Origin of the sequence: Succinatimonas hippei YIT 12066 (genome assembly GCF_000188195.1) — a bacterium.
GTDB classification, from domain to species: domain Bacteria; phylum Pseudomonadota; class Gammaproteobacteria; order Enterobacterales; family Succinivibrionaceae; genus Succinatimonas; species Succinatimonas hippei.
This window is the reverse complement of sequence record NZ_GL831047.1, coordinates 39,205-84,262: the sequence shown is the minus strand read 5'-3', so window position 1 is coordinate 84,262 and position 45,058 is coordinate 39,205. Positions and strand designations below refer to the sequence as shown.

Sequence of the window (45,058 nt, the reverse complement as noted above, 5' to 3'; positions counted from 1 at the left end):
ATAAAAATCTACAGATTTTCCACAATCTCTTTAATTACCGCCGGCCCCTCATATACAAAGCCTGAATACAATTGAATTAAAGTTGCTCCTGCCTTAACTTTTTCCCGCGCTGAAATAACATCACTTACACCGCCGCAGCCGATTAAAGGCATCTTACCGTTTGTCAGTTCAGAGACTTTCACAAGAACTTTTGTACTCATTTCTCTTAAAGGCTCACCGGATAAGCCGCCCCACTCTCTTGCATGAGTCATTCCATGAATAACATCACGACTTACCGTCGTATTCGTACAGTTCATGCCGTCAATTTCAAGATCGGTACACACTTTGCATACAGCTGATAAATTATCATCTTTCAGATCGGGAGCTATCTTTACGACAAGCGGTACATAGCGCCCCGTCTTTTTAAACATATCATCCTGCTTGGTTTTAAGATCGGTTAAAAGCAGTTTTAAAGGCTCGGCATCCTGGAGAGCCGTCAGTCCCGGAGTGTTAGGACAAGATATGTTTACTGCAATATAATCACAATAGTTGTAAACCTTATCCATGCACAAAAGATAATCGTCAGATGCTCTTTCCAACGGAGTAGTCTCATTCTTTCCTATACTTACGCCAACTACTCCCTTATAGGTACGCTTTATAAGATTTGCAACCAAATAATCCACGCCTTTATTATTAAAACCCATACGGTTAATGATGCCCTTGGCCTCAAGAACTCTGAACATACGTGGTTTTTCATTTCCGGGCTGCGGGCGCGGAGTAACGGTACCGAGCTCTAAATGGCCAAACCCCAATGAGCCTAAATAATCAATCGCATCCCCGTTCTTATCCATACCGGCTGCAAGACCTAACGGATTTTTAAACTCAAGGCCCATAAATTCAACCGGTCTATCTTCAACTTTTTGCGAAAACAAAGCTTTTAACGGTTCATTGGACAAAAACTTACCTGCTTTTATCGTAAGGGAATGAGCAGTTTCCGCATCAAGGCAAAAAATTAAAGGACGAATTAAACTAGGATACAAAGAGTATAAAGACATTCGGTTTATACCTCAAAAACAAAATGACATGAATAAATTTTCATCATTAACATACATTATACACACTAAAAATTATCCCCGCCTTAGCGGGGATATTGAAGAAATGTTAACTGTTAAGAGCCGCTTCAATCTTTTCAAACACACCGTTTGACAAATCTTTTTCGCTCTTAATCCGCAAAAGCTCGTTACGCGCAAGCTCGGCTCTTGCCTCATCAAAACGCTTAAAGCTAAGCAGCGGCGTCAAAATACGTGCCGCTACCTGAGGATTTACCTTATCTAAATCACGAACCACCTCGGATAGAAGTGCATATCCGCTGCCGTCTTTAGCATTTAAAGCAACAGGATTTGATAAAGCCATTGCCCCTACCAATGCACGTACACGATTTGGATTAGTCTTATCAAAACAAGGATGTTTCATGAGTTTGCGAACTATTTTAACCGTATCTTCTGACGGAGCAGTTGCCTGAACTCTAAAGAAATTATCAAAGACCAAAGGATCTCCAGACCATTTGTCTTCAAATTCTTTTAAAAGCTCCTCTTTACACAAAAGATCATAATGTACCGCTAAGGTTAAAGCACATAACTTCGCTGTCATATTATCTGACTTCTTGTAATGATCTCTTACAAGATCGGCTGCTTTATCTTCGTCTTTATCATCCTTAAGCTTAACAATCATCATCTTAAGCGCTAAATGATTAAGTGATCTCTTTGACATCTCTTTGATGTTATACACATAACTGCCGGTTGCTTTAGTCTTTGCATATAAATTGGAAAAATCAGCAAATAAAGCTTTTGCAATCTCTTTTTCAATAAAGCTTCTTATAGTATGCAGCGCATCAAAATCAATCTTATGGCACAGCTCGGTTAAGACACTTAGCGGAGGAATATTTAAAACCTGACAAGTCAAAAGCGGATCACCGTTTTTATCAGATAAGACATGACTGAAAGCTTCAATAATCGATGCCGGAACCGGAAGATTATCCGCTGACTCCAAATGATCCTTAACGTAATTATTGATTAAAAACTCTGAGCTGTTTTTACGAATGAACGGATCCTCGCAATATTCCAGCATCAACTTATAATCATCATCACTGTAATGCGCATCAAGCTTTACCGGAGCAGAAAAATCCTTAAAAAGAACAGGAAGAACTTCTTCATCACAAGTAAAAGTAAAACTTTCCTTATCCTTCGTAAACATTATGATGCCGTTTGCCGAAAGTTCAGGAGGAGTTACCTCTTTACCGTCTCCAGTTAAGAACGAAGTTCTAATCGGAATTACTACCGGATCTTTTTCTTTTTGACTTAATGTAGGAGGGGTTTTTTGCTCTAAATCTAAAGTAAGCTTCTTTTCATTGGCGTCATACGCCCATTTAGCAGTGACAACAGGGGTTCCTGCTTGGCTGTACCAGCGGGTAAACTGCGTTAAATCTACAGCAGAAGCCTCGGACATAGCACTTAGAAAATCATCAACAGTAACAGCCTTGCCGTCATAACGATCCAAATACAGAGCCAAACCTTTTTTAAAGTTATCCTCACCGATTATGGTGTGAAGCATACGGATAACCTCAGCGCCCTTATCATAAATAGTTACAGTATAAAAATTGTTCATCTCCATAACTTCTTCAGGGCGTACCGGATGGGCCATTGGACTTGCATCTTCAGCAAATTGAGCACTGCGGATCACATCCACGGCATGCAAACGAGTCAATGCACGGGAGGCGACATCGGACGAAAATTCCTGATCACGAAATACGGTCAAACTTTCTTTTAGCGACAACTGGAACCAATCGCGCAAAGTTACTCTATCTCCGGTGTAGTTATGAAAATATTCGTGTCCGATAACACTTTGTACATTAAAGAAATTTGTATCTGTAGCACTCTTAGGATCCACTAGCACATAAATGGAATTAAAAATATTAAGGGATTTGTTTTCCATCGCACCCTGATTGAAGAAATCAACGGCTACGACCTTAAAGTTATCCAGATCATATTCAAGATTAAATCTGTCTTCATCCCACTTCATGGACTGCTTTATGCATTCCATCGCCCACAGACCGCGCTCATAAGCGCCTCTATCAACATAAAGCTGTAATGAAACCTCTCTACCGCTTTTAGTTTTAAAAGTATCAGATACCAAATCAAAACTACCGGCGACCAAAGCAAACAGATATGAAGGTTTAGGAAAAGGATCCACCCAAGTACAATAACGGCGTCCCTGTTTTTCCCCGCTTTCCACCAAATTACCGTTTGACAACAATACGCCGCATCCCGATTCAGGACCGATGATTGTAACCTTATATTTAGCAAGCACATCGGGTCTGTCCAAAAAATAAGTGATACGACGAAATCCCTGAGGCTCGCATTGCGTACAAAAACATCCGCATGACTTATAAAGTCCCATCAAGGTAGTATTAAGCGCCGGAGCAATAACATTTTCAATTGAGACATCAAACTCATCAGGAACATCTTCAATAATAAGTTGTCCTTTTTCTTCGGTATATTTACAGACAAGACCGTCAACGAATACTGAGTGCAGCTCTAAATCCTCGCCGTCAAGACACAAAGGGGCTTTTTTATCTTCAGTTAATCTTATGTAATGAGCCGTGGATTTAACTATGGTGTAATCATCAGAAAGATTAAATTCAAGTTCAATATCGGTAGCGGTAAAATCAGGAGCACGGTAATCAAGACGCTTTACCGCTTTATAGTTATTGTTTTTCATAGATTTTCCTTTATAGAAACAATTGGCAGAATAATCTCTGCCAATTTTTAACGTATTACTGTCTGTCAATACCTGAAGAAGCTTTATGATCTTCAGCAACGGATGAGACTGAGAAACGGGTAAATATCGGAGTGGTTCGGGCAAGATAACGCTTTTGCTCAATTAAAGATGCAAAATCGTTAGCAATTGCAGCCGCCTCATCTAAAAGTGCATCGGGAAATTCAAAATCTTCAGGTAAATCCTTAATATCTTTGATAGGCTTTTTGCCTATACTTTTAAGTCTGGCGTTAACTGCGTTAAGACGATAAGCTTCATCTTCCTGCTGCAATTTTTTACGATCTTCCAAATTTACGGACAAAGATTTTTCGGCCTTAAGCTTAAGATAACGAGCCATATCCTCTTTCATAATCTTAAAAGCAACGTCATCCTTAATGCGCTCTTCATGCATACGCGTTAAATCGTTTACATAAGCATCAACATTCAAAAAGCCTTTATAGTCAGACGGAGCTATTTTATCCCATGCCAAAGCATTAGGCTCCGAGCGCTCGCCGAATTCGCTGTCATCGACTAAAGGAGGAAAAGCGATGTCAGGACTTACTCCCTTTAACTGAGTAGAAAGACCTGATACACGATAAAACTTGGCAATCGTGTAATGAATCGATCCTAAATCCGCGTTGGAAAAATCATAAACTCTGGTAAGAGGTCGATTTTGCTGAACGGTTCCCTTACCGAATGAGGTATCACCGACGATGATTGCCCTACCGTAATCACGCAGCGCCGCTGCCATGATTTCAGAGCTTGATGCGGAAAGTCGGTTTATCAAAACCACCAAAGGTCCGTCAAAATCGATGCCGGCATCTTCATCATACTGCGGCAAAACATTACCAACAGCATCTCGAATCTGCACGACAGGTCCGTCCTTTATAAAAAGACCTGTCGATAAAGTAGCTTCGGGTAAAAGACCGCCGCCGTTTGAGCGCAGATCAATTACCATGGCTCTTACTTTAGCACGTTTTAATTTAGCTATTTCTTTTTTAAGATCTTTATTTAAATCGGTATAAAAACTCTTGATAGAAATAACACCTACTTTATTACCGTCAACAGTCTTAACCTCACCTTTTGCTGCGCGCTCTTGAAGCTTGATTTTATCGCGAACAAGCTCAACAGAAAAAGTCTTGGCTCCTGCACCTTCACCGCGTTCAATTTCCAAAGTAACTTTAGTGCCTTTCTTGCCTTTAACTTTCTTTACGACATCTGTAAGCCGCCATCCGATAATATCTTCATAGCTGCCGTCTTCTTGTCTTACCCCCACAATTTTATCTTTAGGCTTTAATTTTTTGGACAGCTCGGCAGGAGAGCCCGGAATTAAAGAATTAATAACGGTAAATTCATCTTCTGATGACAAAACAGCACCTATTCCCTCTAAAGAAAGATTTATGTCATCATTAAAGCTTTCACTGTCTTCGGGGCTTAAATAACTGGTATGCGGATCAATTGCCGTGGCAAAAGCATTTTCAAAAGTCGAAAAAGCATCTTCTGACGTAGTTTGAGCTAAACGGCCCAGAGCCGCCTCATAACGGCGTTTTATCCTCTCCCGTGCTTTTTCATCGGTTTTATCATTTAAAACCTGATTGATGTATTCGTTTTTAACCTCAGCCACCCACTGCTTACGAATTTCATCTTGAGAAGAAAAATAAGGACTCTTGCGGCGATCAATCTCTACTTGTCCTTTTTCTGATACATCTACGGGATTTTTAACGTAATCAACAAAAAAAGAATACTTTAAAAAACGGCGTTTGAGATTATCGTTATATAAAGATAAAGGATAAGAGAGATCACACTTGCTTACGGCATCAAGGATCTTATCGCTGTTCTGATAAATTTTGCTGATTTCATCTTTCGTGTACAGGCTTTTGTTGTAATCAAGAAAAGAAAGATATTGATCAATAATGTCATCAGCAAAATCTTTATTTAGCTCAACAGGCTTATAGTGCGCACGCAAAAAATAATTGGCCGTACGTGAACAAGCCGTTTTTTGAGCGTTCTGCAATGAAAGTACTGGCAAATCATCTATTGTCGGGACGTTAAGCTTTGCTTCACAGACAAATATCTGTGACGATAAAACCGCGGCAACCGCGACACAAATTAATTTCCGCACTTTCGCAAATCCTTTTATTCCTTTCTAAGCATCACACGTGCTACCGGGACGCAAACCGTTAAACCGGTATCAAGAGTAATAGTAACTGTATTCAGCTTCGGCTCTTCGCTTACCGATCCTTTTACGAAACGATTATTGCTTGAAACGAGAACGGAAGTACCTTTTACCAAATCTTCAACTTTAGCCTGAACCGGTGCATTAACCGGTTTTACGTTAGAAGCCGGTTTTGTAAAAGTAAAGCGACGTTTAACTCTTACTTCGCTTACCACTTTCTTGTTCTTGGGCTTAAATCCGCCTTTAAATCCGGGTTTCTTGTCATTTTTGGCAAATTTAGGCTTATTTATCTTTAATTTAAGCTTGCTTTGCTCTTTTAGCTTTTCTAAAACGAGTTTCTTTTGCTCCTGAGAATAATCTTCGTGTTCTTTGGTAACTTCAGAAACTTCATTGCCGTCAAGATCAACGCGTTTAGCTCCTTCCTTCACCACATCAAGATACTGTATCGAATATGTATACTTGCGTACGGCAGCTCGGATCTTAGATAAAGAAATCCCGTCAAGTTCACTAATTTTTTCCTTTAAATCATTAATGATACCGATTTTAAGAGGCTTAATTTCTTCTTGTTTTAAAGAAAAAGCCTTAGGGAACTTCTCGCATAGAACAGTTATTGCTTTTTGAATGCTTTCGCGGCGCATAGCCTGCGGATCTTTATCCGTCTCCGGCAAAGCAGAATCTGCTTTTGCTGTCTGTGCTTCAGCTACAACTTCAGTTTCAATTCTCTTTTCCTGATTTTCCACTTAATAAACCTCAAAATAAAATCTGTATACTAAAATAAAAACCTGTAGCCTGCTATTTTACCCAAAAACATGGAAATAGCGCTATCATTCAAGCATAAAGCACAAAAAAACCTCAATTAAGCTCTATATCAGCAGATTTATTTCAGTAAGAGACAAAAAAATTACGTACACAGTCAAAATTTCTTTCCAATATGAACATATAGTTTTTTAAACAAAAACCTATCCATAATCCTATTTTTAAGATCAATCTAAATTAACGATAATATAGTGAAAAAGTCATTTGGAAAGCTGCATCTTATCTTTTGTCGGCTTTGATGCTTTTGAAATGACCAAAAAATCAGCTTTCCAAATAATTTAACCTTACCTCTTCCACTTAAAAGCTCTTTTTCTTAATTTCTCATCAAATAAAAGACTTACGCAAACAAAGAAAACCGGCACCATCAAAACACCTAAAACGGTAGCAGACAAAGTTCCGCCTATTACTCCGGTTCCGATTGACTGCTGACTTGATGCACCGGCTCCATCTGCCGCCAAAAGTGGCATCACACCTAATAAGAAAGCTGCAGAAGTCATAATAATCGGACGGAAGCGCAGTGCCGCAGCTTGTTTTGCAGACTTTAACAAAGTTTGTCCGCGCATACGGAATTGATGTGCGTATTCCACAATCAAAATTGCATTTTTTGCTGCAAGTCCGCCTGTAGTTAATAATCCGACCTGAAGATAAATATCATTCTCAATGCCGCGCAACCATACAAGACCCAAAGCACCAAACGCACCTACCGGAATTATCATAATCACCGCAAAAGGAATCGACCAGCTTTCATAAAGCGCAGCAAGACAAAGAAAGACGATAAGAGCAGAAATGGCAAACAAGAATTGTGTATGAGAACCGGTAAGCTGCTCCTGATATGAGGCTCCGCTCCAGGCGTAGCTATACTGTCCGGGATGAGAGCTTATAACCTTGGCAATTGCATCCATCGCCTGTCCCGAGCTCACGCCTGATGCTGAATCTCCTTCGATAAAAATTGAAGACGTTCCGTTAAATCGATTTAACTGCTGCGGACCGAAAGTCCATTTATAAGATCCGATGGAATCAAATCCCACCATCTTGCCTTCATCGTTTTTAAAATAAAGACGCGACAAATCTTCAGGCATTGATCGAAATTGCGGCATTGACTGCACATAAACTTTTTTGATGCGTCCTCTGTCAATAAAATCATTGACGTATTTGCCACCCCAGGCAATGGATAGATTCGAATTAACATTATCAGAATCAAGATGATAAAGCTTAATCAGCCTGTCGTCTAATACGACCTCAAGCTGTTTTGAATCATCAAGAACGTTGGTTCTGACGTTATAGAGCATCGGATCGGCATTGGCAATATCGATTATGTCATCAATATCCTGCATAAACTGCTCATGGGAATTACCCATTAAATTCTGCACATTGACCTGAAAACCAGATGATCCGCCCATACCGCGAATCGAACTTGGCAAAGATACCGTAATTTTAGCGTCCGGAATAGTATCAAAATAAGCTTTAGCTCTTGCCAAAATGGCCTGAGCACTGCCTTCATCTTCCTCACGCTGTTCCCATGGCACCAATTTTACGTTGGCCGTTGCCGTCGACTGTCCGAAAGCTCCTCCGCTGCCGTGACCTAGGGTCAACATAATACCTTCTACATATTTACTCTCTTTGGTTAAAAAATAATCCTCTACCATATAACCTACTTTTTCGGTCATTTCATTAGTAGATCCGGTAGGCAAAGTAATTTTGACCGACATAATGCCTTGATCGTCTATCGGTAAAAACGAAGACGGAATAATACTAAACAAACCGACGCAGGCAACAGATAAAAAGGCAAGCAGCAGCATTACGGTCTTTTTATAGTGAAGAACTAAGTTAACGCTTTTTGTGTAAGCTGAAGTAAGGCGTGAAAAAGCCGTATCAAATAAAGATAAAACGCCTTTTTTTGCTCGTTTATGCGGATTACGATGCCTTACTTTTAAAATTGAAGCGCAAAGTGACGGAGTAACTACCAAAGCAGTAACAATCGACATTAACATCGCGCTTACGATAGTAACCGAGAATTGACGATAAATATTGCCGGCAGCTCCGCCGAAAAAGCTCATAGGTACAAAAACCGCCGCTATCACCAAACCGACCCCGAAAAGAGCCGATGAAATTTCCTGCATCGAGCGAACGGCTGCCTCATACGGAGTAAGCGCAAACTTATAAATAAGCCGGTTGACGTTTTCCACCACCACGATTGCATCATCCACCAAAAGACCTATAGCAAGAACCATCGCAAACATGGTAAGAGTGTTTATCGAATAACCGAAAAAATATAAAACTACAACAGTTGCACACAACACAATCGGAATGGTAATAGTTACCACCAGCGTTGAGCGGATGTCACGTAAAAAAAGCAGAATAACCAGCGACACCAAAATAAGAGCTTCAACTAAAGTTTTTCCTACTTCATACAAAGAAGCTTTAACAAAGGGCACGGTATCATAAGGAATTACGTACTCAAGCGATTCAGGAAAAAGCGGACGCAATCTTTCAAGCTCTGCCGCTATACGATTAGCGGTCTCAACTGCATTGGAGCCCTCGGTAAGATTAATCTCCAAAGAAGCCATAGGCAAATGATTGTAGTTGGCAAAAACGGTATAACTTGCCCGCCCCTTCTCGACTTTTGCGACATCTTTTATATAAACGGTACCGCCGATTTCATCACTTTTTAGCAAGATGTTCTCAAATTCTTCTGGAGTCTCAAGCATATGGCGAGATTTTACAACTACGTTCAGCTGCTGCCCGGGAACTGCCGGCATTGCTCCCACCTGACCTACTGAAATCTGCTTGTTTTGCGCTTCAATCGCATTGACCACATCCTGCGGCGTTAATGAATAAAAATGCAATTTATCCTGATCAAGCCAAATACGCATTGCGTACTGCGATCCGCGAACATTAACATCGCCCACACCGTTTAAACGAGAAATCGGATCCTGCAAAACCGAAACGATAAAATCACCGATATCCTCCTGAGTTAAAGATCCGTCCTTAGTGTAAAAGGCAATATTCTGCAATACGTCTTCTGACACCTTGCGAATGCGTACGCCGTTTTGCTGAACTTCATCAGGAAGCTTGGACATCGCCATATCAAAGCGATTTTGAACCTGCATCTGCGCCACATCCGGATTTACCGACTGATCAAAAGAAAAGCGTACATTAACATTACCTTCAGAATTTACCGTCGTATTAAAATAAAGCAAATTATCAAGGCCTGTCATCTGCTGCTCTACTACCTGCGCCACCGAATTTTCCAATGTTTCGGCAGAGGCTCCCGGATATGACAAAGAAATACTGATGGTAGGCGGGGCAATGTCAGGAAAACGCGACAGCTTTAAAGAAGGCAGAACTATTAAACCTAAAATTACGGTTAAAAGCGCTATAACCCAAGATAAAACCGGACGATCGATAAAAAACTTACTTAACATCTTATGCGTCCCCTTCAATTGAGACGATCATGCCCGTTTTCAATTTTTGCGTGCCGTTAACGGCGATTTTATCTCCTGGCTTAACTCCGCTTAAAATAATCCACCCGAAATCACACAAACCTTGAGTGAATATTTCCTGACGCTTTACTTTATTTTCCTCATCAATAACAAAAACGTAAGAACGCCCGGCTGAATCCTGCGTTACTGAAGCTGCAGGCACTACCACCGCATCTTTTTTTATAGGCCCGGCAAAATGTGCTCTAACCGCCATTCCCGGCAATAATATTTGCTCGGGATTATCAAAAACCGCTCTTAAAGTAACGTTACCAGATGCTTCATCAACCTGCACTTCAGTTAAAGATAATTTACCTTTAATAGGGTATTGACTGCCGTCATCAAAAAATAAAATAACTTCCTCATTTTGCTTGTGATTACTGACTAAATCTCCGTTTAGAATTTGCTGTCTAAAAGTTCTCCACTGTGACGCTGACTGCTGCACATCCACATAAACTTTAGATAAATCAATAATTGATGCTAAAACCTCACTTTGATTTTCAGTAACTAAAGCTCCGGCCGTAATATTGCTTTTTCCAATCCTTCCTGATATCGGAGCTCTGACTTTAGTATATTCAAGAGTAACAGCAGTCTCATCAAGCTCAGCCTGCGCCAATTTTTCATCATCAACTGACAAAGCGTAGTCTAACAACCTGTCTTCATAATCCTGACGACTTACCGCATGCTGTGCTACAAGTTTTTCATAGCGCCGTAAATTTCTGTAGGCTTGTTTTCTTTGATCGGAGGCCTTGTTTAAAGCTGCTTTAGCATAGTCATATTCCGCTTTATATAAAGCATCATCAATTTGATAAAGCGGCTCTCCTTTTTTAACCAAAGAACCTTCGACAAATAAACGTTCTTTAACAACTCCGCTTACCTGAGGTCTGACATCTGCTCTGGCGTAGGCATAAACACGCCCGTTTAAACTAAAAGACTGAATAACATCCCGTATTTGTACGGTTTGAGCTTTAACACTATAAACAGCAGTATTCTGAATTGCTGTTGCCGCTCTATCTGTGTCACATGCATTAACAAACAGACAACAAAACCCCGTTAAAAAGATATAGATCAGTTTTTGTACATTCTTCGGCATACAATTGTCTCTTAACATCTTTTGCAGCAAAAATTCTGAATTTAAGCATTTAGCAAAAATCATCAAAAACTTATTTGATTTAAGTAAAGAATGTATTTCTAATCAATAATAGTTTCTTAGACAAAGAAAACACCGTAAAAACAAATACCGCAGAAAATAAAAAAATGTATCTATGCCAAAAGATAGCGCCAGCGAATAATTACAAATATCAAGTTCTAAACTAAAATCAGTCTAAGTTTTCAAAGAACATAATTTTTGTCAAAAGACTTAAATTTAATATATATTTCTATGGTTTAAATTTAATAAATTAGCAAAGACTTAGCAACATTTAAAAAATGCAGATTAGTACGTAAAAGTGCGAAACAACTCTCGTTTTAAATACGGCATCCACAAGCAAACATACCACGCCCGAATAAACATATAAAAACTCTACCTTTTCTCTTATCTGCATCAAGTACAAACTTTTGCTACAATACGGCTTAACCAAAAGGAGTTGAACATGTCCCAGATTGAAAGAATGCATCCTGATTGCCCGCCGGATGCTCATAAAATAATGCGTCCGCCTGAAAATCCGCTCAATGCCCAATTATGTGTTTTCGTTACTAAAGAAGAAGTTGAGACTTGCGGCATTGATGACGTGCTTGAAGTTTTAGCACTCATGAACCAAAAGCCCTTGCTTTTATGCGAGGATGACAGCGTCAGGCAGCAAATTAAAGATCACTGTGCCAAAGCCGAATTGACCCCGGCATTTATCCGCGTCAACGGTGATGGCACCTGTACCATTGAATATTTAGACGGTGCAGTAAGTTCTTCACTACCGTTTTACGCTTATGCTGACGATTATCATAACTTTGAGCATTTCCTTGATAAATTATCTGAAAAATGCGTTATCAGCGTCGACACGCTTTCCATGCTGATTCTTCGCTCCATTTCCACCGTTTACCCGTGGGATAAGCTCTTAGCCGGTGACTTTATCCGCCAATACATTAAAGCAAGCGACGCCATCTCTGATGAAGATCGTGATCTGCTGCGCCAAATCCGTTACGGCAAATACGATCCGATGAATGCAAAAGACACAAAGGCCTATCAGTTCCTGCGTCTTGAGCGCAAACTCTTCTTACAATATCCGTCAGAAGATGATTAACCCTAAGACGCAAGGTTATTCCTTGCGTCTAACCTTATTAATTATCGCAAAGCTTTATTCATGTCACATTCAAGTCCCGTTATTTCACTTGCTGAAAAATTAATTGCCTGCAAATCCGTTACCCCTGACGATGCCGACTGCCAGAAAATTCTTGTAAAACGCTTTTTATCGGCAGGATTTACTGTTAAATCATATAAAGAAGATAACAGTCAAACCGTAAATCTTTTAGCAACTCACGGACAGGGAAAACCTTTTGTTCTGTTTCTCGGACACACCGATGTAGTACCGCCCGGCGATTTATCTTTATGGACAAGCGATCCTTTTTCTCCTACTTTCATTGACGATGAAAAAGAAGGACTTATGCTGCAAGGCCGCGGCAGCGCCGATATGAAAGGCTCCGATGCGGCAATGACGGAAGCACTTTGTGAATACGTGCAAAAGTACCCCAATCACCAAGGTACGATTGGTCTGCTTGTAACCTCAAACGAGGAAGGAGATGCTTCAGGCGGAGTTCCTTTCGTAGCAAATGAACTAAAAAAAGAAAATCTCATTCCCGATTTTTGCATCGTTGGTGAACCTTCTTCTGAAAAGATTTTCGGAGACACAATTAAAGTCGGACGCCGCGGCTCACTTACCGCGCATATCACCGTCATAGGCAAACAAGGACATGTCGCCTACCCTGAACGCGTTCACAATCCGATTCATGACGCTGCCAAGCTTATTAATGCACTAAACACCTCGCTTGATTCCGGCAATGAATTTTTTCCGGCAACCTCTTTTGAGCTGACTAATATTAAAAGCGGAACCGGTGCAGAAAACGTAGTTCCCGAATCCTGCTACTTTATGTGCAACTGGCGTTTTAACAATGAAGAAAGCTTTGATTCAATAAAAGAATTTGTTGAAAAGCAAATAGAGAAGCTCAAACTTAACTGCCAAGTACGTTTTAAGCTCAACGGCTTACCTTTTATTTCCGGAAACTCACAATTGTCTAAAGCGCTGGCTGATTCTATTTTAGAAGTAACCGGTGTTAAGCCTAATCTATCAACATCAGGAGGAACATCGGACGGCAGGTTTATTGCACCTCTTGGCGCCAAGGTAGTAGAGTTCGGACCTAAAAGCGCTACCATTCACCAGATTAATGAAAGAGTAGCGGTTTCATCACTTGACGCCCTAAGCCTTATTTTTATCAAAACCTTAGAGCGCCTTTTAAACTAATCAGGCATCTAATAAATATTTTTCGGCATCAAGAGCTGCCTGACAGCCGCTTCCTGCCGAAGTTATTGCCTGTCGGTACACCTTGTCTGCACAATCTCCTGCGGCAAAGACACCGGGACACGAAGTTGCAGCAGCTCCGTTTTCCTTATGTAAAACGATATAACCGTCTTTATCAAGCTCCAACTCATCTTTGAAAATTTCAGTCGCAGGCGCATGACCTATAGCAACGAAGACTCCCTGTACCGGCAAATCACGTTTGCTTCCGTCTTTAAATTTAACGGCCAACGCATTAACGGCATTCCCGTCGCCTTTAATTTCATCGACCACGGCATCAAGTACAAACTCTGCCTTTCCTGCCTCTACCAAAGCTTTAAATTTATCTATAAGCACATTTTCAGATCTAAAGCCCCGGCGGCGATGCACTAAATAAACTTTATTGCACAAAGAAGCCAAAAAGATAGCTTCTACAAAAGCGGCAGATCCTCCGCCGATTACCGCAACATCTTTTTTCCTAAAGAAAAAACCGTCGCAGGTAGCACAGGCTGAAACGCCGTGTCCTTTATATTTTTGCTCAGATTCGATATCTAAAAAACGTGCTTTGGCTCCGGTTGCAACAATTACCGTAAGTGCCTTTAGTTCTTTACCCGAGCTTAAAGTTAAAGTCTTAACCTTATCTTTTAAAGCTGCTTTAATAACCGTATCGAAAATAATTTCAGTACCGAGAGATTTGGCATGATCCTGAAGCTTTTGCATCAGATCAAAACCTGAAGGATTATCCTTTTCTCCGGGCCAATTTCCGATCTCCGGTGTTGATATAAGTTGACCCCCGACTTCAGAGCCGGCTATAAGCACCGGCTTAAGGCCGGCACGTGCTGCATAAATTCCTGCCGTATATCCGGCAGGGCCTGATCCGATAATTACAACGTTTAAAATTTCACTTTGTTCCATATGCCACTCTACCAATGTCTGAAGCGATGATGACGCGGACCATATCCGCGATGATATTCACCATCATAATAAGGGCAAGTATCGTAACCGCCGTCCTTAACAAATTGTTGCATAAGTAAGCGTTCTTTTTCATGTTTTTGAGATTCTAAATCAGCTACGGTCTGTGCCTGTTTACGAATTTCCTGAACATTGGCATTATCCGCGCGTTCTAAAGCTCTTAATACCTTTCTTTCAACAAAAAGCTGCGACTCAATATTGTCAATCTCATCAACCTGCTGACCGTAACGCTCTGCCATGATAGGAGATCTTAACATACGGTGGTGACGCGGGCCGAAATCATCATAATAAGGGCAAGGAGGAATATCTGCTGCAGGACGTGAAGCTACGGTATCAAAACCGCGTACGGCTGCCGTATCAACATTATCAGTAGCAGCTATTGCAAAAGAAGATAAAGAAACAGCGCCTAACAAAGCAGCAGCAACGGGAATTGTCTTAAAGTTCATATTAAACTCCTTTTATTAAAGTTTATCTTTGATTATTACTTTAAGAGCTTTATCTTAGTTTACCCTTAGCTGTAAAAATTACTTTTGTCTTACTTCCCAATATTAGTTTTAAACGGTAAAAATATATCCGGTTAAAGCCGATTTAATCTGTTGATTGTTCAATCAACATATAATCCCAAGCATTTTCTTATAATTATTTTTTGCAAAATCAACACAAGGTTTAGCCCAAGGATACGAAGTCTTCAGCAGAACAGCCACTGCCGCATCAAAAGAAAAAGCATTCAAATATTTTTGAGCCTTTTCTTCGTATGAAATATGCCACGGCTCATACCCCATGTTTTTACCTGAATACGGTCTTATAAAGCCAAAAGAATTTAAATTTTCAGTAAGCCATAATCCTAAAGGATAAAAATAAGAATCTTTCTCGTATTCATAAGCCGTAAGCTTTAATTTCTCACCTACAGGCAGCAGAGATTTTGAATAAATATCAAAATCAGTACCGAAATGATGGCGCGAAAAACACGGAATTGCTGAAAAGCGGCAAATTACCGCGACTTTTTCCGCCGCACTTAAATTGCTGATATCAATAGGCTGTTCTCTTTCGTCAAGCACCGGTCTTAAACCGTTCCACTTGGCATCAAAAATTGCGCACTGCCGCGAAAAAGAACGATAAGCAGAAGCAATATCAAACGAAAAACCGTCATTTAAAGCTTTATTCACAAGTAAGTTTAAAGCCGCAGCAGCATCGCTGTCGGCTAAAAAATCCGTAGCAAAAAGCTTCACCAGACGAGATTCGTCAAGCCCGATGCATTCCAAAGAACTAATCATTTCCAATAAGATTGAGCTCTTTACCTAAAAGATTGGCTATCTGCACACAGGAATAAGCTTCACCGCGGCGGGCATTATCCATGAGTACGATAAAATCAAAAGCACGGCGGGAAGAAGGATCGGCATGCAATCTTGTAATTAACAGCTTAGTCTCATTAATGCCATGGGTTACCGGAGTTAAAAGCTCATCCTTGTCAGCAACTTTAATCCACTTGCAAGCATTAAAAGCATCTTCAACTGCGCCTACCGGAACATCTTCTTCAAGCTCAACATGTATTACGGCAGTATGTCCGTAAAAAACCGGAACTTGAATTGAAGTAAAATCAAAACCGCGTTCAAAATCGCCTAAAAGTCTTTTTACTTCATGAAGGACTACCTCCTCATGAGTTGAATAACCGCTTTCGCTTAAATCGCCGATTCTGGTATGTATATTAAACGCAAGCTGTGCCGGGAAATCATTATCCTCAAGTGCCATGCCGTTTAACAGTAAAGTAGTTTCGCGTGCGAGGGTTTCAGTGCCCGCACGTCCGTGTTCCGACACGGATTCCAGCGCTGTTACCTGAGCTCTTGCCACTCCGAACTCATCGTGCAGAACCGACAAGCTTAAAGCAAGCTCAGCGCTGACAGATGCCGGAGGAATAACGACTTTACGTTCAAGAGCATCTTTTACCGCATAAGGATTAAGTTCCGGCAGAACCAAAGGAACCTTTTCATCACCTGAAAAACGCCTGCTGTTATCGATAACGATGCATCCTGCCTCAGTTGCTATACCGCAAAGTCTTTTACTCTCATCAGGCGGGCATAAGAACATAGCAACTTGTGCTTTAGAAAAATCAAAAGATGAAACCGGCTCAATCATATAATTGCGTCCGTTTAAAGCAACGGCATCAAATTCACCTTCAAGCGGAGACAGAGGATAAAGCTTGCCGATATCTATCTTCAACTCTTCTAAAGTTTCAATCACTAATTTACCGATATCAGTGTCATAACCGTAAATAGCTAAATCAAGTGCCATAAATATTCCCTAAAGCCAAACCAACGCAAATTAAAATCAGCAGATTCAATCACTTTCATATTAAAGAATCATACTTAATTCATTTTCATGCGCATTATACATTGCCTGCAAAGCGAATTTGCCAAGATGAAAACAAAACACGGGCGTTTTGATTAAATCAGTAAATTTTATCAAAAAAAGATCAGCGGCTAAAACCCATCCTTCAGGGCGGAGAGCATCGCTGGGAGAATCTCAGTTTTTAATCCGGCGTTTTCTGCTGCTCAATATATTGCCGGATAATAGATATCGGAGCACCTCCGCAAGATGAAGCAAAATAAGATGAAGACCATAACGCCTCGCCCCGCAGCTTTGCTCTAACGGTAGGATACTTACGCTTACGGATGAGCATGGTCATCTTCACCGTCAAAGACAATAAGCTTTCAGTACATACAATCAGCTATTATTGAATCAACCATCAACAAAGATACTTTGATGGATACTCCCATAGGCAAACCTGCTTTGCTTCGTCAAACTTTTGAACTCGGATCTGCATATTCAGGAGAATTGCTTTCTTTAAATAAAATGCTTGGTTCTCTTCAGAATGCCGGTAATAGTGTAACTTTAGCAGGCTATATAAACCTTTTAAATGAGTGCGGACTTTTATGCGCGATTCAAAAATTCAGCATAGATAGAGCAAGACGACGTGCCTGCATCCCCAAACTGCAGGTATACAATAACGCGCTTAAAATGGTATACAACCAGCTTGACTTTGAAAACTCATTATTAAATAGAGCTATATGGGGACGCATCTTTGAGTCAGGCATCGGAGCTTATTTAGTAAGTCAAGCTTTTGTAAACCGTTTTGAAGTTTTCTACTGGCGTGAACGTGATAACGAAGTTGATTTTATTTTAAGAAAAAACGGTTCTGTCATTGCTATCGAAGTAAAAAGTAACGCACAGAAGAAAACAGCAGGACTTGAAAAATTTAAAGAAATGTTCAAACCTAAAGCAGCTTTCATTGTGGGAGATGGAGGAATCAGCGCTGAAGACTTTTTAACAATGGATTTTAAAAAGCTTTTTTAAACTATAACGGGAGTTAATGAACTTCCAGCCGTATTCGACGGAGATGAAAGCAATCCCGTTGGTGGAATCTCTTGCTGCATGCGTCCCTTGGTATTAGTGTTAAAGCCGAAGTCATTTTTAAAATGTCTTCAAGAGTAATCAATCACTTCTGCGATGAACTCTCTCTTCTTTTCTTTATTTTTTCCTGCAATTTCGTAATTGAGCGGAACATTGAGCAGACAACGCCTACAAAATACCCTTGCGGATCGCTTGATCGAGGATTGGTCACCTTAATGCAATACTCTATTAAAATCGGCTGAATATCATCCTCTTTTTTCCAGATTTTCATACCGCCGTTCATATAAATTACGATTAAATCACCTTTTTTAGGCTCCAAATCATGCCGGCAAACAACGATATCTCCTTTTTGAAGGCTAAATTGCAACATACTGTCGTCAGATACTCTAAAACAAAAAGAATAAGGATTATTTACTTCAAGATAAGAGTTAAGATTAAAGCTCGGAAATTCCTTGTTCTTAAACCTTTCGATAAATTTATAAAAATTATTATTTTCTATCATTTTATATTTATCACCTAAATTTTATTTTGCCTCAAGTTAGAGCAAAATACCGTTCAAACCGTTACCGGAATCACTAACGGCGCAAAAATTCAGCTTTGACTCGCATTTTTAAAACAAAATCGATTTTATTTTATTAAATCGTTAAAATTTCGGTAAAATTAATCTCATATAAACAGTTTCTTGATTGCGATAACAATTATTATTAACGATTGTTAAAACTCTTATCAAGACGGCAAAAAAGATTGTCAAACAGATAATCTGAAATTCGTGAAGCGGATGACTCTTATCCGCATTTTGGTGCTTATGCACACCTACGGACAAAGCTGTAGAGTTTTTATCAATATAACGCATCTATCATAGAAACCTTTTATAAATTTATTTGTTGTTACAAGGTGAAACTAGACTATGGCTTTAACCAGAGCTGAAATTACCGAACGGCTCGTAACTAAATACAATTTCCCTAAATTTAGGGCACAGAGTTTTGTTGATGACTTCTTTGAAAGCATTGCAAAATCTTTAGAACGCGGGGAGTTTGTTAAGCTTACGGGTTTTGGTAACTTTGAACTTAAAATGAAAACTGCCCGTCCGGGCCGTAATCCTAAAACCGGACAAGAAGTAACTATTGCTCCACGCAGAGTTACTACTTTTAAAGCCGGACAAAAATTGCGTGACCGCATTTCTCAATCTTAAATTGAGACAAGACAGGGTTTTTCACCCTGTCTTGCTGCATTATCGACATCTTTAAGCATTTTTTATTAAAATATCAACAGCATTGCCGTTAAGGCAATGTTAGTTTTTGTTTTTATAAACTCATAGTTTTCCAAAACATCATGCAACAATTTACGTACACAATTAAAGATCGCGACGGAGTTCACGCCCGTCCTGCAGGAGCCATCATCAAAGCGGCTCACGGTTATAAATCAACTATTTTTATTGAATCAAACGGCAAAAAAATCGCGTTAAAACAAGGAATTTTCGCACTGATGGGTCTTGGGATCCGCTACGGTGCAGAAGTAGTCGTCTCGTGTGAAGGAGAAGACGAAGCAGAAGCTGCTCAAGGCATGCAGAAATGTTTTAACGAATACCTCTGATATCAAAAGCTAAGGTTGTGTGTGCCTTAGCTTTCTCTTTTTTTTATTCTGTGTAATCCACCTCAACATCCCAACGTTTGAAGCATTTCGCACTTTTTATCTTTTATTTTTCATAGACTTCTAAAAAACGACAAGATATTAAGGAGTTTCTATGAAAATCACAGCAGTCCGTGCCAAAGTTTATGAATGGAAAGGCGAAGTCGATAAACCGCGTCCGCACTTTTCAGGAAGCGCCATGGATATTCTTTATGCCAAAGCCGAAACCATGGCCACTTTCAGATTCCACGGCTGGCTGGTGGTTGAAGTGGAAACCTCAGACGGTATTGTCGGTATCGGCAACTGCGCTCTTGCCCCGCGCATTGCCAAAGAAATCATTGATACTTACCTTACTCCGCAAATCATAGGTGAAGATCCTTACGATAATGAATACCTGTGGCAGAAAATGTATCGCTCCACCATCGCTTGGGGACGCAAAGGTATCGGCATGGCCGCCATTTCCGCAATCGATATTGCTCTTTGGGATATAAAAGGCAAGAAAGAGCATAAACCGGTATTCAAATTATTAGGCGGCAGAACCAAAGAAAAACTGTGGTGCTATGCTTCAAAACTTTATGCCAACGATGATTTGGACGCCTTTTTAGCTGAAGCAAAAACCTATATTGAGCAAGGATTTACCGCAATGAAGATGCGCATCGGCTACGGACCTAAAGACGGCCCCTACGGCATGCGCAAAAACATTGAGCAGATAAAGGCCCTGCGAGAGCTTACAGGTCCTGACATTGACCTTATGGTTGAGTGCTATATGGGCTGGACGCTTGAGTATGCAAAACGCATGCTGCCTATTCTTGCCGAATATAACCTGCGCTGGATTGAAGAGCCGGTGATCCCCGATGACATTGACGGTTATGCCGAGCTTAAAGCGATGAACCTTATTCCGATAGCCGGAGGCGAACATGAATTCACCCTCTTCGGCTTTAAAGATTTATTAGAAAGAAAAGCCATTGATGTCATTCAATATGACACCAATCGGGTCGGCGGCATTACTATCGCACAAAAGATTAATCATTTAGCTGAGGCTTTCCAAGTACCGGTTATTCCGCATTCGGGTATGATGCACAATTACCATGTCTGCATGGCTACTACAGCTTCCCCTATTTCGGAATTCTTCCCCGTATACAACGTCGAAGTGGGAAATGAGCTTTTCTACTATATTTTCAAAGGCGATCCGCTGCCTAAAAACGGCTATCTTGAGCTTAGTGACGATATTGAAGGATTAGGCATTACCCTTAACACTGACTATATTGATAAATTCAATATCATTGAGTAAAAAATATTACCGCGCATTTAAATTGCGCGGTGATTCATTTAAATCTATTAACAGTAACCATTACACTAAACTTAGCTCAATCCCCTGTTTAATTAAGCTTCTTTGGGCAAGCTCCGATAAATTAACGTCACTTATCAACATATCAATTTTATCCAGCGGTACAGCAAGATATGTTGCATACTGTGCATATTTTGACGAGTCACAGATAAGTACGGCCTTATTTGCCGACTGTACAGCAGCCTCCTTAACCGGAACCTTATCCGGATCTGGCGTTGTAATACCGCGTAAATCCCAAGATGAAGCCGACATAAAAGCAATATCAAAGGATAAATTTAAAATCATTTTAGACGTCAAATGCCCTACCGTGGACAAATTTTCGGTACGAACTATGCCGCCTGTCATGATAAGAGTACTTTTTGAGTTAAGCGCCAAATAATCCATTACCGCCAAATCATTGCTTACTACGGTCAAATCGTTTCTGTCGGCTATAAATCTGGCCAAAGCAAGGCTGGTAGTGCCGGCATCAAGATAAATACATGAATTTTTAGGAATGATTGCAGAAGCTTTTTTACCAATCCTTTTTTTCTCTTCGCTCATCAGATTTTCTTTAACCTGATGAGAAGGTTCTATGTGCAGACGCTTGGCGGCCTGGACGCCTCCTGAAACCTGTACGACAAGACCTTCTTCCTCAAGTTTCTGTAAATCGCGCCGTACCGTCATATGCGACACATTAAGGATTTCGGCTAGAGTATTAATTCTGGCTATTCCTTCCTGCTGCAGGCTTTTTAAAATCGCTTGGCGTCGTTCAATCGGGATCATAACAAGTTTTACTCTTGGTTCACAAAAATTCACACTATTGTTATAAATTATATAAGAAGCCTTGTTATTTCCCTAATATTTTTAACATTTTGTTAAAAAATTTCACAAAATGCGTTGTTACTCACACAATTTAACAAAATGTAACATTAAAATTCAAAATAGTATGTTGTGTGATTGTTTTTTTAACAAAATTAAACAAAGGTAGCTTTATGATTTTAGGCGTAATTGCAGATGACTTTACCGGCGGCACCGATATTGCTAGCTTCTTAGTTAAAGAAGGAATGTCCACCATTCAGCTTATCGGGGTACCGGAAGCTTCCGATCCTACTCCTGATGCCGATGCAGTAGTAATAAGTCTTAAAAGCCGTTCCTGCCCTAAGGAAGAGGCAATAAAAGACTCCGTTGCTGCCGCAAGATATTTAAAAAGCCAAGGCTGCAAAAATTTCTTCTTTAAATATTGCTCAACTTTTGACAGTACCGAAGAAGGCAACATCGGTCCCGTTACCGAAGCTTTAATGAAAGAACTTAATACCGATTTCACCATTTTCTCTCCGGCTCTACCGGTTAACGGACGCGAGCTGTTTAACGGTTATCTTTTCGTCAAGGGGCTTCCTCTGCATGAATCACCGATGAAAAGCCATCCGGTTAACCCGATGCACGACAGCAACGTCATGCGTCTTGTAGAAATGCAAAGCTCCATAAAATGCGGACTTGTCAACGATAAAACCGTAAAAACAGGATCAAAAGCCATACTTGATGCCATAGCAAAATTAAAGGACGAAGGCTATAACGGAGCTGTAATTGACGCCATTGACGATGCTGACCTTTACACTCAAGGCGAAGCTTTTAAAGATATGATTTTAGTAACCGGCGGCTCAGGTCTTGGCATGGGGCTTGCAAAAGCACTTTTGACTTCATCTCAAGACGTAAAAGAAGCTCAAAACAAAGGCAGACCCAACTATGAAAAGACCATAGTTCTCTCCGGATCCTGCTCTGCAATGACCAACGCTCAGGTTGCAAAATATAAAGAAAGTGCTCCGTCATTTGTTGTCAATATCGAAAAATGCGTTATTTCCGATGAAAAGACTGATGAGTATGCAAATGAAGTCTGCAAGTGGGCTGTAGAAAACAGCAAAGAAAAAGCTCCCCTTATTTATGCTACCGCCAATCCCGAAGCTTTAGCCAAAATTCAAAAAGAATACGGAGCCAAAGCCTCAAGTCTTGCCATTGAAAACTTCTTCTATAAGTTAAGTGCAAAACTTAAAGAAGCCGGATTTAAAAAATTCATCATCGCAGGAGGAGAAACTTCAGGCCAAGTCACCAAAGCTCTTAAGGTAAAAGGATTTTATATAGGTCCTACCATCGCTCCCGGCGTACCTTGGGTAAAAGCTGTCAATGAGGATATTTCTCTTGCTCTTAAATCAGGCAACTTCGGCGAAATCGATTTCTTTAACCAAGCGCAAGGAAAATTTTAATCATGAGTGAAAAAACCGAACAAGAATTAAGAGAAGATCTGGCCCGTGCCGGCAAGATCTTGTTTGAAAGAGGTCTTACCAACGGCGCTGCCGGTAATATGTCCGTAGCATTGCCTGACGGCAACTTTATCGTTACCCCTACAGGATGCTCACTCGGTCATCTTAATATTGACGAATTATCAAAAGTTGATGCAAACGGCACTTTGCTTTCAGGGAAAAAACCGACAAAAGAAGTTCCGTTCCATATCGCGTTATACAAAGTAAATCCGAGCGTCAAAGCCATTATTCATCTGCACTCAAGCTACAGTACCGCTTATGCCTGCCTTGACGGACTTGATCCGATGAATGCGATTAAGCCGATGACCCCTTATCTTGTAATGCGGCTTGGTAAAGTTATCGTAACTCCGTACAGAAAACCCGGTTCTGCATTAATTGCTGATGACATCAGCAAAGTCGGTGCCGGAAACAAGGCTTTCCTGCTTGCCAACCACGGTATGGTTGTCGGCGGCAAAGATATGAACGACGCTTTAAACAATGCCCAAGAACTTGAAGAAAGCTGCAAGCTTTATTTTCTGACAAAAGGCAGCAATATCCGTTATCTCACTGATGCCGATATCAAAGAGCTGTTATAGGTGAATCATGTTTAAAGTTGCATCAAATCTAACCATGATGTTCAAAGAGGTCGAATTCTCACAGCGCTTTGAAAAAGCAGCTAAGTCCGGTTTTAGCGCTGTTGAAATGTTATGGCCTTATGAACTTGCCAAAGCAGATCTTAAAAAACTGCTCGATGACAACGGTCTTAAACTTGCTCTTTTCAATACCAAAGGCGGCGATACAGCTAACGGTCAATGGGGACGCGCCGCAATTCCCGGCGGATTTAATGACGCCAAAGAAGACATTGACTTAGCTCTTGACTATGCGGTATTCGCCGGATGCAAAACCGTACATGTCATGTCAGCCGTTGTTAAAGATTTTACTAAAGAAGCGGCATACGATGCGCTTGCCAAAAGCGTTGAATACGCTGCAGCACAGGCAAAGCCTCACGGAATAACGGTTACTCTTGAGGCTTTATGTCCGGAAGTTAAACCTGACTATTTATACAAAAGCCAATATGAAACTTTGGCTTTTGTCAACAAAGTAAACCTTGACAATGTCAAAGTACAGTTTGATTTTTACCATGCCCAAATGGTTGACGGAGGCATAACCAAATTCTTAAAGGACAATATCGCCAAAGTCGGACATGTGCAGATTGCCTCAGTTCCCGATCGTCATGAGTTTGATCACGGCGAGCTTGACGGAGCTTACTGCCTGAAACTTTTAAACGATCTGAATTACGAAGGCTTTGTCGGCTGCGAGTACAACCCTCAAGGCATTACCGAAGAAGGTCTTACCTTCTTATCACCTTATCTTAAAAAACCTGCTTAAGGAGCATATATGAAAGTATCTTTAGTCTACACCGGAGTTACTCCGGAACTAATTGAGCTTGTAGAGCGCGAAGTAAAATCTCAGCTTCCGGCTGATACTGAAATCGTTTCCCATAAGGATCCGACTATTATCGCCGAAGTTGCCAAAATAGGCTATGTTACTAAAGAACCAGCCGCACGTCTTGTCAAGATGTTCATGGAATCAGTAGAAGAGAACGTTGACGGCATTCTTAACATCTGCTCTTCAGTAGGTGAAGTTGCTGACGCTTGTCAGGATTTGGCACGCTACACCGGTGTTCCTATCGTCAGAATCGATGAAGAAATGTGTCGTGAAGCTGTCCGTCAAGGCCAGCGTATCGGCGTTATGGCTACCCTTTCTTCCACTTTAAACCCTACCAAGAATACTGTTTTGCGCGTTGCCCGCGAGATGGGAAAGCATGTTGAAATGGTTGACGCTTTGGTTGAAGGCGGCTTCGGTTTGAATCCTGACCAGTTCAGAGAACTCATGACTAAATACGCAAAAGAAATCGCTGACAAAGTTGATGTGATTTTGTTTGCTCAAGGATCTATGGCCTATTGTGAGCAGTACATAGCCGATATTATCGGTAAGCCGGTACTTTCAAGTCCGCGCTTTGGTGCCATCGCTTTACGCCGTGCTATGGAAGCCAAAGGACTCATGTAAATAAAGGAGCTTTAATACATGAAATCATTATTTACAAGAATTACAGGAGCTGTTCTGACCGGCGTTGCCGCGGCAACTTTAGCTCTTTCATTATCGGGTTGCGACAAAACTGAACGTCAAACCGTAATCAACTTCTCACATACCCAGGCTCCTAACTCGGTTTCCGACTTAGCTGCTCAGCAATTTAAAAAATATGTAGAAGAAGCTTCTAACGGTAAAATGCGTGTTGAAATCTTCACCAATTGCGGTTTATCAGGCGGTGATTTGACTAAAGCCATTGAGTTGACTCAAACCGGAAACATTGACATCCACGCCTGTGCTCCGGCAAACATTGCCAATTACGATCCGCGCTTCTATGCATTCTGGCTACCGTTCTTGTTCCCAACTGAGGACAACCTCTTAAAATTCTGCCACAGCCAGAAGGTTAAGGATGAAGTCAACAAGTGGTGTAATGCCATTGAAACCGAAAACCTTGGTATTCATAACGCTGGATCTCGTCAGATCTCCAACTCCAAGAAAGAGATCAAGACTCCTGATGATCTCATCGGCATGAACATCCGCGTTCCCGGTGCTAATGTGTTCATTTCACTATACCGTACTTATTTCGGCGCCAACCCTACTGCAATGGATTTCTCTGAAGTTTATACATCTTTGCAGCAAGGTGCTATCGACGGACAGGAAAACCCGATTGCCGTGTATGCCTCATCAAAATTTGATGAAGTTCAAAAATACGTAACTTTGTGGGATGGCGTTCGCGATACCACTATTTGGATCATGAGCTCTGCCACTCTTGAAAGCTTAACTGACGAAGAAGAGCGTATTGTACGCGAATCTGCCGACAAAGCTTTGCAGTGGGCCAATGACTACTTGGCTGAATCCGAAGGTCAAATCATCGCAGATCTAAAGAAAAAAGGTGTAATTTTCACTGAACTGACCGAAGAAGAAAAGAATGCCTTTAAGGAAAAATGCCAAGGTATTTACGCCGAGTTCGAACCGTCTATCGGTAAAGACGTTATTGAACTTTTTACCAAAGGTTATCTTGAGGACTAACACATGAAAAAGTTTTGGGACAATTTTGAAGAAATCTTATGCGCTTTCGCATTGGTGATAATGGCAATCATTACCTTCATCAATGTGTTCTCACGTAAGGTAAGCTTTATTAACCTCTCTTTCACTCAAGAGCTGGTTACAACAATGTTCGTTTGGGTCTGCTGTCTTGCCGCTGCTGCTGCATTTAAGACCAATTCCCACATGGGCTTTTCTTACTTGACCGATAAGTTAACCGGACCGATTAAGACCACACATACTTACGTAAGAGCGATTCTTATCACCGTTAACTATTTAATTTGGCTCTATTACGGTGCTGAAATGGTATGGCGCCAAGCTCACTACAACATGCTTACCGGCGTGCTTGAAATGCCGATTTGGATGATCGGTATTGCCATTCCTTTATCTGCAGTACTTTCTATATATCGTCTCTGGGTATACACCTATATTAATAAAGACAACACAACTCAACAGGAGCTCATGTAAATGACAGAACTGATTTTATTTGGCAGCTTGGCTTTGATGATTTTCATCAATATCCCTATTGCCATTGCTTTAGGCCTTGCCAGTATTTTCACCCTGCTGTATACCGGAGATCCTTTGGGTGTTGTTCCGGCAATGATGCAGGCAACCGTTCAAAAATTCACACTTTTGACTATTCCTCTGTTCATTTTAGCCGGAGCCTTAATGGATAAAGGCGGTATCTCAAAGCGCCTTATTAACCTTGCAAACTGCTTCTTCGGCGGAATGCACGGCGGTATGGGTATTGTAGCCGTTATCGCTGCTATGTTCTTTGCCGCTATTTCCGGATCAGGCACTGCTACCGTAGCCGCTATCGGTTCCATCTTAATTCCGGCAATGGTTAAAGAAGGATATGATTCAGGATTCTCATCAGGCTTATCCGCAATTTCCGGATCTTTAGGTACCATCATCCCGCCGTCAATCACCTTCATTATTTACGGTATGATCACCGGTGAAAGTATCGGTGACCTGTTCTTTGCCGGTATTGTTCCGGGCTGCATCTTCGGCGGCATTCTCTGCATCTATACTTACTGGATCTCCAAGAAAAACAATTGGGGCGGTAAAGGCAAGATGGCCAGCGGTCAGGAAATCATGAAGTGCTTTATTGATGCACTATGGGGAATTATCAGTCCGGTCATCGTATTAGGCGGTATTTACTCCGGTATCTTAACCCCGACCGAATCTGCAGCCGTTGCCGTAATTTACAGCTACTTGGTAGGTACATTCGTATACAAAGAGCTTAACTTTAAAGCCTTTGCTCAGGCTCTGTTCATTACCGGCAAAACCACCGGCATCATTCTCCTTATCATCATGAACGCAGGTATTTTCTCCTGGGTCTTGACCGAGCAGGGTATTGCCGCCCGCTTAACCGAGTTTGCCATTTCCTTAACCTCCGACAAGATTGTCATGTTGCTCATCATCAACATCGTCTTCTTGTGCGCAGGCTGCGTAATGGACAACACTTCAGCTCTGTTCATCTTGGTACCTATCGTTATGCCGATTGCTAAAGCTTTAGGCATTGATATGATCCACTTAGGCGTAGTTTTGGTATTGAACCTCTCCATCGGTCAGGTAACTCCTCCGGTCGGTCCGAACCTCTACGTTGCAGCCGATATTGCTAAAGTCAAGTTTGAGAAGATCATGCGCGGTGTAACTCCGCTTCTCTTGGTCTCCATCGTTGCATTGCTCATCGTAACCTTTGTTCCTTGGTTATCTTTGTGCTTATTATAAAAAACGATTACATAGCGCCCTGCGGGGCGCTTTTTTCAAGGTGTAGTTATGAATTTTGAAAATAAAGTAATGATTAACGTCGCACCGGTTGCCGCGACATGCAAAGATATCATTCCGGAAGCTATTGCTGCTGACGTCCTTGAATGCTATAAAAACGGCGCAGCCATGGTGCACTTACATGTACGCGCTAAAGACGGATCTTTAACTCCTGACACCTCATTACTTGAAGAGACTTTGAAACTTATTCGCAAAGACTCCGATATTATTATTGAAGTGTCAACCGGCGGAATTTCCGATCTGACAATTGAGGAGCGTTGCGCTCCTGTGCCTCTTCCTTTAGTTGAAGCCTGTTCACTTAATGTCGGATCAACAAACTTGGGCAAAGGCGTATATGTAAATCGTCCTGAAGATGTTGAATACTGTGTGCAGCAGCTTCTTAAATATAAAAAAATTCCCGAAGTCGAAACTTTTGAAATCGGTCACACAAATACCATGTTTGAACTGATGCAAAAATATGACTTCGTCAAACCGGTACTCTTTAGTGTCGTTTTAGGACATAAAGGTGAAGCACCGGCAACTCCTAAAGCACTTGCCATGATGATAGACATGATACCTGAAGGGGCCGTTTGGGGTATTACCCACTCAGGGCGTAAAGACATGGGAATTTTTGCTGCCGCTTTAGGTATGGGAGCTAAGACAGTACGTGTCGGATTTGAAGATAGTGACTACCTTGATCCTAACACTCAAGTCTCCACCAACGCTCCTATCGTCAAAAAGGCTGCTGATTTAATCCGTGCTATGGATAAAGAAGTTATGACCCCTGCTGAGGCTCGTGCCTTCTTTAAGATTGGCGCTTAAAAATATTTAAAAAATTCACCTTGTCATTGTGCGTCCAGCTCGGACGCACAATTTTTTGTTGTTTTTCACAAAACTGCCATCAACAAGAGCACTATAACACTCATTTTGTTCACATATTTTGATTATGATCCGTCTAAATGACCTCTTCAATTGCAGCAACTTCACGCATAGGTTTATGCTTGTCGCTTGCGTTTTCATTAACAATGATAACGGCAAGCGTAATAACTTCCTTATCGGTGATTCTTAAACCATACTTCTTTTCCCTGATTTGTTCTTTGGCATCAGCAAGCTTCTCTTGAACATTGTCAGCCCTGCCTATAACCTTAAATTCACAGATATAAAGTCTTCTGTCATCTTCAAAGCATAAATCGCTTCTTCCAAGTGCCGTCTGATACTCAGTATAGGTGTTGTAGCCAAGTAGTTGCAGCATCACTTTATAAACATCACGAAAGGCGTATTCTTTAAAACTTATTACGCTTTCATAGGAAAATTCATTTAAGATTTTGTTGAATTCATCTTTTAGCGCTTTAAAGTCTTTGGTGTTAAGTGCACCCTTTATCGCCTGCTTATAGCTCTCCCTTAAAGCCGTGCCGTCCTTATTCGTTAGTTTCTCAAGCACGATATCGGCAAAAGCTTCCTTTACCTCAAGATTTGGTATGCCGACCATGAGGTCGGGAGCATCAGTATCTTTAATCGTAAAATACCCTGCCTGGTACAAAATGGCAAAGAAAGGAAAGTTCTCATCCTCAATACTTGTTATCGTGGGAGATAATGCCGCGATGTTGGTTCTTTTTATAAACTCAAGATTTAAATAATCGACAAGCTCGGTCTTCTTTACTTTTTTATCAATAAAAGTATTTAGATAATTTACCAAAAGCGACGGCTTCGCCCCACCCGTCTCAAGCCAATAGGGCTTAAAACCGCGCTGTGCGTTTTTAAAAAAGTTTAATATTGACCACGGGTTATAAACATGCCATTCACACTCTTCATCAAATGAATAGCCGTCATAATTATTTTTGAGCTCTTCTAAAATAAGCTCATAGGTATATTTATCAGTCTTTTCTTTTTTGTTTAACGCTTTAGCTGCGTATTCAATGTAGTCTTTAAAATAATTCTCAAGCTCAGCTTGAGTGTAACCGACAATAGCGCCGTAATCAGGATTAAAACTTATGTCTTCAATATTATTGAAGGCGGAGAATATTGAAGTATTTGAATAACGTGTCACTCCAGTGATAAAAATAAAGCGAAATTTGCCTGAATAGGCTTTTATCGTGGAGAAGAAGTTTGATAATACTCTTCTTCTTGATTCAAACTCCTCTTTATCTCCCATCACTGCAGTTAAAGGGGCGTCATATTCATCAATCAACAAAACAAATTTAGTATCGCTTTGTTGTGTTAGAAAAAACTGCAAATAGGTATTGGAGCTATCTGCTAAATCAGTATTTTCCGGTAAATCTTTGCATGCTATTTTTAACTGCGTGAGCAAGGATTGGTCAAAAGACCTTTCCCCTCTCTCTTTTATTATTGAAAAATCTAAATGTATGACTTTATAAGTCGTATCTTTCCATAAGTTTTCAGTGACAATTTTAAGACCTTGAAATTTATCAAGACCGTTTGAGAAAAGCTCATGAAAAGTGCTTACTAATGTCGATTTACCAAATCTGCGCGGACGGGATAGAAAAATCGGAGCATCAAATTGAGCCAATTTAGCGACTAAATCCGTTTTATCAATATAGATTTTGTTTCTTTCACAAAATTCGCTAAATGCTGTAATGCTTAATGGCAGTTTGGAATAATCGATCATAATACCACTTAAAAAATAGTAACTTGTTTATTTATCAAGTTTGACTTCCTCCTCGGTCTAAAGACTGGGGATTCCTACTGCTAAACAACAATAGTGCTAATGTTATTAGCTTCGGCGGGCTCTTGCTGCCGACCTCTTATGAGGTTCGCTTGACAGGCAATCCGGGCAAGTCCTGCCCTTGTTTATGTTGATTTAATGTCTTTGTAAATACAGACTTGGTTTTTGTCTGAATTTGTGAGACTTTATCTGACAGCAGTATAGCATATGCCTTATATCTCCGTTCTGAAGAACAGAGTTTTAGCTGCTGAACTTTTTTGATAAAAAAAATCCTCAGCGGGAGATGACAAACTGAGGATTAAAAGCTGAAATTTAATTTTTAATATCTGCTAATTTTTAAACATCTTGCCAAGCATTCCTTTATACAAAGGAGAGAGCAAAGATATCACCGACAGCACGAGGAAGACGGCACAAATCGGATTGGTGGCGAAAATGGACAAACTGCCGTCGCTCATCATCAATGAACCCGTAAAGTTCTGCTCGGCAAGCGAGCCTAAAATAATGCCGATAATTACCCCCGGAACGCCCATACCTATCTTATACATGAAATATCCGACAATACCTGCGGCAAACATAATAAGTACGTCGTTCATGGAGTTATTGTAAGAATAGGTACCGATTATCGCCATAATGGTAATAATCGGCAGCAGGATGATGCGCGGAATATTAACTACCTTGACGAACAGGCGGATTAAAGAAAATCCCATAATGCCCATCACGATATTAGCCGCCATCATGCCGATAAATATTGCATATACATCAGGAGCATGGTCAACAAAGAGCAAAGGTCCGGGCTGCATGCCGTGTACCATCAGGGCTCCCAAGATAATTGCAGTGGCACCGTCTCCCGGAATACCCAGGGTCAATACCGGAATAAAAGCTCCGCCGACAATCGAGTTGTTTCCTGATTCTGAAGCGGCAATTCCGCGCGGATCGCCTTTGCCGAACTGTGACTTATCTTTAGCCCAGCGTTTGGCCTGGTCATAGGATATCCAGGAAGAAATATCACCGCCCGTTCCCGGTACGCAGCCGATAAAAGTGCCGATACAGGAAGAGCGCAGCAAAGTCGACAATGTTAATTTAAAATCAGCCCAAGTGGGTAATACGTTGTCAATCTTGATGTTCTGCTTTTTCTGCTCGTTTTTATATGCATCCTCGACATTGACGAACACCTGAGTCAACGCGAACAATCCTATCAATATCGGCATGAAAGATACACCGCCTGACAGATACAAAGTACCCAGAGTGAATCTCTCAAGACCCGACATGGCGTCAAGACCGATAGTAGCAATGAACAAGCCGATTAAGCAGCTTACCAGCCCCTTTAAAATTGAGCCTGATGACACCGACGTTATCATGCTGATGCCGAATACAGCAAGAGCAAAATACTCAGGCTTGCTGAACTGCAATGCTACCTTGGCCAGCATCGGAGCGAATAAAACCAAACAAACGGTAGAAAATACGCCGCCGAAAGTCGAAGCCATAGTCGAAATGGATAACGCCCGCCCCGGCTGCCCGTTAATCATCGCCATCGGATAGCCGTCAAGCGTAGTAGCCGCCGATGCCGGAGTTCCCGGCGTACGCAGCAATATAGCCGTAATTGAGCCTCCGTAAATTGCACCGCAGTAAATGCCGAGCAGCATCACGATACCGCTCATACCGCCGACACTGAAAGTTATCGGGAACAGCAAAGCAAGTCCCATGTTGACGCTAAGTCCCGGCATAGCACCGATAAAAATGCCTACCGCCGTTCCCGCAAGCAGCAAACCTACATTCTCAAAGGTTGCTAAAATGGCAATTGCCTCTAATACCGCATCCATAGCCCTACTCCATAAAAACGGAAACCGGCATGGCAATATGCAGCAGCATGCCGAACACTACATAAATTATTGCTAAAAACGCCAGTGAAGCCGTAAGCATGGTGGCCAGTCGTTTCGCTCCCAAAAGCTTCATCGCCGCGCACATGAATAAGAATGTAGCCGCATAAAAACCTACAAGATAGATAAGAATTATGTAACCCAAGGTCAGCAGCATCATTTTATAGACACCGATATTTTCAGCTGCTGCTAATACGATTTTTTCTTTGCCGTAATTCTCTCTATGCTTAACCGTATCAAAAACAATCAACAAGGCTACCAAAATAAGCCCCACCGCCAAGATAAACGGCCAAAATCCGGGCCCCGGCCCGAACACGGTCATCTCAATGCCGTAGCCGTATGACGTCCACGCTATGGCGCCTCCGATAATAAATGTCAATATCGCAACGATATAATTACAAACCTGCATTGTCGTCATATAAAATACCTCGCGCGGACGTCTTTACTGCTTTATTTAGCCATGATTTGCTTCATGAACTCGCCGTACATGGCAAAGTCTTCTTCCATCATCTTATCGGCGTCTACTCCGACAATTGAGGTCGGGTCAATGCCCTGCTTTAAGAAGTACTCGGCATATTCCGGAGTTGAAGAAACACGCTTGGCTGAATCACGCAAAATCTTCAAAGCTTCCTCCGGAGTCCCCTTAGGAGCAACTAAAGTTGCCCAGGCACGGATAGTCATGTCATGACCTAATTCCTTAAAAGTCGGAACATCCGGGAACATCTTAGTGCGCTCAGCTGCCATTACGGCTAAAATCTTCAAGTTGCCGGCTTCAATCTGGCTCTTAAATGACGACGGGTCGGCCAAGGTGCCGTTGATGTGCTTGCCGGCCATGGCTGCGGCAATGTCTGCCGTTCCCTTCGGATAAGGAATGTGCTTAACCTTAACGCCGAACTCTTTTTCAAAAGCTAAGGTTGCTATATGCCAAATGGCTCCGACACCGGAATTGCCCATCATGATTTCGCCCGGATGCTCTTTGACGTATGCCACGAACTCATCAAGTGAATTATAAGGAGCATCAGCAGGAACAATTAAAGCTGCAGGAGCGGCAATCGGAGCGATGACGGAATCAAACTGGTCATAAGTCAGCTTGGTCTTGCCCTGATGCGGGAAAATGTCCAACTCTACGGTGACCATACCCAAGGTATAGCCGTCCGGCTTGGCGTTGGCAACATCAACCATACCGACGATGCCGTTGCCGTCCGGCTTGTTCTGCGGTACGAAATTGGCATTACCCAAATCCTGCTGCATCATGGTAATAAGTCCGCGTGCGGTGATATCGGTGCCGCCGCCCGGATTTTTCGGAATAATCACGGTAATGTCTTTATCTTCAGGATATGCTGCATTGGCAGCGCCTGCGGCAAAAACGCTAAGACCGATTGCTACGGCTGCGGACAAAAGCTGAAGTTTTTTCATGGTTTATGTCTCCTTAGTCTATAGTGAACTTGTCAAGCGCAATATTTTTGCGCGAATAGGTATAAGAAATATAAAGAGCATTGTCGTAAGCGCGGATGCACGGATATGAGAACTCACCGGGACCGTCGGCTAATACTGCTTCTTCTTTAAAATTAATGCCGTCTTCTGATGAAAACAGCGTCAGCGGCGTACGGTCAGCCCAATTGCCGCCTACGGGATTGCAGACTAAATAAAGCTTGCCGTTTACATATACGGCATCAAGTCCGCTGTTATTGTTATCCATATTGACAGGATACGGTTTCAAAAAAGTTCTGCCGCCATCGATACTGTCTGCCCTTATAACCTTGCCGTAAGTCGAACGCAAAAGCACATGTACGCCTTTATCATCTTCCCATATCGTAGGCTGAATTACGCCCTTTCCCGAAAATGACTGCTCACTTACTTCTATACCTTTATTTAAAGGTGAAAAGTTTCCTTCTTCCTGATAGGATATTTCCGCGCTCTTTTCCAAAGTACGCAGATTATCATAACTTATATCCAAAAACGCCCGCCACGGACCGTTTTCCAAAGATCCGGGACATAAAATCGCACCGGAGCTGATCCTAACCGGTTTATTGCGCACTGGCCCCCTGCCGCCGATATCACCCGGTACCAATTCCTCAGGCTCAGACCAAGTCAGACCTCTATCGTAAGAGCGCACAATCATGGTTCTCCATGTCGCAATAATATTGCCTACTTTATAAAAAAGAACCAACTCTTCATCACTTACTGCAAAGAGTACCGGATTCCAATGCGCCTCATCTGATCCGGCTATTTTTACAGGCTCGGAAGACTCCCCTGCTTTGGCTCTGCACATGTATATGGAAGTGTCGCTGTTGCCTTCATGAGATCCGGCAAAAAATACGGTAATAATCGTACCGTCATCTAATTTTATTAAATTAGAAGCATGGCACATGTTAAAAGCAATCTTACTTTCCTTAGCGGCCATTACATGAAAATCACGCTTTAACATCAAACTCTGCCTCCGATAACATTAGCCGCATTTTTTAAAATCTGCGCATACTTCAAAACTACCTCATCGGGAAAACGTAAAGACGGACCGGTAATACTTAAAGCTCCTTCCAAATGATTGCTAAGATTAAATACCGGAACGGCAACGCATTTAATGCCGAATTCATGCTCCATATTGTCAATGCTGTAGCCGCGCTGCTTAATTCTCCTTAACTCTTCTTTAAGTAAAACCGGATCGGTTATAGTGTTATCGGTATAAGCAATAAGAGGTTTAGACAAAACCTTAGCTGCATCCTCTTCACTGTAGTTTGCCAACAAAGCCTTGCCTATTCCCGTACAAGTCAAAGGAGCTGTCATACCGATAACCGGCTTTGCCGATACGCTCTGATGAGGGAATGCTCCTTCCAGATACATCACCTTATCTCCGTTAGGAATACCGAAATAAACAACCTCGCCGATTTCATCAGAAATTTTATTGATAACATCCCGCGCTTTGGCCTGACAAGTAAATTGGGCACTGACTTTATGAGCTATTTCTAAAAAACGAATTGATAAACTGTAACGTCTTGATTTCGGATCTTTCTTTACATAACCGAAATGCTCAAACGTCGTCATAATGTCATAAACATTGCTTTTATTAAGATTAAGCTCTTTACTGATTTCAGAAATACCGAAATCTTCTTTATCCCCACAAAGGCAGTCAATAATTTGCAATGCTTTAACTAAGGATTTCTGCAGCATTTCCAACTCCTTATATAACACCTTTAGTCAGCATTAAATTACCATATACTGCAGTTTCTCCGGTAAGAACTATCGCAAAAGCTTTACGGCTTTCAGCATAAAATTCCTGACGCTCATATTCGACCAAATCCGTATTGACTCCGCTTGCTGCAATAATCTCCCGATATACATTCCAAATCGGAACTTGAACACCTCTTTCTACATCACCTTTTGACACCTGCATGACATGACAGGGAGAAGTTAAATGATCAAGCGGAAATAACTTTAGAACTTCACTTAAAAGCTCAGGAATTAAAATACCGTCCTGACGAATGACAAACGCATCTTTTCCCACGCTGTGAGCCGGGAAATTAGCATCGGCAAGAACCAATCTGTCGCCATGTCCCATCTTTGCCATGGCAAAAAGCAGATCCGGACTTATAAGCGATGAAATGCCTTTTAACATTTTAATTCCTAAGTTTTCAAAAGATCCGGGATTGCTCCCGGATCGAATTTATGGAAAGAAAAATTATTTATACATAGGACCGTATGCTTTGCAAGCACGATAATCCTGACCTTCTTTATCCATGCCGTAAGCATTCCAGCATGCCGGACGGAAAATTTTATCCTCAGGAACATTGTGCATACATACCGGTATACGCAGAATCGAACACAAAGTGATTAAATCCGCACCTATATGTCCGTAGCTGATAGCTCCATGGTTGGCACCCCAGTTATTCATTACGTCATAAGCGCTCTTAAACGGACCTTCGCCAACACGCGGAGTAAACCAAGTGCACGGCCAAGTATAATCGGTACGCTTCCACAAAGTATCGGTAACTTCATCCGGAAGTCTTACAGTCCAGCCTTCAACCAGCTGTAAAACAGGACCTACTCCCTTGACGATATTAAGACGAGCCATAGTAACAGGCATTGCCGCTTCGGTTACAAAACGGGATGAGAAACCGCCGCCTCTGAAATAACCGTTATCAGCTGCACACCAAGTGGTAGCTTTAAGGCATTCATCGACATCCTTTTCGGTCATTTCCCAGAACGGCTTGATGCACGGATTTCCGTCTTTATCCGCAGCTTTACCACAGGCATCAAGACAAGCGGCTCCTGAATTAATTAAATGAATAAAGCCGCCGGCCTCTTTAGCTTTTCCTTCAAGTTCATATCCGGTTACACGCTTTACAGCTTCGGCACTCCAATAAGTACGAACATCGGCAAAAATCTGTGCGGTATTGGTTAAGAGCTTATTAAAGAGCATTGTTGCACCGTTTAAACTGTCATTTTCAGTTGCGGTAACAAACGGCTCACGCGCGCCTTCCCAGTCAAAGGAAGAATTGAGCAAAGCTTCTGCAAAATCAGTATTGGGGAAATGATCGGTCCACTGTCTTTGCCCCTGGAAACCGCCTGCAATAGCGTTAAAACCGACGGCCTCTTCTTCTCTTCCTTCAGGCAGATTCGGATTTCCCTGATACAAGTCTTTAATAATGACCATGGACTTGACCACAAACTCAAAGGCCTCTTCCATTTCCTTTTCGGATTTGCGTACAAATTCAGGATTCTTATCAAAACCAATCTTGCACTTTTCTTTAGCCCAAGCTAAAGCACGCTGATATTCATCCTCGTTATAAATATGCTCATTCATGCGGCGAAGAAGTTCAACCTCATCAACCGATTCAACACGCATGCCGAGATATTCTTCAAAGAAATCAATATTAACCATAGAGCCGGCAATACCCATGCAGGTAGCACCGATCTGAAGATAAGATTTACCGCGCATAGTTGCTGCAGCGACAGCCGCACGAGCAAAACGCAAGATCTTCTCCTGAACATCACAGGGGATTGAAGTGTCGTCAGCTTCCTGAACGTCATGACCGTAAATGCCGAATGCAGGTAATCCCTTTTGAGCGTATCCTGCCAGCACGCAAGCCAAATATACGGCGCCCGGGCGTTCGGTTCCGTTAAAACCCCATACACCCTTAATCGTCATCGGATCCATATCCATGGTCTCGGCACCATAGCACCAGCAAGGAGTAACAGTAAGAGTAATATCAACGCCTGCATGTTTGAATTTATCAGCGCATTTTGCAGCTTCGGCTCCGCGGCCTATTGTAGTATCGGCAATAATTACTTTAACCGGCTCACCGTTTGAATAACGTAGATTTTCTGAAATAAGCTTTGCGGCAGCATGAGCCATACCCATAGTTTGCTCTTCAAGGGACTGTCTTACCTGCAAAGGTCCGCGGCGAGCGTCGATAACAGGACGGATACCGATTACGGGATACTCTCCTACATAACGATTAGTAGCCATATAAAGTTCGACTCCTTCATTTAACTTTTAAGATTTATCTCAATTTTGTATCAAGATGCTTAAAGGTGTTAGGTAAAAAAGAACGAAAACTTGAAAAATATTCACTTTTTATAAAATTTAGCTAAAAGCGTGACCAAGCTCTTATTTTTAACCAAGTCTTCATAGTTTTATTAAACAACGGCTTAATGTTCTGTTTTACAAAAATAATTTTCATTATTACCAATCACTGTTCTGTATGAAAAAACAATAATTTTTTCATTAAATAACAAATTACTAATAAATTTCAACAAGATAATTCATATTCAAGCCGCTATTATTAACAATAGATATAATTTTAAATTCTATGCTGTACTTCAAATAATATTTATATATTTCTCTTTATCATAGTTTTGTTGAATATTCACATTTGAGGAGCAGATATGCTGTCCCTGCCTGCCGGAGCTTATGACGAGAACTTCGAACGCGGCTCTCTAACTTTCCCTTTTGATTATCATTTCATCAATAAACGGCATCCGCGTTTTATCATGCCTTTTCACTATCATATCGATCATGAGCTTATACGTATTGTAAAAGGCGGGCTTTCCATAACGCTTAACGAACGCCACTATCATCTTAAAGAAGGAGATTTTCTCTTTATATCGGATGGAGTAGTACACGGCGGACATCCTGATTCCGCAAGCGATATCTACGAATGCGTTGTTTTCAACCTGTCAAAAATCTTCGACACCACCAAACCTAATACCATTGATTTAAAACGTCTTATTACTCATCAAATTCAGCCTAAAGAACTTTTTTATAAAGAAGAAAACTCTAAATTTTCATATTTTATTGATGCCTTTTTTGATATCGTAAAAACCAGAGCCGACGAAAACACGCTTCTGGCACAAGGACTGCTTTTAACCATTCTTGGTAATATTTTCTATTTAAAAGAATTTACGGCCAAAGAAGAACAGATTGCTTCACGATATCTAAAGTATTTAAATAAAACCAACGTGTTGTTTCGCTACATTTTTGATAACTACGATAAAGATATTACTCTTGACGATATGTCGGCAACAGTAAATTTAAATCCTAAATATTTCTGTAAATTTTTTAAAGAGTTAACAGGCAAGCGCCCAATGGACTATTTAAATGCTTTTCGCGTTGACTGCGCTGCCGTAAAACTGCAAACACCTACAGAAAGCATTAATCAGATTGCTTATGCCTGCGGTTTTAAAGATCCGGCTTATTTTACTAAGCTCTTTAAGCGATATAAAAAAATCTCGCCGCGTGATTTTCGAAAATCTTGCCTTAGCCAAAAAGACAGCTCATGATTAAATTTCACTTAATTAATTGCTATAAACTTGAGATTTTTCTTAAATCATAGTTATAAAAACCCAAAAAGTCATTAAACAACAATGACTTTATAGGCAAAATAACTAACACATAAACTAATTAAATTAAATAAAACTCCTCAAAAAACTTAAAAATTGAACTAACTCACATCTTAATTATTTAATTTAATCAATGTGAATTTATTCCAAATTTAAATTCATTTTTTTATACCTGCCCTTTTTATTTTCAACTAAATTAAGCATAGATTCTTTATAGCTTAATATTGTTCTTTTATAAAGAACAATATCTTTTGCGGAGTTTTTATGTCAAATAACATTAGTTTTCCGGGCGGCGCTTGGCCGGTCATGCTGACCCCGTTTACCGCCGACAATAAAGTAGACTATGAGGGACTTAAAGCCCTTACTAACTGGTACATTGATAACGGCTGCTCCGGTCTTTTCTCTGACTGCCAATCAAGCGAAATGTTTTTCCTTTCTAAAGAAGAGCGCATCAATATCGCCAAAACCGTTATTGAAACTGCCGGAGATAAAGTTCCGGTTATCGTTTCGGGACATATCTCCGACTCTATTGAAGACCAAATTGACGAGCTTCAGGCTATAGCAGCATTAAATCCGTCGGCTCTTATCTTTATTACAAATCGTTTTGCCAAAGAAAACGAAAGCAATGAAATCTGGCGTAAAAACTGTGAAACCGTCATGAACGCTTTGCCTGAAGATTTACCTCTGGGCCTCTATGAGTGTCCTTATCCTTATAAGCGTCTTATTGACGAAGATAACCTGAAATGGATTGCCTCTACCGGTCGTTTTTACTTTTTAAAGGATACCTGCTGCGATTTAGATCTTTTGAAAAAACGCGCTCAAATAGTTAAAGGCAGTAATCTTAAGATTTATAACGCCAACACATCTACACTGCTTGATTCATTAAAAGCCGGATGCCACGGATTCTGCGGCGTTATGGCTTCTTTCCAGATGAGCCTTTATGCCTATCTTTGCGATCATATCGATGATAAACAAAGCGAAAAAGTGCAAAATCTTTTAACCATTACTTCGCTTATTGAACGCCAGTATTATCCGGTCAATGCCAAATACTATCTAAAAGTATTTGAAAACTTACCTATCACTACGGTAACGCGTACTAAAGATGACTCGGGATTAACGGAGACGTTCAAAACCGAAGTCAAAGCTCTTAAAGATTTAACTGACGATTACATCCGTACTTTAGGCATATAGTTTCACTTGCCTAAAGACCGGCAATTTTTAAGCATTGTAAACATAAGGATTAAATATGAATCCGTTTAAAGAAAGATTGTTAAAAGGCGAAAAACTTATCGGTTTTGAAGTTGATCTTGCCGAACCGTGCATTTCCGAGATGGTTGCCGCCTGCGGTTTTGATTTCATTTGGGTCGATACAGAACATCAGGCTCAGGATTATGAAACCGTTTTAAATCAGATTATCGCCTGTAAAGCAGGAGGTGCTGCATCTATTGTCAGAGTGCCGCAAAATGAACCTTTTTTAGCCAAACGCGTTTTGGAAATGGGACCTGACGGAATTATATTCCCCAACGTAAATTCTGCTGCTGAATTGAAAAAAGCAATGGATGCCTGCCTTTATCCTCCGTACGGCAAACGCGGATTCGGGCCCAAACGTGCCTGCGGATACGGACGCATTGACTTATTTGACTATATAAAAAGCGCCAATGACGCTATGTGCCGTTTTGCACAGCTTGAACATATTGATGCCATCAACGATTTGGACAATATGTTAAAAGTTGAAGGGTGTGACGGTTTTATAGTAGGTCCGTGTGATTTATCAGGATCTATAGGTTTACTTAATGAGACCAAGCATCCTAAGGTCGTTGCCCTTATGAAGACAGCAATAGAAAAATGCAAAGCCGCCGGTAAGCCTATCGGTGTTGCAGCAGCTTACACCCCTGAGGATGTAAAGTTCTGGTATGACCTCGGGTTCCAATTCCTTTCAGCCGGAACCGATACCGCAGCGATAATTGCACGCGCTCAAGAGCAAGTTGCTGTTATGTCAAAGATTTTTAAACAAAATAATGCATAATGAATATGCATTTTTACTAAGGAGTATTAATATGAAATTTAAGCCTGCAATATTAGCCACTGCCGTTGCTTCTTTCGTAGCATTTTCAGCAACCGCAGCTGATTTTCCGGAAATGGAAATCGCATTGGCACACTCGGCAGCTGCAAGCCATGCTCATAATGATGCAGCCATGCTGTTTAAAAAAGAAGTAGAAGAAGCTACCGGCGGTAAAGTTAAGGTTGAAGTGTATCCGGCCTCTGAGCTTGGAGATCAACCTGCTCTTATCGATCAGTGCGTCACCGGCGGCGATGTTGATATGGTTATTGCTTCTCAATCAAACCTTGCCACTTATTTGCCCAAGATGAACGCATTAAGCGCTCCTTTCCTTTTTAAAGATTACGACCAGGCACACAAAGTAATTGACGACTATATTATGCCTTGGCTCTATGACGACATGGCCGAGAACATGAATGTTCTCCCACTTTCCATGTTTGATTACGGCTTCCGCCATGTAACCACCCAGGATATCGTCGTTACCAAAGCAGATGATCTTAAAGGCGTAAAAATCCGCGTCCCCGGATCAGCAGGACTTCTTGCAACCTTTGACGCTTTAGGTGCCAATACCCAAACCATCGCCTACTCAGAGCTGTATCAATCATTAAAACAGGGTGTGGTTGACGCAGAGGAAAATCCGGTAGCCACAATTCTTGCCGACTCCTACTATGAATGCCAGAACCAGTTGGCATTAACCGGCCACTTCTTTGACATGCAGGCATTAATCATCAATAAAGACGTCTATGATGAAATGACCCCTGAACTTCAAGAAGTGGTTAAAAAAGCCGCTATTGACGCACAGAATCTAACCCGTACCATGATCCCGGGGCAGGAAGCTGAAATTATTGCCAAACTCAAAGAAAACGGCATGAGCGTTAATGATGTTGATAAACAAAGCTTTATTGACAAAATGGGACCTGCCTATGAAAAGATCGCCGAACTTTGCGGTCAAGAAGAACTTGATAATCTCATTAAAGCTATAAAGTAGTTCTTTAAATATGAGTGCGACACTAATGCGTCGCACTTTATTCTTTATAAGAGGATCTTCTTATGATAATGTTTGCCATGTTCGTGGGCGTTCTGGTTACGTTATTTATCGGCGTTACCACTGCAGGCAGTATGGCCTTTATCTCTATAGCCACTTATATCGGTATGGGAGATGCCACGCTTAACAACATGATCCGTCTGCCGTCAAGTATGTATGATCAGGTAAAGGGAATTACATTAATGGCAATTCCTTTCTTCCTTTTGATGGGCAATTTTATGAACCGCGGCGGCGTATCTAAAGATCTGTTCGCTTTTGCCCGTGCCTGTTTAGGTCATCGCTGGGGAGGTTTGGCAAACGCAGCTATCGCATCCTGCATGATCATGTCAGCAATGTCCGGTTCGGCTGCTGCCGTTGCTGCCGGCGTCGGTATGATTGCAATTGCCGAAATGCGCAACACCGGATATCATCAACCGTTTTCATGTGCCGCTATTGCCGCAGGCGGAGGTTTAGGTCCGATAATTCCGCCCAGTATTACCTTAATTTTATTTGCTTCATTAGTACCTGGTACCTCAGTTAATGCTTTATTTTTAGGCGGAGCCATCCCGGGCATTCTTACCGGTCTGTTCTTTATTATCTATGCAAGCTATGAATCCCGTCATTCAAACTTCGGTAAAGTACCAGCAGTTCCGATGAAAGAAAGAGTTCAACTTGGCATTAAAGCTATTTGGGCATTGCTGATTCCGGTTATCGTTTTAGGCGGTATTTTTATAGGCCTATTTACCGCAACCGAAGCAGCAGCTGTTGCCGCTTTTTACTCCATGCTCCTTGGCATGTTTAAATACCGTCAGTTAAAACTTGCAGATTTACCCGGTATTTTCTGGGCTACAGCCAAATCAACCGGACAAATCATGTTCGTTATTGCAACAGCAGCTTTCTTCCAGCACGTATTGCTTAAAACCCGTATTCCGCACATGGTCGTTGAACAGATGGTATCTACCTTCTCATCTATAGCCCCGATACTTATCATGATAATCCTATTGCTTCTACTTATGGGATGCTTTATGGAAGGAACCGCTATTTTGCTCATTACCGTTCCTATTTTCTATCCTTTAGCTCAAGCTTACGACTATCCTACTGTTCAGCTTGCAATTGTCATGTGCATTGCTCTTGCCTGCGGCGTCTTAACCCCTCCTGTCGGACTTAATCTATATGTGATGTCAAGTATCACGGGTGAGAAAATGATGAAAATAGGAAGAGCTGCAGTACCTTTCGTAATCATTATGGTAATAGTAACTTTGATGGTTGCTTTCTTTGAGCCGCTTACCACCTTCCTGCCTCGTGCTCTTGGTTATAACGCATAAAAGGAGGATCGCAAGTGAACGCTTATTTCAAATTTGAAGATATTGCAGGAAAAATAACCCGCGGCCTTGCCGGCTTCTGCCTTATGGTAGTATTTGTACTGTTTTTATTGAATATTTCAACACGTGCATCTTTTATTACATGGAACCCGACATGGATTGATGAAGTAATTCAATTCTTCCTTGTCTGGATGATCTTCCTTGCCGCCGCTGAGCTGGTGCGCACGGGAGAGCATTTCCTTGTCGATATTATCACGGATAAACTGCACGGAACAGCTTCAGGACGCATTTGCAGACTGATTGCCACCGCAATCATGCTGGTTACGTACATAATTATTTTATATTTCGGTATTAAATTATGTATACGTTCCAACATCAAGGTAACTTTCACATTACCGCACGTCGTTAAAATGTCATGGTTCTATCTGTGCATTCCTGTTGCAACCTTTTTCATGGTTATCTATGCAATTCGTGATTTTTACTATGCCATTGCCGACGTTATCACCGGAGGAAAGATCACTGTGAAACTTGACGAAATGAAAGCAAAGGCAAAAGCCGAGGATGAGGATGCAATTGCAATTGAAAAGGCAAAAGAAGCATTAAAACAACAAGAAAACCAATAAATTTCTAAAAACTTAGGGACCGGGCAATTGCCCGGTTTTTTGTCAATTTCCAATCTCTGCAATTGCCGCCACTTCACGCACAGCTTCGTGCGTCTCATCCTTGTTTTCATTGATGATAATTGCAAACGTAATGACTTCCTTATCGCTAAGTCTTAATCCGTATCTCTTTTCCCGAATTTGTGCTTTGGCTTCCTCAAGCTTCTCTTTGACGCTGTCAGCCTTGCCTATTACCTTAAATTCACAGATATAAAGCCGCTTCTCAATTTGATATAAAACTTTACTGCCTTTAATCGGTCTTGCGTGTGAAAATATGATGCTTTACTCCCGGTTTTAGTCCAGGATTTTGT

41 protein-coding genes and 1 pseudogene are annotated in these 45,058 nt (G+C 41.3%); 20 read left to right on the top strand and 22 right to left on the bottom strand.

From position 1 onward, the window contains the following. Positions 1 to 8 precede the first annotated feature (8 nt). The 6 genes from pyrD to HMPREF9444_RS08215 form a co-directional block, all read right to left on the bottom strand. Entirely contained in the window at positions 9 to 1,034 is a 1,026-nt protein-coding gene (gene pyrD, locus HMPREF9444_RS08240; protein ID WP_009143961.1) for a quinone-dependent dihydroorotate dehydrogenase, read from the bottom strand. Positions 1,035 to 1,140: 106 nt separating this feature from the next. Further along, positions 1,141 to 3,756 (bottom strand): aminopeptidase N, encoded by a 2,616-nt coding sequence (pepN, locus tag HMPREF9444_RS08235; protein WP_040909428.1) that lies wholly within the window; start codon positions 3,754 to 3,756, stop codon positions 1,141 to 1,143. A 55-nt stretch (positions 3,757 to 3,811) separates the two neighbouring features. Further along, entirely contained in the window at positions 3,812 to 5,914 is a 2,103-nt protein-coding gene (locus tag HMPREF9444_RS08230) for a carboxy terminal-processing peptidase (protein ID WP_009143959.1), read from the bottom strand. Positions 5,915 to 5,928: 14 nt separating this feature from the next. Further along, the gene (locus HMPREF9444_RS08225; protein ID WP_009143958.1) at positions 5,929 to 6,708 is read right to left on the bottom strand and encodes a ProQ/FINO family protein; all 780 of its coding nucleotides are present in this window, start codon (positions 6,706 to 6,708) and stop codon (positions 5,929 to 5,931) included. Positions 6,709 to 7,068: 360 nt separating this feature from the next. Then, positions 7,069 to 10,209: an efflux RND transporter permease subunit gene (locus tag HMPREF9444_RS08220; protein ID WP_009143957.1), complete on the bottom strand. Its 3,141-nt coding sequence runs from the start codon at positions 10,207 to 10,209 to the stop codon at positions 7,069 to 7,071. Position 10,210: 1 nt separating this feature from the next. Next, positions 10,211 to 11,356: an efflux RND transporter periplasmic adaptor subunit gene (locus tag HMPREF9444_RS08215; protein ID WP_040909443.1), complete on the bottom strand. Its 1,146-nt coding sequence runs from the start codon at positions 11,354 to 11,356 to the stop codon at positions 10,211 to 10,213. 499 nt (positions 11,357 to 11,855) lie between these two features. Here HMPREF9444_RS08215 and HMPREF9444_RS08210 point away from each other — a divergent pair, with 499 nt between their 5' ends. Both HMPREF9444_RS08210 and dapE read left to right on the top strand, forming a co-directional pair. Continuing rightward, positions 11,856 to 12,500 (top strand): hypothetical protein, encoded by a 645-nt coding sequence (locus HMPREF9444_RS08210; RefSeq protein ID WP_009143955.1) that lies wholly within the window; start codon positions 11,856 to 11,858, stop codon positions 12,498 to 12,500. Between the two features lie 60 nt (positions 12,501 to 12,560). Next, positions 12,561 to 13,715, top strand: a complete 1,155-nt coding sequence (dapE, locus tag HMPREF9444_RS08205) for a succinyl-diaminopimelate desuccinylase (protein ID WP_009143954.1) — start codon at positions 12,561 to 12,563, stop codon at positions 13,713 to 13,715. Here the strand turns inward: dapE and trxB are convergent, their stop codons facing one another. The 5 genes and pseudogenes from trxB to HMPREF9444_RS11280 form a co-directional block, all read right to left on the bottom strand. Then, positions 13,716 to 14,663, bottom strand: coding sequence for a thioredoxin-disulfide reductase (gene trxB, locus HMPREF9444_RS08200; protein WP_009143953.1), 948 nt, complete (start codon positions 14,661 to 14,663; stop codon positions 13,716 to 13,718). Positions 14,664 to 14,671: 8 nt separating this feature from the next. Further along, positions 14,672 to 15,166, bottom strand: a complete 495-nt coding sequence (locus HMPREF9444_RS08195; protein ID WP_009143952.1) for a hypothetical protein — start codon at positions 15,164 to 15,166, stop codon at positions 14,672 to 14,674. A gap of 162 nt (positions 15,167 to 15,328) precedes the next feature. Further along, entirely contained in the window at positions 15,329 to 15,994 is a 666-nt protein-coding gene (locus HMPREF9444_RS08190; protein WP_009143951.1) for a M15 family metallopeptidase, read from the bottom strand. Next, positions 15,987 to 17,009, bottom strand: a complete 1,023-nt coding sequence (locus HMPREF9444_RS08185) for an aspartate-semialdehyde dehydrogenase (protein ID WP_009143950.1) — start codon at positions 17,007 to 17,009, stop codon at positions 15,987 to 15,989. Before HMPREF9444_RS08185 ends, HMPREF9444_RS08190 begins: the two co-directional genes overlap by 8 nt. Before the next feature lie 238 nt (positions 17,010 to 17,247). Continuing rightward, positions 17,248 to 17,397 (bottom strand): annotated as a pseudogene (locus HMPREF9444_RS11280) (transposase); the annotation flags it as partial. 83 nt (positions 17,398 to 17,480) lie between these two features. Here HMPREF9444_RS11280 and HMPREF9444_RS08175 point away from each other — a divergent pair. Next, positions 17,481 to 18,071, top strand: coding sequence for a DUF4143 domain-containing protein (locus HMPREF9444_RS08175; protein WP_009143948.1), 591 nt, complete (start codon positions 17,481 to 17,483; stop codon positions 18,069 to 18,071). A gap of 142 nt (positions 18,072 to 18,213) precedes the next feature. Here the strand turns inward: HMPREF9444_RS08175 and HMPREF9444_RS08170 are convergent, their stop codons facing one another. Beyond that, positions 18,214 to 18,630 carry a LexA family protein gene (locus HMPREF9444_RS08170; RefSeq protein ID WP_009143947.1) on the bottom strand — a complete coding sequence of 139 codons (417 nt, stop codon included), beginning with the start codon at positions 18,628 to 18,630 and terminating at the stop codon, positions 18,214 to 18,216. Positions 18,631 to 19,035: 405 nt separating this feature from the next. Here HMPREF9444_RS08170 and HMPREF9444_RS08160 point away from each other — a divergent pair, with 405 nt between their 5' ends. From HMPREF9444_RS08160 to HMPREF9444_RS08150, 3 genes are all read left to right on the top strand, one after another. Then, positions 19,036 to 19,320 carry an integration host factor subunit alpha gene (locus HMPREF9444_RS08160; RefSeq protein WP_009143945.1) on the top strand — a complete coding sequence of 95 codons (285 nt, stop codon included), beginning with the start codon at positions 19,036 to 19,038 and terminating at the stop codon, positions 19,318 to 19,320. A gap of 140 nt (positions 19,321 to 19,460) precedes the next feature. After that, positions 19,461 to 19,721 carry an HPr family phosphocarrier protein gene (locus HMPREF9444_RS08155; protein WP_009143944.1) on the top strand — a complete coding sequence of 87 codons (261 nt, stop codon included), beginning with the start codon at positions 19,461 to 19,463 and terminating at the stop codon, positions 19,719 to 19,721. A gap of 151 nt (positions 19,722 to 19,872) precedes the next feature. After that, positions 19,873 to 21,048 carry an L-rhamnonate dehydratase gene (locus HMPREF9444_RS08150; RefSeq protein ID WP_009143943.1) on the top strand — a complete coding sequence of 392 codons (1,176 nt, stop codon included), beginning with the start codon at positions 19,873 to 19,875 and terminating at the stop codon, positions 21,046 to 21,048. A 60-nt stretch (positions 21,049 to 21,108) separates the two neighbouring features. On the opposite strand, the gene HMPREF9444_RS08145 is transcribed toward HMPREF9444_RS08150, so the two are convergent. Then, complete coding sequence (locus HMPREF9444_RS08145; RefSeq protein ID WP_009143942.1) at positions 21,109 to 21,867, bottom strand: DeoR/GlpR family DNA-binding transcription regulator; 759 nt, start codon at positions 21,865 to 21,867, stop codon at positions 21,109 to 21,111. A gap of 209 nt (positions 21,868 to 22,076) precedes the next feature. Here HMPREF9444_RS08145 and otnK point away from each other — a divergent pair, with 209 nt between their 5' ends. The 8 genes from otnK to HMPREF9444_RS08105 are packed head-to-tail and all read left to right on the top strand — an operon-like array spanning position 22,077 to position 29,105. After that, positions 22,077 to 23,342, top strand: coding sequence for a 3-oxo-tetronate kinase (gene otnK, locus HMPREF9444_RS08140; protein ID WP_009143941.1), 1,266 nt, complete (start codon positions 22,077 to 22,079; stop codon positions 23,340 to 23,342). 2 nt (positions 23,343 to 23,344) lie between these two features. After that, positions 23,345 to 23,974 (top strand): 3-oxo-tetronate 4-phosphate decarboxylase, encoded by a 630-nt coding sequence (gene otnC, locus HMPREF9444_RS08135; RefSeq protein ID WP_009143940.1) that lies wholly within the window; start codon positions 23,345 to 23,347, stop codon positions 23,972 to 23,974. A 7-nt stretch (positions 23,975 to 23,981) separates the two neighbouring features. Next, positions 23,982 to 24,767, top strand: coding sequence for a hydroxypyruvate isomerase family protein (locus HMPREF9444_RS08130; protein ID WP_009143939.1), 786 nt, complete (start codon positions 23,982 to 23,984; stop codon positions 24,765 to 24,767). 9 nt (positions 24,768 to 24,776) lie between these two features. After that, positions 24,777 to 25,448, top strand: coding sequence for an aspartate/glutamate racemase family protein (locus HMPREF9444_RS08125; protein WP_009143938.1), 672 nt, complete (start codon positions 24,777 to 24,779; stop codon positions 25,446 to 25,448). Positions 25,449 to 25,466: 18 nt separating this feature from the next. Then, positions 25,467 to 26,498: a DctP family TRAP transporter solute-binding subunit gene (locus HMPREF9444_RS08120; RefSeq protein ID WP_009143937.1), complete on the top strand. Its 1,032-nt coding sequence runs from the start codon at positions 25,467 to 25,469 to the stop codon at positions 26,496 to 26,498. A gap of 3 nt (positions 26,499 to 26,501) precedes the next feature. Further along, the gene (locus HMPREF9444_RS08115; RefSeq protein WP_009143936.1) at positions 26,502 to 26,981 is read left to right on the top strand and encodes a TRAP transporter small permease; all 480 of its coding nucleotides are present in this window, start codon (positions 26,502 to 26,504) and stop codon (positions 26,979 to 26,981) included. After that, on the top strand, positions 26,982 to 28,247 hold the full coding sequence (locus HMPREF9444_RS08110) for a TRAP transporter large permease (RefSeq protein ID WP_009143935.1): 1,266 nt from the start codon (positions 26,982 to 26,984) through the stop codon (positions 28,245 to 28,247). A 48-nt stretch (positions 28,248 to 28,295) separates the two neighbouring features. Next, the gene (locus HMPREF9444_RS08105) at positions 28,296 to 29,105 is read left to right on the top strand and encodes a beta-keto acid cleavage family enzyme (protein WP_009143934.1); all 810 of its coding nucleotides are present in this window, start codon (positions 28,296 to 28,298) and stop codon (positions 29,103 to 29,105) included. Between the two features lie 133 nt (positions 29,106 to 29,238). Here HMPREF9444_RS08105 and HMPREF9444_RS08100 read toward each other — a convergent pair whose 3' ends face one another. The 8 genes from HMPREF9444_RS08100 to HMPREF9444_RS08065 form a co-directional block, all read right to left on the bottom strand. After that, positions 29,239 to 30,909, bottom strand: a complete 1,671-nt coding sequence (locus HMPREF9444_RS08100; RefSeq protein WP_009143933.1) for an AAA family ATPase — start codon at positions 30,907 to 30,909, stop codon at positions 29,239 to 29,241. Positions 30,910 to 31,295: 386 nt separating this feature from the next. Further along, complete coding sequence (locus HMPREF9444_RS08095) at positions 31,296 to 32,786, bottom strand: tripartite tricarboxylate transporter permease (RefSeq protein ID WP_009143932.1); 1,491 nt, start codon at positions 32,784 to 32,786, stop codon at positions 31,296 to 31,298. Positions 32,787 to 32,790: 4 nt separating this feature from the next. After that, complete coding sequence (locus HMPREF9444_RS08090) at positions 32,791 to 33,261, bottom strand: tripartite tricarboxylate transporter TctB family protein (RefSeq protein WP_009143931.1); 471 nt, start codon at positions 33,259 to 33,261, stop codon at positions 32,791 to 32,793. 32 nt (positions 33,262 to 33,293) lie between these two features. After that, entirely contained in the window at positions 33,294 to 34,259 is a 966-nt protein-coding gene (locus HMPREF9444_RS08085) for a tripartite tricarboxylate transporter substrate binding protein (RefSeq protein WP_009143930.1), read from the bottom strand. Between the two features lie 13 nt (positions 34,260 to 34,272). Then, positions 34,273 to 35,271: a sialidase family protein gene (locus tag HMPREF9444_RS08080; protein ID WP_009143929.1), complete on the bottom strand. Its 999-nt coding sequence runs from the start codon at positions 35,269 to 35,271 to the stop codon at positions 34,273 to 34,275. Further along, the gene (locus HMPREF9444_RS08075) at positions 35,271 to 36,011 is read right to left on the bottom strand and encodes an IclR family transcriptional regulator (RefSeq protein ID WP_040909427.1); all 741 of its coding nucleotides are present in this window, start codon (positions 36,009 to 36,011) and stop codon (positions 35,271 to 35,273) included. Before HMPREF9444_RS08075 ends, HMPREF9444_RS08080 begins: the two co-directional genes overlap by 1 nt. 10 nt (positions 36,012 to 36,021) lie before the next feature. Continuing rightward, on the bottom strand, positions 36,022 to 36,456 hold the full coding sequence (locus tag HMPREF9444_RS08070; protein WP_009143927.1) for an RbsD/FucU family protein: 435 nt from the start codon (positions 36,454 to 36,456) through the stop codon (positions 36,022 to 36,024). 63 nt (positions 36,457 to 36,519) lie between these two features. Further along, positions 36,520 to 38,310: an L-fucose isomerase gene (locus HMPREF9444_RS08065; protein WP_009143926.1), complete on the bottom strand. Its 1,791-nt coding sequence runs from the start codon at positions 38,308 to 38,310 to the stop codon at positions 36,520 to 36,522. Between the two features lie 419 nt (positions 38,311 to 38,729). Between HMPREF9444_RS08065 and HMPREF9444_RS08060 the strand changes: the two genes are divergently transcribed. From HMPREF9444_RS08060 to HMPREF9444_RS08035, 6 genes are all read left to right on the top strand, one after another. Next, entirely contained in the window at positions 38,730 to 39,623 is an 894-nt protein-coding gene (locus HMPREF9444_RS08060) for an AraC family transcriptional regulator (protein ID WP_009143925.1), read from the top strand. A gap of 324 nt (positions 39,624 to 39,947) precedes the next feature. Continuing rightward, a complete protein-coding gene (locus HMPREF9444_RS08055; protein WP_009143924.1) occupies positions 39,948 to 40,874 on the top strand; it encodes a dihydrodipicolinate synthase family protein in 927 nt (308 codons plus the stop codon). A gap of 55 nt (positions 40,875 to 40,929) precedes the next feature. Beyond that, the gene (locus tag HMPREF9444_RS08050) at positions 40,930 to 41,709 is read left to right on the top strand and encodes an HpcH/HpaI aldolase family protein (RefSeq protein WP_009143923.1); all 780 of its coding nucleotides are present in this window, start codon (positions 40,930 to 40,932) and stop codon (positions 41,707 to 41,709) included. A 31-nt stretch (positions 41,710 to 41,740) separates the two neighbouring features. After that, positions 41,741 to 42,730, top strand: a complete 990-nt coding sequence (locus HMPREF9444_RS08045) for a TRAP transporter substrate-binding protein (protein WP_187363661.1) — start codon at positions 41,741 to 41,743, stop codon at positions 42,728 to 42,730. Positions 42,731 to 42,792: 62 nt separating this feature from the next. After that, positions 42,793 to 44,091 (top strand): TRAP transporter large permease, encoded by a 1,299-nt coding sequence (locus tag HMPREF9444_RS08040; RefSeq protein WP_009143921.1) that lies wholly within the window; start codon positions 42,793 to 42,795, stop codon positions 44,089 to 44,091. Between the two features lie 14 nt (positions 44,092 to 44,105). Continuing rightward, positions 44,106 to 44,711, top strand: coding sequence for a TRAP transporter small permease (locus HMPREF9444_RS08035; RefSeq protein ID WP_009143920.1), 606 nt, complete (start codon positions 44,106 to 44,108; stop codon positions 44,709 to 44,711). 42 nt (positions 44,712 to 44,753) lie between these two features. Here HMPREF9444_RS08035 and HMPREF9444_RS10840 read toward each other — a convergent pair whose 3' ends face one another. After that, on the bottom strand, positions 44,754 to 44,975 hold the full coding sequence (locus HMPREF9444_RS10840; RefSeq protein ID WP_267902417.1) for a PD-(D/E)XK nuclease domain-containing protein: 222 nt from the start codon (positions 44,973 to 44,975) through the stop codon (positions 44,754 to 44,756). Positions 44,976 to 45,058 lie beyond the last annotated feature (83 nt).

Coding starts and splice junctions, on each gene's coding strand:
- HMPREF9444_RS08080 (WP_009143929.1), bottom strand. CDS start 35,271: ATGTTAAAGCGTGATTTTCATGTAATGGCCGCTAAGGAAAGTAAGATT.
- HMPREF9444_RS08155 (WP_009143944.1), top strand. CDS start 19,461: ATGCAACAATTTACGTACACAATTAAAGATCGCGACGGAGTTCACGCC.
- HMPREF9444_RS08050 (WP_009143923.1), top strand. CDS start 40,930: ATGAATCCGTTTAAAGAAAGATTGTTAAAAGGCGAAAAACTTATCGGT.
- HMPREF9444_RS08150 (WP_009143943.1), top strand. CDS start 19,873: ATGAAAATCACAGCAGTCCGTGCCAAAGTTTATGAATGGAAAGGCGAA.
- otnK (WP_009143941.1), top strand. CDS start 22,077: ATGATTTTAGGCGTAATTGCAGATGACTTTACCGGCGGCACCGATATT.
- HMPREF9444_RS08220 (WP_009143957.1), bottom strand. CDS start 10,209: ATGTTAAGTAAGTTTTTTATCGATCGTCCGGTTTTATCTTGGGTTATA.
- HMPREF9444_RS08095 (WP_009143932.1), bottom strand. CDS start 32,786: ATGGATGCGGTATTAGAGGCAATTGCCATTTTAGCAACCTTTGAGAAT.
- HMPREF9444_RS08130 (WP_009143939.1), top strand. CDS start 23,982: ATGTTTAAAGTTGCATCAAATCTAACCATGATGTTCAAAGAGGTCGAA.
- HMPREF9444_RS08170 (WP_009143947.1), bottom strand. CDS start 18,630: ATGATAGAAAATAATAATTTTTATAAATTTATCGAAAGGTTTAAGAAC.
- dapE (WP_009143954.1), top strand. CDS start 12,561: ATGTCACATTCAAGTCCCGTTATTTCACTTGCTGAAAAATTAATTGCC.
- otnC (WP_009143940.1), top strand. CDS start 23,345: ATGAGTGAAAAAACCGAACAAGAATTAAGAGAAGATCTGGCCCGTGCC.
- HMPREF9444_RS08070 (WP_009143927.1), bottom strand. CDS start 36,456: ATGTTAAAAGGCATTTCATCGCTTATAAGTCCGGATCTGCTTTTTGCC.
- trxB (WP_009143953.1), bottom strand. CDS start 14,663: ATGGAACAAAGTGAAATTTTAAACGTTGTAATTATCGGATCAGGCCCT.
- HMPREF9444_RS08055 (WP_009143924.1), top strand. CDS start 39,948: ATGTCAAATAACATTAGTTTTCCGGGCGGCGCTTGGCCGGTCATGCTG.
- HMPREF9444_RS08115 (WP_009143936.1), top strand. CDS start 26,502: ATGAAAAAGTTTTGGGACAATTTTGAAGAAATCTTATGCGCTTTCGCA.
- HMPREF9444_RS08185 (WP_009143950.1), bottom strand. CDS start 17,009: ATGGCACTTGATTTAGCTATTTACGGTTATGACACTGATATCGGTAAA.
- HMPREF9444_RS08110 (WP_009143935.1), top strand. CDS start 26,982: ATGACAGAACTGATTTTATTTGGCAGCTTGGCTTTGATGATTTTCATC.
- HMPREF9444_RS08085 (WP_009143930.1), bottom strand. CDS start 34,259: ATGAAAAAACTTCAGCTTTTGTCCGCAGCCGTAGCAATCGGTCTTAGC.
- HMPREF9444_RS08040 (WP_009143921.1), top strand. CDS start 42,793: ATGATAATGTTTGCCATGTTCGTGGGCGTTCTGGTTACGTTATTTATC.
- HMPREF9444_RS08125 (WP_009143938.1), top strand. CDS start 24,777: ATGAAAGTATCTTTAGTCTACACCGGAGTTACTCCGGAACTAATTGAG.
- HMPREF9444_RS08215 (WP_040909443.1), bottom strand. CDS start 11,356: ATGCCGAAGAATGTACAAAAACTGATCTATATCTTTTTAACGGGGTTT.
- pyrD (WP_009143961.1), bottom strand. CDS start 1,034: ATGTCTTTATACTCTTTGTATCCTAGTTTAATTCGTCCTTTAATTTTT.
- HMPREF9444_RS08100 (WP_009143933.1), bottom strand. CDS start 30,909: ATGATCGATTATTCCAAACTGCCATTAAGCATTACAGCATTTAGCGAA.
- HMPREF9444_RS08175 (WP_009143948.1), top strand. CDS start 17,481: ATGGATACTCCCATAGGCAAACCTGCTTTGCTTCGTCAAACTTTTGAA.
- HMPREF9444_RS08210 (WP_009143955.1), top strand. CDS start 11,856: ATGTCCCAGATTGAAAGAATGCATCCTGATTGCCCGCCGGATGCTCAT.
- HMPREF9444_RS08145 (WP_009143942.1), bottom strand. CDS start 21,867: ATGATCCCGATTGAACGACGCCAAGCGATTTTAAAAAGCCTGCAGCAG.
- pepN (WP_040909428.1), bottom strand. CDS start 3,756: ATGAAAAACAATAACTATAAAGCGGTAAAGCGTCTTGATTACCGTGCT.
- HMPREF9444_RS08060 (WP_009143925.1), top strand. CDS start 38,730: ATGCTGTCCCTGCCTGCCGGAGCTTATGACGAGAACTTCGAACGCGGC.
- HMPREF9444_RS08120 (WP_009143937.1), top strand. CDS start 25,467: ATGAAATCATTATTTACAAGAATTACAGGAGCTGTTCTGACCGGCGTT.
- HMPREF9444_RS08075 (WP_040909427.1), bottom strand. CDS start 36,011: ATGCTGCAGAAATCCTTAGTTAAAGCATTGCAAATTATTGACTGCCTT.
- HMPREF9444_RS08195 (WP_009143952.1), bottom strand. CDS start 15,166: ATGAACTTTAAGACAATTCCCGTTGCTGCTGCTTTGTTAGGCGCTGTT.
- HMPREF9444_RS08160 (WP_009143945.1), top strand. CDS start 19,036: ATGGCTTTAACCAGAGCTGAAATTACCGAACGGCTCGTAACTAAATAC.
- HMPREF9444_RS08065 (WP_009143926.1), bottom strand. CDS start 38,310: ATGGCTACTAATCGTTATGTAGGAGAGTATCCCGTAATCGGTATCCGT.
- HMPREF9444_RS08105 (WP_009143934.1), top strand. CDS start 28,296: ATGAATTTTGAAAATAAAGTAATGATTAACGTCGCACCGGTTGCCGCG.
- HMPREF9444_RS08090 (WP_009143931.1), bottom strand. CDS start 33,261: ATGACGACAATGCAGGTTTGTAATTATATCGTTGCGATATTGACATTT.
- HMPREF9444_RS08190 (WP_009143951.1), bottom strand. CDS start 15,994: ATGATTAGTTCTTTGGAATGCATCGGGCTTGACGAATCTCGTCTGGTG.
- HMPREF9444_RS08045 (WP_187363661.1), top strand. CDS start 41,741: ATGAAATTTAAGCCTGCAATATTAGCCACTGCCGTTGCTTCTTTCGTA.